General features: G+C 59.3%; 49 protein-coding genes (1 of these 49 running past the window's edge). 29 read left to right on the forward strand and 20 right to left on the reverse strand.

The window, feature by feature from the left end:
• Nucleotides 1-40: 40 nt before the first annotated feature.
• Nucleotides 41-1,345, reverse strand: coding sequence for a CynX/NimT family MFS transporter (locus ACP3TY_RS20505; protein ID WP_053117354.1), 1,305 nt, complete (start codon nucleotides 1,343-1,345; stop codon nucleotides 41-43).
• Nucleotides 1,335-1,994 (reverse strand): FadR/GntR family transcriptional regulator, encoded by a 660-nt coding sequence (locus ACP3TY_RS20510; RefSeq protein ID WP_053117351.1) that lies wholly within the window; start codon nucleotides 1,992-1,994, stop codon nucleotides 1,335-1,337. The genes ACP3TY_RS20505 and ACP3TY_RS20510 overlap by 11 nt, the downstream gene beginning before the upstream one ends.
• 166 nt (nucleotides 1,995-2,160) lie before the next feature.
• On the opposite strand from ACP3TY_RS20510, the gene ACP3TY_RS20515 reads away from it, so the two are divergent.
• Entirely contained in the window at nucleotides 2,161-2,472 is a 312-nt protein-coding gene (locus ACP3TY_RS20515; RefSeq protein ID WP_159815599.1) for a type II toxin-antitoxin system MqsR family toxin, read from the forward strand.
• Entirely contained in the window at nucleotides 2,469-2,957 is a 489-nt protein-coding gene (locus ACP3TY_RS20520) for a type II toxin-antitoxin system MqsA family antitoxin (protein WP_426618362.1), read from the forward strand. The genes ACP3TY_RS20515 and ACP3TY_RS20520 overlap by 4 nt, the downstream gene beginning before the upstream one ends.
• Nucleotides 2,958-3,018: 61 nt before the next feature.
• On the opposite strand, the gene ACP3TY_RS20525 is transcribed toward ACP3TY_RS20520, so the two are convergent.
• The 4 genes from ACP3TY_RS20525 to ACP3TY_RS20540 all read right to left on the reverse strand — a co-directional run bounded on the left by ACP3TY_RS20525 (nucleotide 3,019) and on the right by ACP3TY_RS20540 (nucleotide 7,184).
• Nucleotides 3,019-3,783, reverse strand: a complete 765-nt coding sequence (locus ACP3TY_RS20525; RefSeq protein ID WP_150603734.1) for an amino acid ABC transporter ATP-binding protein — start codon at nucleotides 3,781-3,783, stop codon at nucleotides 3,019-3,021.
• Between the two features lie 13 nt (nucleotides 3,784-3,796).
• A complete protein-coding gene (locus ACP3TY_RS20530) occupies nucleotides 3,797-4,894 on the reverse strand; it encodes an amino acid ABC transporter permease (protein ID WP_008080192.1) in 1,098 nt (365 codons plus the stop codon).
• Nucleotides 4,895-4,904: 10 nt separating this feature from the next.
• On the reverse strand, nucleotides 4,905-6,086 hold the full coding sequence (locus tag ACP3TY_RS20535) for an amino acid ABC transporter permease (protein ID WP_212544011.1): 1,182 nt from the start codon (nucleotides 6,084-6,086) through the stop codon (nucleotides 4,905-4,907).
• A gap of 66 nt (nucleotides 6,087-6,152) precedes the next feature.
• On the reverse strand, nucleotides 6,153-7,184 hold the full coding sequence (locus ACP3TY_RS20540; RefSeq protein WP_053117336.1) for an amino acid ABC transporter substrate-binding protein: 1,032 nt from the start codon (nucleotides 7,182-7,184) through the stop codon (nucleotides 6,153-6,155).
• 468 nt (nucleotides 7,185-7,652) lie between these two features.
• On the opposite strand from ACP3TY_RS20540, the gene ACP3TY_RS20545 reads away from it, so the two are divergent.
• From ACP3TY_RS20545 to ACP3TY_RS20565, 5 genes are all read left to right on the forward strand, one after another.
• Nucleotides 7,653-8,309: an alpha/beta hydrolase gene (locus tag ACP3TY_RS20545; RefSeq protein ID WP_053117331.1), complete on the forward strand. Its 657-nt coding sequence runs from the start codon at nucleotides 7,653-7,655 to the stop codon at nucleotides 8,307-8,309.
• A 96-nt stretch (nucleotides 8,310-8,405) separates the two neighbouring features.
• Nucleotides 8,406-9,887, forward strand: a complete 1,482-nt coding sequence (rhlB, locus tag ACP3TY_RS20550) for an ATP-dependent RNA helicase RhlB (RefSeq protein ID WP_159815597.1) — start codon at nucleotides 8,406-8,408, stop codon at nucleotides 9,885-9,887.
• 141 nt (nucleotides 9,888-10,028) lie between these two features.
• The gene (locus ACP3TY_RS20555) at nucleotides 10,029-10,973 is read left to right on the forward strand and encodes an ornithine cyclodeaminase family protein (RefSeq protein ID WP_426618363.1); all 945 of its coding nucleotides are present in this window, start codon (nucleotides 10,029-10,031) and stop codon (nucleotides 10,971-10,973) included.
• A 172-nt stretch (nucleotides 10,974-11,145) separates the two neighbouring features.
• Complete coding sequence (locus ACP3TY_RS20560; RefSeq protein ID WP_426618364.1) at nucleotides 11,146-12,273, forward strand: NAD(P)/FAD-dependent oxidoreductase; 1,128 nt, start codon at nucleotides 11,146-11,148, stop codon at nucleotides 12,271-12,273.
• Nucleotides 12,274-12,366: 93 nt separating this feature from the next.
• Nucleotides 12,367-12,993, forward strand: coding sequence for a helix-turn-helix transcriptional regulator (locus tag ACP3TY_RS20565; protein ID WP_064393297.1), 627 nt, complete (start codon nucleotides 12,367-12,369; stop codon nucleotides 12,991-12,993).
• Between the two features lie 84 nt (nucleotides 12,994-13,077).
• On the opposite strand, the gene ACP3TY_RS20570 is transcribed toward ACP3TY_RS20565, so the two are convergent.
• The 6 genes from ACP3TY_RS20570 to ACP3TY_RS20595 all read right to left on the reverse strand — a co-directional run bounded on the left by ACP3TY_RS20570 (nucleotide 13,078) and on the right by ACP3TY_RS20595 (nucleotide 18,340).
• Nucleotides 13,078-13,854: an ABC transporter substrate-binding protein gene (locus ACP3TY_RS20570; RefSeq protein ID WP_212544015.1), complete on the reverse strand. Its 777-nt coding sequence runs from the start codon at nucleotides 13,852-13,854 to the stop codon at nucleotides 13,078-13,080.
• A gap of 229 nt (nucleotides 13,855-14,083) precedes the next feature.
• Entirely contained in the window at nucleotides 14,084-14,536 is a 453-nt protein-coding gene (moaE, locus tag ACP3TY_RS20575) for a molybdopterin synthase catalytic subunit MoaE (protein ID WP_426618365.1), read from the reverse strand.
• 3 nt (nucleotides 14,537-14,539) lie between these two features.
• Nucleotides 14,540-14,782 (reverse strand): MoaD/ThiS family protein, encoded by a 243-nt coding sequence (locus ACP3TY_RS20580; protein ID WP_016985014.1) that lies wholly within the window; start codon nucleotides 14,780-14,782, stop codon nucleotides 14,540-14,542.
• Nucleotides 14,779-15,252 (reverse strand): cyclic pyranopterin monophosphate synthase MoaC, encoded by a 474-nt coding sequence (gene moaC, locus ACP3TY_RS20585; RefSeq protein ID WP_212544017.1) that lies wholly within the window; start codon nucleotides 15,250-15,252, stop codon nucleotides 14,779-14,781. The genes ACP3TY_RS20580 and moaC overlap by 4 nt, the downstream gene beginning before the upstream one ends.
• Before the next feature lie 231 nt (nucleotides 15,253-15,483).
• The gene (locus tag ACP3TY_RS20590; protein ID WP_053117311.1) at nucleotides 15,484-16,878 is read right to left on the reverse strand and encodes a PhoH family protein; all 1,395 of its coding nucleotides are present in this window, start codon (nucleotides 16,876-16,878) and stop codon (nucleotides 15,484-15,486) included.
• Nucleotides 16,879-17,215: 337 nt separating this feature from the next.
• Nucleotides 17,216-18,340: a polysaccharide deacetylase family protein gene (locus ACP3TY_RS20595; protein WP_426618366.1), complete on the reverse strand. Its 1,125-nt coding sequence runs from the start codon at nucleotides 18,338-18,340 to the stop codon at nucleotides 17,216-17,218.
• Nucleotides 18,341-18,606: 266 nt separating this feature from the next.
• Here ACP3TY_RS20595 and yaaA point away from each other — a divergent pair, with 266 nt between their 5' ends.
• The 13 genes from yaaA (at nucleotide 18,607) to ACP3TY_RS20660 (ending at nucleotide 37,204) form a co-directional block, all read left to right on the forward strand.
• Nucleotides 18,607-19,386 (forward strand): peroxide stress protein YaaA, encoded by a 780-nt coding sequence (yaaA, locus tag ACP3TY_RS20600; RefSeq protein WP_426618367.1) that lies wholly within the window; start codon nucleotides 18,607-18,609, stop codon nucleotides 19,384-19,386.
• 810 nt (nucleotides 19,387-20,196) lie between these two features.
• Nucleotides 20,197-21,513, forward strand: a complete 1,317-nt coding sequence (locus tag ACP3TY_RS20605) for a nucleotide sugar dehydrogenase (RefSeq protein ID WP_008087506.1) — start codon at nucleotides 20,197-20,199, stop codon at nucleotides 21,511-21,513.
• A gap of 372 nt (nucleotides 21,514-21,885) precedes the next feature.
• Nucleotides 21,886-23,367 (forward strand): mannuronan synthase, encoded by a 1,482-nt coding sequence (alg8, locus tag ACP3TY_RS20610; RefSeq protein ID WP_371262356.1) that lies wholly within the window; start codon nucleotides 21,886-21,888, stop codon nucleotides 23,365-23,367.
• A 35-nt stretch (nucleotides 23,368-23,402) separates the two neighbouring features.
• A complete protein-coding gene (locus tag ACP3TY_RS20615; protein ID WP_053117301.1) occupies nucleotides 23,403-24,572 on the forward strand; it encodes an alginate biosynthesis protein Alg44 in 1,170 nt (389 codons plus the stop codon).
• Between the two features lie 15 nt (nucleotides 24,573-24,587).
• Nucleotides 24,588-26,090 (forward strand): alginate biosynthesis TPR repeat lipoprotein AlgK, encoded by a 1,503-nt coding sequence (gene algK / locus ACP3TY_RS20620; RefSeq protein ID WP_400755614.1) that lies wholly within the window; start codon nucleotides 24,588-24,590, stop codon nucleotides 26,088-26,090.
• A complete protein-coding gene (locus ACP3TY_RS20625; protein ID WP_426618368.1) occupies nucleotides 26,087-27,568 on the forward strand; it encodes an alginate export family protein in 1,482 nt (493 codons plus the stop codon). The genes algK and ACP3TY_RS20625 overlap by 4 nt, the downstream gene beginning before the upstream one ends.
• A gap of 26 nt (nucleotides 27,569-27,594) precedes the next feature.
• Entirely contained in the window at nucleotides 27,595-29,181 is a 1,587-nt protein-coding gene (gene algG, locus ACP3TY_RS20630) for a mannuronan 5-epimerase AlgG (protein ID WP_426618369.1), read from the forward strand.
• 10 nt (nucleotides 29,182-29,191) lie between these two features.
• Nucleotides 29,192-30,652 (forward strand): alginate O-acetyltransferase, encoded by a 1,461-nt coding sequence (locus tag ACP3TY_RS20635; RefSeq protein ID WP_426618370.1) that lies wholly within the window; start codon nucleotides 29,192-29,194, stop codon nucleotides 30,650-30,652.
• 8 nt (nucleotides 30,653-30,660) lie between these two features.
• A complete protein-coding gene (locus ACP3TY_RS20640) occupies nucleotides 30,661-31,785 on the forward strand; it encodes a mannuronate-specific alginate lyase (RefSeq protein ID WP_053117295.1) in 1,125 nt (374 codons plus the stop codon).
• A gap of 337 nt (nucleotides 31,786-32,122) precedes the next feature.
• Nucleotides 32,123-33,688: an MBOAT family O-acyltransferase gene (locus tag ACP3TY_RS20645; protein WP_426618371.1), complete on the forward strand. Its 1,566-nt coding sequence runs from the start codon at nucleotides 32,123-32,125 to the stop codon at nucleotides 33,686-33,688.
• 10 nt (nucleotides 33,689-33,698) lie between these two features.
• On the forward strand, nucleotides 33,699-34,874 hold the full coding sequence (locus ACP3TY_RS20650) for an alginate O-acetyltransferase (protein ID WP_426618372.1): 1,176 nt from the start codon (nucleotides 33,699-33,701) through the stop codon (nucleotides 34,872-34,874).
• 14 nt (nucleotides 34,875-34,888) lie between these two features.
• The gene (locus ACP3TY_RS20655; protein ID WP_105705573.1) at nucleotides 34,889-35,545 is read left to right on the forward strand and encodes an alginate O-acetyltransferase AlgF; all 657 of its coding nucleotides are present in this window, start codon (nucleotides 34,889-34,891) and stop codon (nucleotides 35,543-35,545) included.
• A gap of 207 nt (nucleotides 35,546-35,752) precedes the next feature.
• Nucleotides 35,753-37,204, forward strand: coding sequence for a mannose-1-phosphate guanylyltransferase/mannose-6-phosphate isomerase (locus tag ACP3TY_RS20660; RefSeq protein ID WP_159812211.1), 1,452 nt, complete (start codon nucleotides 35,753-35,755; stop codon nucleotides 37,202-37,204).
• Nucleotides 37,205-37,297: 93 nt separating this feature from the next.
• Here ACP3TY_RS20660 and ACP3TY_RS20665 read toward each other — a convergent pair whose 3' ends face one another.
• The gene (locus ACP3TY_RS20665; RefSeq protein WP_426618373.1) at nucleotides 37,298-39,772 is read right to left on the reverse strand and encodes an RHS repeat domain-containing protein; all 2,475 of its coding nucleotides are present in this window, start codon (nucleotides 39,770-39,772) and stop codon (nucleotides 37,298-37,300) included.
• Nucleotides 39,773-39,942: 170 nt separating this feature from the next.
• On the opposite strand from ACP3TY_RS20665, the gene ACP3TY_RS20670 reads away from it, so the two are divergent.
• Together ACP3TY_RS20670 and ACP3TY_RS20675 are read left to right on the forward strand one after the other, a co-directional pair.
• Nucleotides 39,943-40,407, forward strand: coding sequence for a hypothetical protein (locus ACP3TY_RS20670; protein WP_053117285.1), 465 nt, complete (start codon nucleotides 39,943-39,945; stop codon nucleotides 40,405-40,407).
• A 36-nt stretch (nucleotides 40,408-40,443) separates the two neighbouring features.
• Nucleotides 40,444-41,268: an SDR family oxidoreductase gene (locus ACP3TY_RS20675; RefSeq protein WP_426618374.1), complete on the forward strand. Its 825-nt coding sequence runs from the start codon at nucleotides 40,444-40,446 to the stop codon at nucleotides 41,266-41,268.
• A 115-nt stretch (nucleotides 41,269-41,383) separates the two neighbouring features.
• On the opposite strand, the gene ACP3TY_RS20680 is transcribed toward ACP3TY_RS20675, so the two are convergent.
• The gene (locus tag ACP3TY_RS20680) at nucleotides 41,384-42,265 is read right to left on the reverse strand and encodes a LysR substrate-binding domain-containing protein (protein ID WP_426620507.1); all 882 of its coding nucleotides are present in this window, start codon (nucleotides 42,263-42,265) and stop codon (nucleotides 41,384-41,386) included.
• A 109-nt stretch (nucleotides 42,266-42,374) separates the two neighbouring features.
• Here ACP3TY_RS20680 and ACP3TY_RS20685 point away from each other — a divergent pair, with 109 nt between their 5' ends.
• Both ACP3TY_RS20685 and ACP3TY_RS20690 read left to right on the forward strand, forming a co-directional pair.
• On the forward strand, nucleotides 42,375-43,745 hold the full coding sequence (locus ACP3TY_RS20685; RefSeq protein ID WP_426618375.1) for an MFS transporter: 1,371 nt from the start codon (nucleotides 42,375-42,377) through the stop codon (nucleotides 43,743-43,745).
• A complete protein-coding gene (locus ACP3TY_RS20690) occupies nucleotides 43,742-44,140 on the forward strand; it encodes a DUF4440 domain-containing protein (RefSeq protein ID WP_426618376.1) in 399 nt (132 codons plus the stop codon). The genes ACP3TY_RS20685 and ACP3TY_RS20690 overlap by 4 nt, the downstream gene beginning before the upstream one ends.
• 129 nt (nucleotides 44,141-44,269) lie before the next feature.
• On the opposite strand, the gene ACP3TY_RS20695 is transcribed toward ACP3TY_RS20690, so the two are convergent.
• The 4 genes from ACP3TY_RS20695 to ACP3TY_RS20710 form a co-directional block, all read right to left on the reverse strand.
• Entirely contained in the window at nucleotides 44,270-45,136 is an 867-nt protein-coding gene (locus ACP3TY_RS20695) for an efflux RND transporter periplasmic adaptor subunit (protein ID WP_426618377.1), read from the reverse strand.
• A gap of 10 nt (nucleotides 45,137-45,146) precedes the next feature.
• Nucleotides 45,147-45,347 (reverse strand): DUF1656 domain-containing protein, encoded by a 201-nt coding sequence (locus ACP3TY_RS20700; RefSeq protein WP_007914106.1) that lies wholly within the window; start codon nucleotides 45,345-45,347, stop codon nucleotides 45,147-45,149.
• Nucleotides 45,337-47,529: an FUSC family protein gene (locus tag ACP3TY_RS20705; RefSeq protein ID WP_426618378.1), complete on the reverse strand. Its 2,193-nt coding sequence runs from the start codon at nucleotides 47,527-47,529 to the stop codon at nucleotides 45,337-45,339. The genes ACP3TY_RS20700 and ACP3TY_RS20705 overlap by 11 nt, the downstream gene beginning before the upstream one ends.
• A 238-nt stretch (nucleotides 47,530-47,767) precedes the next feature.
• Nucleotides 47,768-49,267, reverse strand: coding sequence for an efflux transporter outer membrane subunit (locus tag ACP3TY_RS20710; protein ID WP_426618379.1), 1,500 nt, complete (start codon nucleotides 49,265-49,267; stop codon nucleotides 47,768-47,770).
• 279 nt (nucleotides 49,268-49,546) lie between these two features.
• On the opposite strand from ACP3TY_RS20710, the gene ACP3TY_RS20715 reads away from it, so the two are divergent.
• The 4 genes from ACP3TY_RS20715 (at nucleotide 49,547) to ACP3TY_RS20730 (ending at nucleotide 53,608) form a co-directional block, all read left to right on the forward strand.
• Entirely contained in the window at nucleotides 49,547-50,515 is a 969-nt protein-coding gene (locus ACP3TY_RS20715) for a LysR family transcriptional regulator (RefSeq protein ID WP_008088899.1), read from the forward strand.
• Between the two features lie 380 nt (nucleotides 50,516-50,895).
• The gene (locus tag ACP3TY_RS20720; protein WP_158829045.1) at nucleotides 50,896-51,270 is read left to right on the forward strand and encodes a DUF6124 family protein; all 375 of its coding nucleotides are present in this window, start codon (nucleotides 50,896-50,898) and stop codon (nucleotides 51,268-51,270) included.
• Nucleotides 51,271-51,980: 710 nt separating this feature from the next.
• Complete coding sequence (locus tag ACP3TY_RS20725) at nucleotides 51,981-52,955, forward strand: 2-hydroxyacid dehydrogenase (protein ID WP_212544032.1); 975 nt, start codon at nucleotides 51,981-51,983, stop codon at nucleotides 52,953-52,955.
• Nucleotides 52,956-53,101: 146 nt separating this feature from the next.
• Entirely contained in the window at nucleotides 53,102-53,608 is a 507-nt protein-coding gene (locus ACP3TY_RS20730) for a DUF2165 domain-containing protein (RefSeq protein ID WP_053117265.1), read from the forward strand.
• Nucleotides 53,609-53,627: 19 nt separating this feature from the next.
• On the opposite strand, the gene ACP3TY_RS20735 is transcribed toward ACP3TY_RS20730, so the two are convergent.
• Nucleotides 53,628-54,530 carry a DMT family transporter gene (locus ACP3TY_RS20735; protein WP_159812200.1) on the reverse strand — a complete coding sequence of 301 codons (903 nt, stop codon included), beginning with the start codon at nucleotides 54,528-54,530 and terminating at the stop codon, nucleotides 53,628-53,630.
• 139 nt (nucleotides 54,531-54,669) lie between these two features.
• Here ACP3TY_RS20735 and ACP3TY_RS20740 point away from each other — a divergent pair, with 139 nt between their 5' ends.
• A complete protein-coding gene (locus ACP3TY_RS20740) occupies nucleotides 54,670-55,545 on the forward strand; it encodes a helix-turn-helix domain-containing protein (protein ID WP_282358642.1) in 876 nt (291 codons plus the stop codon).
• 215 nt (nucleotides 55,546-55,760) lie between these two features.
• On the opposite strand, the gene ACP3TY_RS20745 is transcribed toward ACP3TY_RS20740, so the two are convergent.
• Nucleotides 55,761-57,671: the 3' portion of a TonB-dependent siderophore receptor gene (locus ACP3TY_RS20745; RefSeq protein ID WP_426618380.1), read on the reverse strand. 519 nt of this gene lie beyond the right edge of the window; 1,911 of the gene's 2,430 nt are visible here — the last part of the coding sequence; the start codon falls outside the window, past its right edge — the gene reads right to left on this strand; it ends in the stop codon at nucleotides 55,761-55,763.

Genomic DNA, 57,671 nt, shown 5'->3' on the forward strand with positions numbered 1-57,671 from the left:
AAAATCAAAAGATCGCAGCGTGCCGCAGCTCCTACAAGTATCAGATTCTTTCGCTTTGCACTTGCACGTACAGCGCTCGCCCGGCGCCGAGGCCGGCGATGATCGCGCCGGTGCCGATGATGCCGAAGATCCAGCCCACCGCATTCCAGCCGCCCGTCCAGTCATGCACCACACCGACCGCAAACGGCCCCATCGACGCCAGCGTGTAACCGAAGCCTTGGGACATGCTCGACAGGTTCGCCGCGACGTGCGAATCCCGCGAACGCAAGACGATCAACGTCAACGCCAGACTGAACGTACCGCCCTGCCCCAGGCCCAGTAGAATCGCCCAGCCCCACAGGCCTTCGATCGGCGCATACAGGCAACCGAACAGGCCACCCAGGGTCAGCGCCATCACCACGACAATTGCCAGTCGCTGATCCTTGCCGCGAGTGGCCAGCCACGGCGCGGCCAGCGAACTGGCGAGCTGGATGATCACCGAGCCGGACAACACCAGCCCCGCTTGCGTCGGCGTCAGCCCGCGACCAATCAGGATCGATGGCAACCAGCCAAACACGATGTACGCCAGCGACGATTGCAGGCCCATGTACAACGTCACTTGCCACGCCAGCGGATCACGCAGCAAACCGCGCACGCGATAGGCGACGTTGTGTGCACCGTGTTTCTGCCCGACCTGTGGCAGCCAGAACAACGCCGCCACCAGCGCCGGGATGACCCAGAAGCCCAGGCCAATTGTCCAGTCTCCGCCAAAATGCTCGCTCAACGGCACACTGGTGCCCGCCGCCATTGCCGCGCCCAGGCACAGCGCCATGGTGTAGACGCCGGTCATGGTGCCGGCGTGTTTGGCGAAGTCGCGTTTGACGATACCCGGCAGCAATACGCCGACAATGCCGATGCTTGCGCCGCCCAATACGCTGCCCGCAAACAGGCCTATTTCACCAAAGCTGCTACGCAAAATGATGCCGCAGGCCAGTGTCAGCAGGATGCCCAACACCACGCGTTCGGCGCCAAAACGTCGCGCCAGAATCGGTGCCAGCGGTGCGAATAAACCGAGGCACAGCACCGGCAGTGTGGTCAGCAAACCGGCCTGCGCCGCCGACAAGCCGAGGCTCTTGGAAACGTCGCTGAGCAGCGGCGCCATGCTCGACAGCGCCGGGCGCAAGTTCAACGCCACCAGAATCAGCCCCAGCAGCAACAGCCACGGGCGGCGCACCAGCGGGTGGCTCTGTTGCACCTGCTCGTCATCGGCCTCGGCGTCGATCAACAGCTCTTCAAGCTCTGCCGTGCGTTTCGGGGTTGTGGATAGCTCACTGCGGGACATGGATTTCTCGGTTTCAAGGTTCATTGATCAACTGCCTCGACAAAGCTTTGGCCCGTTCCGGGTCGCGTTGTTCGACGGCATCGAGCAACTCGATGTGCAGGTCGAACACTTCCTGACGGCGCGGGACGATGTTCAGGGTCTGGCGCAATTGCGCGCCGACGATGCTGGAGAAATAGCGATACAGCTCGCTGAGGGTCGGGTTGTGCGCGGCGTCGACCAGTCGGCGGTGGAACACCAGATCGCAGGCGATGTAGGTATCGAGGTCGCCATGGTAGTGACTGCCGCTGGTGCCGAGCGCCTCACGCAATGCGGCGAGGTCTTCATCGGTGCGACGCAACGCCGCCAGGCCGATCGCCTCGACTTCAAGGATGTGCCGGGTTTCCCGCGCCTGCTCCAGCGAGCAACGCGACAACGCTTTCAGCGTATCGAGCGGATCAACCAGCGCGCGCAAATAGCTGCCGTCGCCCTGACGAATCTCGATCAATCCGGAAAACGCCAACACACGCATGGCTTCGCGCACGGTATTGCGGCTAATGCCCAACTCAGCGCAGAGCTCGGGTTCGGTCGGCAAGCGTTCGCCGACCTGCCAGGCACCGCTGTTAATGCGCTGGCGGAGTTGATCCAGGGCCTGATCGACCAAGGATCGTTTAATGAGTGGAGAAATGTCTGACATAGGATTCGCCCTTTCATCCAATCATAGGATGAATTTTCCGACATGTTAGTCAGACCCATGTAGGACGGCAACCACCTAGGGTCAAAAGGCGACACATGGAGCGGCATTTTCGATTGGTCAAAATTACCCTTTAAGGGTAATTTCAGGGACAGGGTTTTGGTTTCTTATGGAAAAGAACACACCCCATTACGACTTGGTGGTAGTGAAGCAAGAAGTCATCAGACTGGGCGCTAAAGCCTTTACAGGAAGCGCGATGAGCTCGGGCAAGGGCATGGGGTTAAACCTCAAACGTATGCAGCAAGCCATCTGCTCGCTGGATCGCCGGATGTTCTACAAGTCCATGACTTGCTACACCAACCACAGACACTGGCAGGATGTTTACCACATTGGATTTCACGACTTGGAGTTGTATATCAAAATCACCTACTGCCCCAACGGCGGTCCTCCCGTGATCTCTTTCAAGGAGAAGAATTTATGAATACACGGCAATGCTTGAGCTGCGGCACTCAAGAGTCGATGCAACATTTCGAAGGTCGCAGTTTGACTGTCAACTACAAGGATGTTTCACGTTGGGTGCACGGCATTGCAGGGTGGGAATGCAGAGCCTGCGGCGAGATCATTTTTGATAACGATACTGACAGCGCCGAACGCTATTCTGACGCCGGCGATAAATTGCTCGAAGAGTGCTTCCACGTAATGGGCGCCGAGATGAAACGCATCCGCCGCAAATTGCATCTCACCCAAAAAGAAGCAGTTAAATTGCTATCCGGCGGAGGTCACAACGCTTTTTCCCGCTACGAACGCGGCGAGCTTTCACCGCCTCAACCGTTGTTCAATCTTATGCGTCTGCTAGACCGGCACCCTCACCTGCTCGCCGAAATACACGCGATGAACGAAGGCAGTGAATTGCGGCGATTGCTCGCCGCGCGCTTCCCGGAACAGGAGACGGCACCGGCGCCCTGACAAAACCTGGTAAAAATAAACCCGGAACGCGGTCCGGGTTTATTTCAGAACGTAGGTCAGATCAATGCAAGATCTGACTCAAGAACAACTTCGTCCGCTCATTCTGCGGATTATCGAAGAAGTCATTCGGCGCAGCCTGTTCAACGATCTCACCCTTGTCCATGAAGATCACACGGTTCGCCACAGTCCGCGCGAAGCCCATTTCGTGAGTCACGCAAAGCATGGTCATGCCGTCTTCCGCCAAACCGATCATGGTATCCAGCACCTCTTTCACCATCTCCGGATCGAGCGCTGAAGTTGGTTCATCGAACAGCATGATTTTCGGTTTCATGCACAGGGCGCGGGCAATCGCCACACGCTGTTGCTGACCACCGGACAGTTGCCCCGGGAATTTATGCGCCTGCTCCGGAATGCGTACGCGCTCCAGGTAATGCATGGCGATTTCCTCGGCCTTGCGCTTGGGCATCTTGCGTACCCACATCGGCGCCAGGGTGCAGTTCTGCAAAATGGTCAGGTGCGGGAACAGGTTGAAGTGCTGGAACACCATGCCGACTTCGCGGCGGATCGCTTCGATCTGCTTGAGGTCGTTAGTCAGTTCCACGCCGTCGACGACGATGCGGCCCTGCTGGTGTTCTTCCAGACGATTGAGACAACGAATAGTCGTCGATTTGCCGGAACCCGACGGGCCGCACAAAACGATACGCTCGCCCTGTTTTACGTTGAGGTTGATGTCTTTCAGCACGTGGAACTGGCCGTACCACTTGTTGACGCCCTGCATCTGAATAATGCCTTCAGGGCTCACAGGCTTTTTGATTGCTTCGCTCATTTACAGAGAACTCCTAACGCTTGTGGCCAGTGTCGAGCTTGCGTTCCAGATGCATGGAATAGCGCGACATACCAAAACAGAAAATCCAGAACACCAGGGCGGCGAACACGTAGCCTTCGGTGGCCATGCCCAGCCATTTAGGATCGGCAGCGGCTTGTTTGACGCTGTTGAGCAGGTCAAACAGGCCGATGATGATCACCAGACTGGTGTCCTTGAACAGCGCAATGAAGGTGTTGACGATGCCGGGGATCACCAGCTTCAGGGCTTGCGGCAGAATCACCAGACCCATCGAACGCCAGTAACCGAGGCCCATCGCTGCGGCCGCTTCGTACTGACCTTTGGGAATCGCTTGCAGACCACCGCGCACCACTTCAGCGACGTAGGCCGACTGGAACAGAATCACGCCGATCAGCGCCCGCAACAGCTTGTCGAAGTTCATGCCTTCAGGCAGGAACAGCGGCAGCATCACCGAGGACATGAACAGCACGGTGATCAACGGCACGCCGCGCCAGAATTCGATGAAGGTCACGCAGACCACCCGAATCGCCGGCATGTTCGAGCGTCGACCCAATGCCAGCACGATCCCCAGCGGCAAGGCGCCGGCGATACCGACGGTGGCGATCACCAGGGTCAGCATCAGGCCGCCCCATTGGCTGGTCGCCACCTGTGGCAGGCCGAACACGCCGCCGTGCAGCAGGCACCAGGCAACAATCGGGTAGATCACCAGAAAGCTCAGCCCGTACACCGCTTTACGCGGGAAGCGCGAGATAAACAGTGGCGCCACGCCGATCACCGCCAGCCACACGGTCAGGTCGACGCGCCAGCGCCATTCAGCCGGGTAATAGCCGTACATGAACTGGCCGAAACGCTGCTGAATGAACACCCAGCAAGCGCCGTCCTTGGTGCAGTCGGCGCGGGTGGTGCCGACCCAGTTGGCATCAATGATTGCCCAACTGAGAATCGGTGGCACGACGAGATAAATCAGGTAGAACGCAAACAGGGTCAGCAAGGTGTTGAGCCAGCTGGAGAACATGTTCGCGCGCATCCACGCCACCACGCCGATGCTGCTGTTCGGTGGGGGCATGTCGGGTTTGAAAGTATGAGTACTCATGCGCTTTTCCTTACCGCTCGATCAGCGCAATGCGCTTGTTGTACCAGTTCATCAGCAGGGAAATGCTGATACTGATCGCCAGGTACACGCTCATGGTGATGGCAATCACCTCGATCGCCTGACCGGTCTGGTTAAGCACGGTGCCGGCGAACAGCGAAACCATTTCCGGGTAACCGATACCGGCCGCCAGCGAAGAGTTTTTCGCCAGGTTGAGGTATTGGCTGGTCAGCGGCGGAATGATCACGCGCAGGGCTTGCGGGATGATCACCTTGCGCAGGGTCGGGCCGTTGCGCAGGCCGAGCGAACGCGCCGCTTCGGTCTGGCCGTGGCTGACCGACTTGATCCCCGAACGCACGATCTCAGCGATAAACGCCGCCGTATACACGGTCAGGGCCAGGGTCAGGGCAAGCAGTTCCGGGATCAGCACCCAGCCGCCAACGAAGTTGAAGCCTTTGAGCTCAGGCATTTCCCAGTGCAGCGGCGCGCCGAAGATCAGTGCGCACAACGCCGGGATCACCAGCAGAATCGCCAGGCCTACCCAGAACTTGTGGAACGGTACGCCGGTCGCTTCAAAGCGCTTGTTGGCCCAACGGCACATCAGCACGATGCCGACGATGGCCACCACGATACTGATCATGAACGCCCAGAAACCATCAGCGGCCAGCGCGGCCGGCATGTTCAGGCCGCGGCTGCTGACGAAGAAGGTGTCGCCGAAGTTATGGCTGTTGCGCGGCCCCGGCATGGTCAGGAATACCGCGAAGTACCAGAACAGGATTTGCAGCAGCGGCGGAATGTTGCGGAAAACTTCCACGTACACCGTCGCCAGTTTGCTGATGATCCAGTTCTGCGACAGCCGTGCCACACCGATGATGAAGCCGAGAATCGTCGCCAGAATCACGCCGATCACTGTCACCAACAAGGTGTTGAGCAAACCGATAACGAAGACGCGGGCATAACTGTCCGCTTCGGTGTAGTCGATCAGGTGTTGAGCGATGCCGAACCCGGCACTGCGCTCCAGAAAGCTGAAACCGGAAGTGATGCCCCGGTGCTGCAGGTTGGTTTGAGTGTTGTCGAACAGAAACCAGCCCAGCGAGACCACCGCGACAATCGTGATGATCTGGAATAGCCACGCACGCACTCGTGGATCGCTGAGGCTGAGCCTCTGCTTAGGTGCGCCGATTGAATTTTGCATGAAGTGCCCCGCAAAAAATGGAACAAGAACATCACCCGGCGGTTGGCCCGCCGGGCGATAGAACCATTAGCGCACTGGTGGTGCGTACTGAATGCCGCCGTTGTTCCACAGGGCGTTCAAGCCGCGGTCGATTTCCAGCGGAGTGCTCTTGCCGAGGTTTTTCTCGAAGATTTCGCCGTAGTTACCGACTTGTTTGACGATCTGTACTACCCAGTCTTTCGGCAGTTTCAGGTCTTTGCCGTATTCGCCGTCAGCACCGAGCATACGAGCGACGTCCGGGTTTTTGGTCGACTTGGCTTCGGCTTCGACGTTTTTCGAAGTGATGCCGGCTTCTTCGGTGTTGAGCAGCGCGTAGCCAACCCAACGCACGATGGCCAGCCACTCGTCGTCGCCATTACGTACGACCGGGCCCAGGGGTTCTTTGGAAATGGTTTCCGGCAGAACCACGTAGTCCTTCGGCGCTGCCAGCTTGCTGCGCTGGGCGAACAGCTGGGACTTGTCGGAAGTCAGCACGTCGCAACGACCGGATTCCAGCGATTTGGCGCTTTCATCGGAGGTGTCGAAAGTGATCGGGGTGTATTTCAGACCGTTGCCACGGAAGTAGTCGGAAACGTTCAGTTCGGTGGTGGTACCGGCCTGGATGCAGATGGTTGCACCGTCCAGCTCTTTGGCACTTTTCACGCCGAGCTTGTTGTTCACCAGGAAGCCGATGCCGTCGTAGTAGGTAATGAAGCCCGGGAATTTCAGGCCCATGCCCGCGTCACGCGAACTGGTCATGGTGGTGTTGCGCGACAGGATGTCGATCTCGCCGGACTGCAGCGCGGTGAAGCGCTCCTTGGCGTTCAACTGACTGAACTTGACCTTGGTCGCGTCGCCGAAAACGGCAGCGGCCACAGCGCGGCAGACGTCAGCGTCGATCCCGAGGATCTTGCCGGTTGCATCCGGTACCGAGAAGCCCGGCAGACCGTCGCTGACGCCACACTGCACGAAACCTTTCTTCTGCACTGCATCCAGGGTTGCACCCGCCTGAGCGAACCCGCTGACACCGAGTACTGTTGCTGCAGTCACGATGGCCAGGGTGGATTTCAACATCTTCATTCAAACCTCCAGTTTTGCTCTTGTTGTGTCGGAGCTTGAGTCCAGTCGCACCCTTTTGAGGCGGTGTTGACCCTTGTTGGCTTTTTATTGGGTCAACCGACGTAAGACCTTCGCTATGAGTCTAGTAGGAGAAGATCCACAAAATGGATCACTCACTTCTCACCAATCGGCCGAACGGGCGGTAGCCCTTTCACGTTCGCGAAGCCCGTAGCGGCCCTTGGCGAACATCCATCACCGGATTTTTTGCAATCCCGGCCCACGGGGTACACTGATAGTGTTACCGCCAGGCGCGAGATCGGTTGCACGCCTGAAGCCATAGCAAAGCCCGTACCACACCGTTCGCTGAAGCGCTTTAGCGACAGGTCAATAGCAAAACTTGTACCCTTGCGACATCTTCTTAACAGATCAATCGGGCGCGCCCTTCAATCACGCACTCAATGAGAGCGCCCGCACACAATTGGAGCAGCCATGACCGAGCCCTTGATTCTTCAGCCTGTTAAGCCCGCAGACGCCTGCGTGATCTGGCTGCACGGCCTCGGCGCCGACCGCTACGACTTCCTGCCGGTGGCCGAGGCGTTGCAGGAAAGCCTGTTGAGCACACGTTTTGTGTTGCCGCAGGCGCCGACCCGTCCAGTGACGATAAATGGCGGATATGCCATGCCGAGCTGGTACGACATCAAAGCCATGAGCCCGGCGCGGGCGATCGATCGCGATGAGCTGGAAGCGTCTGCCGATCGCATCATCGAATTGATCGAAAACGAGCGCGCCAGCGGAATAGACGCCTCGCGGATTTTCCTCGCCGGTTTTTCCCAGGGTGGTGCCGTGGTGTTGCACACCGCTTTCTTGAAATGGCAGGGGCCGTTGGGTGGCGTGCTGGCGTTGTCGACGTATGCACCGACGTTCAGTGATGAGCTGGAGTTATCGGCCAGCCAGCAGCGGATTCCGGTGCTGTGCCTGCACGGTCAGTTCGATAACGTGGTGCAGAACTCGATGGGCCGCAGTGCTTACGAGCACTTGGTGAAGCATGGTGTCACCGTGACATGGCAGGAATACCCAATGGAGCACGAAGTGTTACCCGAAGAAATTCGCGACATTGGCGTCTGGTTGAGCGAACGTCTGCGCTAATCGCGACAGCATTGCCTGCCCGTTGATCATCACACTACGCCGCGCCCGTTTCTTGCATTACACTGGCCGGCGTACATTCCTTAACCAATTGATGAGATGACCGTGCTCGAAGCACTCAAGAAAATGTTCGGTAAAAGCGAGGCTGAGCAGCTCGCGCCAGTTCCCAGTGCGCCGTCGCACGCCCCCGGTCATCGCCACGATGCGCCCCAGGCCGACCGCCCCGCTGCCGTAGCAGCACCGAAGCAAGACCCGCAACCCGCTCCGGCCGCCCCCATCGCCGCCGAGCCTGCGCGCAGTGAAGAGCCGAAACCGGCCAGACCGCGTCGCGAACCGAAGCCCAAGGCATCGGTCATTCCGTGGAAACTCGAAGATTTCGTCGTCGAGCCACAAGAAGGCAAAACCCGTTTTCACGATTTCAAACTCGCGCCAGAACTGATGCACGCCATTCAGGATCTGGGCTTCCCGTATTGCACGCCGATCCAGGCGCAGGTGCTGGGTTTCACCCTCGCCGGCAAAGACGCCATTGGTCGCGCGCAGACCGGTACCGGCAAAACCGCCGCGTTCCTGATCTCGATCATCACTCAGTTGCTGCAAACACCGCCGCCGAAAGAACGCTACATGGGCGAACCCCGTGCGTTGATCATCGCGCCGACCCGTGAGCTGGTGGTGCAGATCGCCAAAGACGCCGCTGACCTGACCAAGTACACCGGCCTCAACGTGATGACCTTCGTTGGCGGCATGGACTTCGACAAGCAACTCAAGCACCTCGAAGCGCGCCACTGCGACATTCTCGTCGCGACCCCGGGCCGCCTGCTCGACTTCAACCAGCGCGGCGACGTGCATCTGGACATGGTCGAAGTGATGGTGCTGGACGAAGCCGACCGCATGCTCGACATGGGTTTCATCCCGCAAGTCCGCCAGATCATTCGTCAGACCCCGCCGAAAAGCGAACGCCAGACCCTGCTGTTCTCTGCGACCTTCACCGAAGACGTGATGAACCTCGCCAAGCAGTGGACGACCGATCCGTCGATCGTTGAAATCGAAATCACCAACGTCGCCAACGAAAACGTCGAGCAACACATCTACGCCGTGGCCGGTGCCGACAAGTACAAACTGCTCTACAACCTGGTCAACGATAATGGTTGGGAGCGGGTGATGGTCTTCGCCAACCGCAAGGACGAAGTCCGTCGCATTGAAGAGCGCCTGGTGCGCGACGGTGTGAACGCTGCGCAGTTGTCCGGCGACGTGCCGCAACACAAACGCATCAAGACTCTGGAAGGTTTCCGCGAAGGCAAGATTCGCGTACTGGTCGCTACCGATGTTGCCGGTCGCGGCATCCACATCGACGGCATCAGCCACGTGATCAACTTCACCCTGCCGGAAGTGCCGGACGACTACGTGCACCGCATCGGCCGTACCGGTCGTGCCGGTGCTGACGGCGTGTCGATCAGCTTCGCCGGTGAGGACGACTCCTATCAGTTGCCGTCCATCGAAGAGAAGCTCGGTCGCAAGATCAGCTGTGAAACGCCGCCGACGCATTTGTTGCGTGCGGTAGAGCGCAAGCGTCCGCAGCAGTAAGCGACGCTAAAAAAGAATGCGCAGCCGGCAACGGACTGCGCTTTTTTTTCGTCTGGATTTTTTGCCGCAGAAGCTTGCTCAAGAATACTAAAAGTCCATAATGGACAAACAAGTTTAGTTTTTTTGTCTGCGGAGTCTGAAATGTCCAGTACGCCCTACGTGATCGACCAAGCCCAAGCCCGTGAGTTGCTGGCGCGTATCGATGTGCCGCAGATCTTGCGCAAGCTGTTTCGTGATCTTGCCAACGGCAAAGCCGTGCAGCCGGCGCAGCAACTGGTCGAATTCCCGCAGGGTGCTGGCGACTTCATCAACTATCTGGGCGTGCTGGCCGAGGATGGGGTTTACGGCGTGAAGACCTCGCCCTACATCGTTCGCGAACAAGGTGCGCTGGTGACAGCGTGGACGCTGTTGATGTCGATGAAAACCGGTCAGCCGCTATTGCTGTGCGATGCTGGTGAACTCACCACTGCACGCACCGCTGCGACCACAGCGGTGGCGGTTGATGCGCTCGCGCCTCTGGGCGCTAAACATTTGGCGATCATTGGCAGCGGCAAGGTTGCCCAGGCGCATCTGCATTACGTGAAATCGCTGCGTGACTGGCAGAGCATCAGTCTGTATTCGCCAAGCCTGTGCGCTGACGCTCAATCCCAGGCACTGTTGAAAGCCATCACGCCCAATCTGAAGATCACCGACAGCCGTGAGGCCGCCCTCGCCGAAGCTGACGTGATCATGCTTTGCACCTCATCGGCGGGCCCGGTGATTGATCCCGCTGAGTTGAGCAAACCGGCGCTGATCACCTCGATCAGCACCAACGCTCCGCGCGCCCACGAAGTGCCGCCGCAGAGCCTCAACGACATGCTGGTCTTCTGCGACTATCGGCTGACCACGCCGGGGTCGGCGGGTGAAATGCTGATTGCCAGTGAGCAGCATGACTGGAGCAAGGACTCGATCGTTGGTGACCTCGCTGACCTGCTCAGTGAAAAAGTGCAGCGTCCGGGTTACGACCGTCACGTGTTTTTCCGTTCAATTGGTTTGGGCCTGGAAGACATTGCCCTTGCCAATGCGGTTTATCACCTAACCCACTAACACCAAAAATCCCCTGTAGGAGCTGCCGAAGGCTGCGATCTTTTGATCTTGATCCTGAAAAAAACAAGATCAAAAGATCGCAGCCTTCGGCAGCTCCTACAGGGATCGCATTCTGATTGGGGAGTTGCCAATGGCAGATCCCCAGAGAGCCACGATAGCTTTGGAGTTTTTCATGAGCCAGGCAGATTTCATCATCATCGGCGGCGGGATTGCCGGCGCTTCCACCGGGTTCTGGCTGTCGCCGCAGGCCAAAGTCATCGTGCTCGAACGTGAGTCGCACCCGGCCTATCATTCCACCGGACGTTCCGCCGCGCTGTTCACCGCAGCTTACGGCACACCGCAAGTCCGCGCCCTGACCCAAGCCAGCCGCGCATTCTTCGATAATCCACCCAACGGTTTCTGTGAACACCCGCTGCTGACACCACGCGGCGAAATGACCGTCGATTTCACCAGTGACCCCGCCGAACTCAATAACCAATACCTCAGCGCCAAAGCCACGGTGCCCGAGATGCAGTTGCTCACTGCCGACGAAGCCTGCGCGCGCCTGCCAATCCTGCGTCGGGAAAAAGTCCACGGCGCGATCTACGACCCGAGCGCCAGCGACATCGACACCGATGCCCTGCATCAGGGCTACCTGCGCGGCATCCGTCGCAACCACGGCGAAGTCCATACCGACTGCGAAGTGCTCGGCCTGAGCCGCGACGCCGACGGCCTCTGGCACGTACAAACCAACGGCAAGACCTTCAGCGCGCCAGTAATTATCAACGCCGCCGGCGCCTGGGCTGACAAGATCGGCGCACTGGCCGGCGCCAAGCCGCTGGGCCTGCAACCGAAACGCCGCGCCGCCTTTATCTTCGCCGGCCCCGAAGGCGTCGACATTCATCACTGGCCGATGCTGGTCAGCCTTGACGAGTCCTTCTATATGAAGCCCGACGCCGGCATGTTCCTCGGCTCACCGGCCAACGCCGATCCGGTCGAACCCCACGACGTGCAGCCGGAAGAACTGGACATTGCCATGGGCATTTACCAGATCGAAGAAGCCACCACGCTGACCATCCGCCGTCCGACCCGCACTTGGGCCGGCCTGCGCAGTTTCGTCGCCGACGGTGATTTGCTTAGCGGTTTCGATCCGCAGGTGCCGGGGCTGTTCTGGGTCGCGGCGCAGGGTGGTTACGGCATCCAGACATCGCCGGCGATGGGCCAGGCCAGCGCGGCGCTGGTTCGCGGCGAACCTTTGCCTGAACACTTGCGCAACTTCGGTCTGAGCAGCGCCATGCTCTCCCCTGCCCGCCTCGCTTGAATGCCCGTCAGGATGACTCGCTCAACGGATTGCGGCACACTCGCAGCGCCTCCTGTTCACGGGGGCGCTGACGCTGCCTGGAGCTCCACTGTCATGACCGCCCCCGAATTCGATCCGGCGCTGGATAACTTCCGCGCCATCGCCGACGCCATCGCCACGCTGTTTTTTCCGCACGCCGAAGTGGTGCTGCACGACCTGCGCACGCAGAAGGTCGACTACATCGCCAACAACCTGTCGAAACGCGAGATTGGCGACGACTCATCGCTGGAAGACATGCTCAGCGAGGATGTCAGCGACAGGAACATTGGCCCGTACGAGAAGCTCAACTGGGACGGTCAGAAGATTCGCAGCCTGAGCAGCGTCCTGCGCGACAGCGAAGGTTTGCCGTTGGCGGTGCTGTGCATCAATCTGAATATTTCGCTGTTCGAGAATGCCAAGGCGGCGCTGGATCTGTTCCTGTCGCCGAGCAAACTGATCCCGCAGCCGGACTCACTGTTTCGCGATGACTGGCAGGAACGCATCAACACCTTCCTCCACGCCTGGCTGCGCGAGCGGCAGTTGAGCCTGAATGTGCTGACCCGTGATCACAAACGTGAACTGGTGCTGGCACTGCACGCCGAGGGCGCGTTCAAGGGCAAGAGCGCCTCGAACTACGTGGCCAATGTGCTGAACATGGGGCGGGCGACGGTGTACAAGCATTTGAAGGAAATGAAGGGCTGAAGATCAAAAGATCGCAGCCTTCGGCAGCTCCTACAGGAGCACGCATTCCCCTGTAGGAGCTGCCGCAGGCTGCGATCTTTTCAATCAGTCGCCGTAAATATCAGACTTGAAATACTTCTCGGAAATCTTCTGGTATTCGCCACTCGCGCGAATGCCATCAATCGCGCCATTCAACTGGCTGACCAGTTCCGCATTGCCCTTGCGCACCGCAATCCCCGCGCCCTCGCCGACGTACTTCGGATCCTTCAACTCAGGCCCGACAAACGCATAGCCCTTGCCGCGCGGCATCGTCAAAAAGTCATTCAGCGGAATGGTGTCAGCGAAAATCGCATCCAGCCGCCCCGCCGCCAGATCCATGTAGATCTCTTCGTTGTTGCTGTAGCGCTTGACGTTGATGCCCTTGGGCTCGAACACCTCGGTGGCGTAACGATCGGTGGTGGTCGCACGCTGAACGCCGACGTTCTTGCCTTTGAGGCTGGCGTATTGATCGTCTACGGTGGCGCCTTCTTTCATCACCAGACGCGACGAGGTGAAGTAGTACTTGTGGGTGAAATCCACCGACTTCTTGCGGTCTTCGTTGATGGTCATCGACGACAGCGCCATGTCGATCTTCTTCACTTTCAGCGAAGGAATCAGACCGTCGAACTCACCTTCGACCCACACGCACTTGACCTTCATCTGCGCGCACAGGGCGTTGCCGATGTCGTAGTCGAAACCGACGATCTCGCCCTTGTCGGTTTTCGAGGCGAATGGCGGGTAAGCGGCTTCGATGCCGATGCGCAGGGTTTGCTCGGCGGCGAACACGCTGGCGCAGGACAACAGGCTGAGGGCCAGACCGGTGATGAGGGGGAGTTTCTTCATGTTCGTTCTCTCGCGGGTTGTTGTTGGTTTGGCAAGACGAAGAAGAGCAGCTGCGAGCAGGGAGCTTCGAGCGGCAAGATTGAAGCATTTTGTACTTGTAAATCCATCTTGGACTTATATGTACAAATCGTCAATTCGGGGCAGAAGCAAAAAGATCGCAGCCTTCGGCAGCTCCTACAGGGGTATGCCGACCCAATGTAGGAGCTGCCGAAGGCTGCGATCTTTTGATTTACTTCTTCCAGCGATCCGCCGCTGCATGATCACTGTCCCGCCCTTCAACCCAACGCGGGCCGTCGCTGGTGTTTTCTTTCTTCCAGAACGGTGCACGGGTTTTCAGGTAGTCCATGACAAAAGCGCAGGCATCGAATGCGGCCCGGCGATGGGCGCTGGCGGCGCCGACGAACACGATTGGCTCGCCCGGCTCGAGCGCGCCGATGCGGTGCAACACTTCCAGTTTCAGCAGCGGCCAGCGCTGCTCGGCTTCGACGGCGATTTTGCCGAGGGCTTTTTCGGTCATGCCCGGATAGTGTTCGAGGAACATCCCCGCCACATCCAGTCCATCGTTGAAATCACGCACGTAGCCGACAAAACTCACCACCGCGCCGACGCCGACATTGGCCGCGTGCATCGCGTTGACTTCAGCGCCCGGGTCGAACGGCGTGGCCTGCACACGAATCGCCATGGCTCAGCCTCCGGTCACGGTGGGGAAAAACGCCACTTCGTCGCCATCGACCACCGGCTCGTCGAGCTGACAGAGGTCTTCATTGCGCGCGCACATCAGGTTCTGTTCGCTCAATACTTCAGCGCCATCCCGTTGCGCCAGCAATGCACGCACGTCATCGACGGTGGCGAAATCACCTTCAACCTTCACCGAATCCACGCCCAGCGCTTCACGGTAACGGGCAAAAAACTTCACGGTCAGGTTCATGGCTGCTCCGCTTGAAAGTGCCCGCTCTTGCCGCCGACCTTCTCCAGCAGACGCACGCTTTCAATGGTCATGCCGCGATCGACGGCTTTGCACATGTCGTAGATGGTCAGGGCGGCTACGCTGGCGGCGGTCAGTGCTTCCATCTCGACGCCGGTCTGCCCGGACAGTTTGCAGCGGGCGACGATGCGCACGGTGTCTGCGCCGTCAGCGCTGAGTTCGACTTTGACGCCGGTGAGCATCAGCGGGTGGCACAGGGGAATCAGATCGCTGGTTTTCTTCGCCGCTTGAATGCCGGCAATGCGCGCCACGGCAAACACATCACCCTTGGGATGGCCGCCGCTGACGATCATCTGCAACGTTTCGGGGAGCATGCGCACCAGCGCTTGGGCCGTCGCTTCACGGAACGTCACGGCTTTTTCGGTGACGTCGACCATGTTGGCGCGACCTTGGGAATCGAGATGAGTCAGCACGGGATTACTCCTGATCAGGAGCGGGGATTGTAAACCTGCGGGTCAAATTTCCGCACCCACGAATATGGTGTTCTCCGTGTAGGAGCTGCCGAAGGCTGCGATCTTTTGACTTTGATCTTTAAAAACAAGATCAAAAGATCGCAGCCTTCGGCAGCTCCTACATTTGGTTTTGTGTTCAGGCATAAAAAAACCGGGCGGCTTTGCGGCCGCCCGGTTTCGTTGACGATGCAGTTACAGATGGGTTTCGGCGTATTCAGCCAGGATCGAGCGAGGCACCCCTTGCAGGGTGATGTGCACACCGTTCGGGAAATCCTTGAAGCGTTCGGTCAGGTAGGTCAGCCCGGAGCTGGTCGCGGACAGGTAAGGGGTGTCGATCTGTGCGAGGTTGCCCAGGCACACCACTTTCGAACCGGCGCCGGCACGGGTGATGATGGTTTTCATCTGGTGCGGTGTGAGGTTCTGGCATTCGTCGATCAGGATCAGGCTTTGCTGGAAGCTGCGACCACGAATGTAGTTGAGTGATTTGAACTGCAGCGGCACTTTGCTGAGGATGTAGTCGACGCTGCCATGGGTGTTTTCGTCATCCATGTGCAAGGCTTCGAGGTTGTCGGTGATGGCGCCCAGCCACGGCTCCATTTTTTCCGCTTCGGTGCCGGGCAGGAAACCGATCTCTTGGTCGAGACCCTGCACGCTGCGGGTGGCAATGATGCGGCGATAACGTTTGCTGACCATGGTCTGCTCGATCGCAGCGGCCAGCGCCAGAATGGTTTTACCGGAGCCTGCCGCACCCGACAGGTTGACCAGATGAATGTCCGGATCGAGCAGCGCGTACAGCGCCAGACTTTGATAGATGTCGCGCGGCTTGAGCCCCCACGCTTCCTGGTGCAGCAGCGGTTCCTGGTGCAGGTCGAGAATCAGCAGGCGGTCTTCTTCAATCTCCTTGATCCAGCCGACGAAGCCCTGTTCATCAATGATGAACTCGTTGATGTGCACGGCCGGCAGGTTGTCGATCAGTTGTACCTGGTGCCAGGTGCGGCCGTGATCCTGACGGGTTTCGACCTTGCTCACGCGGTCCCAGAAGGAGCCGGTCATGTTGTGGTAGCCGTTCGGCAGCAAGGACACGTCGTCGACCAGTTGGTCGGTGCTGTAGTCCTCGGAGGCGATACCGCAGGCGCGCGCCTTCAGGCGCATGTTGATGTCTTTGGTGACCAGCACCACCGGTTTTTTCGGGTCGCGAGTGTGCAGATCGATCAGTTGGTTGATGATTTTGTTGTCGTTCAGATGCTCGGGCAGAATCAGGTTCGACTCGGCCTGCTTGCTCATCAGAATTGACAGCAAGCCCTTCGGCCCGCCCTTGCCGCGCTGGATCGGCACACCCAGTTCGACATCTTCCGGGGACGCATCGCCCAGGGTTTTGTCGATCAGCCGGATGGCCTGACGGCATTCAGCGGCCACGCTGTGATGCCCGCTCTTGAGCTTGTCCAGCTCCTCAAGCACGGTCATCGGGATCGCGACGTGGTGTTCTTCGAAATTCAGCAGGGCGTTTGGATCGTGAATCAATACGTTGGTATCGAGTACATACAGGATTGGCTGGTTGGAGGAAGGGCTACGTCCGTGATCATCCATACTCGGTCACCTATGTCAGAGCCAGTAGACGCAATACCTGAGCGGTGCTGCGCCTCGAAGTGACTGCCGAAATCTCACCTGCGGAGATTCAAGTGACTGCAAACAAACGGGTCTTGGAAGACGCCACCTGTGTTGCAGGTTTCGGCGGTCTGTCTTCGTAATACTCCAAAACCGATGACATAAAAAAGTACTTTGACGGTTTTTTTAAGTTTATTTTGCAAAGTGACGAAAAGCCCTTGGCGGACTCCGTCGACACCGTTAGAGTCGGAAGTCCACCTGCAGCAAATTCTCTGAAAAAATCACCCCAAGCCCAATGTTTCCGGGCATTTAGCGTTTCTCAGCGAAACGCGTCCTGACAGTCTTCCCAACCGATGCCGCTCTGCGCGGTTTGCGTGATCAGCCACGGCAACGAGGTCTTCACCGCGTCCTGTTTCATATTGAAATTGATCACCCCGTGACGCCACAACAGCATCAGGGTCAGCACCCGTTGCGCGCTCGGCGCACCCTTGAGTTTGCCGGCACCGTCCTGGGCATCGATGTCCCACAGCGCCACTTGCAGGCCCTGGGTGTTAAAGAAACCTTGCGCATCGCTGCGACGCTGGCCGTCCGGCGGACGGAACAGCGGCACGTAGTTTTCCGGCAGTTTGTTCTTCACCAGATCGGCGCTGCGCCGCACTGAATCCTGCCAGTCCTGCCAGTGGCTGTGGGAGCGGAACTCCCAGCCCTGCACGCCGACGCACTGTCTGGAGAACTCGGTTTGCAGGCTGCTCACCGAACGATCGCTCAGGCGTGCCTGAATATCCTTGCCCAACACAAAGAACGTGCCGCTCAGATTGGCCTTGCGCAGATAGCCGGTGAGCCAGTCGGTATTGTCCGGTTGCAGATTCGCGGCGCTGTCGAAAGTCAGCAGAAACAGCCGGTCGTGCATCTCGTCGCCGTTGCGCTCGTAGTCGCCGAAACGATCGACTTCGCTGCTGGTCTGCGGAAACAGCGCGGCCTTGCGCATCAGCTCATCGAGATACTGCACATGAAAGATCCGGCTCGGCTCGGCCCACTTGGTGTAATAGCTGTCATCGCTGACGACGAATTTGGCGGCTTGCTCGCGCAGGGTCGGCAGGTCTTCGACGAGGAAGCAGAACGAGGCGTCCTGATCGCAGCTTTGCTGGGCGTAGTTGTAGTTGGCCAACAGGCGCTGCCAGAGACGCTGACGCAGGCTGTTGACCGCGTCGATATTCACTGTGCGCAGGCCGAGGCGCTGGGCCAGCGCGATTTCGTCCAGCGCTTCGGTGCCGAGCAGGCCCCGGGCGAACATGAGGATTTCGGCGCGCGAGGCGACGTCGAACAGCGTCGGGCTGCTGAGCTGCTCCGGCCAGGTGCTGCGATCCAGCGTCGCCACATCGCCCGGCGCCGCGATGGCACCGAAGCTCAACAGCCACGCGGTGAATAAAAGAACAATACGCAAAGGGGCGTCTCCGTAACAAAACCCGCGCGGCACTATAGCTGATCCCACACGATTCCCCGCAGCAACGCCGATTTCCATGTGGGAGCGAGCCTGCTCGCGAATGCGATTTCAAATTCACCTTAGATGTCGACTGATACTCCGCTTTCGCGAGCAGGCTCGCTCCCACAGGGGTTTGAGGTGAGCCGTCGATCACCTATGGGCTTGATAGCTGGAGTCAACACCGACAACCCCCTAGAATCGCCCCCACGATTAAAGGAGACGACTTCATGCTGATGGTGATTTCCCCCGCCAAGACCCTCGATTACGAAACACCGCCGGCGATCCAGCGCTTCACCCAGCCGCAGTACCTCGACCATTCTCAGGAACTGATCCAGCAATTGCGCGACCTGACCCCGGCGCAGATCAGTGAGCTGATGCACGTGTCCGACAAGATCGGCGGCCTCAACGCCGCGCGTTTCGGCAGCTGGACGCCCGCGTTCACCCCGGAAAACGCCAAGCAAGCGCTGCTCGCATTCAAGGGCGACGTCTATACCGGCCTCGACGCACAATCTTTCAGCGAAGCCAATTTCGACTACGCGCAAAAGCATCTGCGCATGCTCTCCGGCCTCTATGGTCTGCTGCGCCCGCTCGACCTGATGCAACCGTATCGCCTGGAAATGGGCACCAAACTGGCCAACGCCCGTGGCAAAGACCTGTACGCGTTCTGGGGCACGCGCATCAGTGAATGGTTGAACGAAGCGCTGGCCGATCAGGGCGACGACGTGCTGCTCAACCTCGCATCCAACGAATACTTCTCGGCGGTTAAACGCACGGCGTTGAACGCGCGGATCATTAACACCGAGTTCAAGGATCAGAAGAACGGCCAGTACAAGATCATCAGCTTCTACGCGAAAAAGGCCCGAGGCCTGATGAGCCGTTTCGTGATTCAGGAAAAGATCAACGATCCCGCCCAGCTCAAGCAGTTCGATGTGCAGGGTTATCGCTACAGCGCCGAACAGTCGAAACCTGACAACCTGGTATTTCTGCGCGACCACGCCCCCGAATAAAGCATGCCTAATGCACGACTCTTTTTATAAAGAGTCGTGCAGCTCGCACGACGTCAAAAATCCCTCGCTTGATTTCGCCATTTTTATGGCGCCAGAAAACAATCCCTGTCTTTTCTAATTTTAGTTTCACTCGACACTGATCATTTTTTTCAGTAGTGGCACGTAAATTTTTTCAAGGTAGTGGCACAAAACTATCTAGCGCAATGACGCCCCTATCAATAAAGGGCGAAACGGAAAGTGCTATCAAATTGAGACCAGTGCCATCTTTGTCAATATTTCAAAAAATTTCAGATGGCGCGATGAGCGGACTGGAACTATGTCCAAATGCGTAGTTCATACCACCGGTAACGATTCTCGCCGAGTTTGTACGAGATAACTTACGTAGGACAATTAGCCATGTAACCAAGTTGTCACAGCAACTTGCCTAGATGACTAATCGGTCGCAAAGCACACTGAAGGACAGGAGATACGCAGCATTAATATCCCCTACAAGGCCAAGGCCGCGCCCCTATAAACGTGCTCGCCTGAGCACCAAACCGCTTGATCTACGGGCCTTCCTGCCCGCCATCAAGCGCGCAAGACGAATGCACCTGAGTCTTCCACAAGGAAGATCCGCTGCATAACAGGGCAAGTCATAACTATAAGGCCTGGTTGCGCACATCTTGAGTGCACTTATTTAGACACTCGGAACTTTGTATGCCTGCACACGGCATTGTGGCGCCTGTAAGCCGCACTTTCGAGTGCACTAGTGAACGCTGAACACCATTAACTCCGGCCTTCTAAGGCCTGATATATACAGAGGTAATTGCGATGCGCATCAGCATATTTGGTTTGGGTTACGTTGGCGCAGTATGTGCCGGTTGCCTGTCTGCACGGGGCCATGACGTGGTTGGCGTCGATGTTGCCAAAGACAAGATCGACATGATCAACGCTGGCAAATCTCCCATTGTTGAACCGGGCCTGGGCGAACTTCTGCAACAGGGTATTCAAACCGGTCGTCTGCGTGGCACGACCAACTTCGCCGAAGCGATTCGTGACACTGACCTGTCGATGATCTGCGTCGGTACGCCGAGCAAAAAGAATGGCGACCTCGAACTGAACTACATCGAAGCGGTGTGCCGCGAGATCGGTTTTGTCCTGCGTGAAAAAACCACCCGCCACACCATCGTTGTACGCAGCACCGTATTGCCGGGCACTGTTGCCAACGTAGTAATCCCGATTCTTGAAGACTGCTCCGGCAAGAAAGCTGGCGTCGACTTCGGTGTTGCGGTCAACCCGGAATTCCTGCGTGAATCCACCGCCATCGCCGACTACGACCTGCCACCGATGACCGTCATCGGCGAATTCGACAAGGCTTCGGGCGACGTTCTGCAATCGCTTTACGAAGAACTCGACGCGCCGATCATCCGCAAGGACATCGCCGTTGCCGAGATGATCAAGTACACCTGCAACGTCTGGCACGCGACCAAAGTGACCTTCGCCAACGAGATCGGCAACATCGCCAAAGCGGTCGGCGTCGATGGCCGTGAAGTGATGGAAGTGGTTTGCCAGGACAAGACCCTCAACCTGTCCCAGTACTACATGCGCCCGGGCTTCGCCTTCGGCGGTTCGTGCCTGCCGAAAGACGTGCGTGCCCTGACCTACCGCGCAGGTTCCCTGGACGTCGAAGCGCCGCTGCTCAACTCGCTGATGCGCAGTAACGAATCGCAAGTGCAGAACGCCTTCGACATCGTTGAAAGCCACGACAAACGCAAAGTCGCCCTCCTCGGCCTGAGCTTCAAGGCCGGCACCGACGACCTGCGCGAAAGCCCGCTGGTCGAGCTGGCCGAGATGCTGATCGGCAAGGGTTACGACCTGAGCATCTACGACAGCAACGTCGAGTACGCCCGTGTTCACGGCGCGAACAAAGACTACATCGAGTCGAAAATCCCGCACGTATCGTCCCTGCTCAACGCGGACTTCGATTCGGTGATCGACAACTCCGACGTGATCATCCTCGGCAACCGCGACGAGAAATTCCGCGCGCTGGCGCAACAGGCTCCGCATGGCAAACAGGTCATCGACCTGGTCGGCTTCATGGCCAAAGCCACCGACGCCGGTACTCGCACCGAAGGTATCTGCTGGTAAAGCAGACGTTGCCCGGCGCCGCCCTCGCGACGCCGTGCAACAGAACCCAAATGTAGGAGCTGCCGAAGGCTGCGATCTTTACCGGCAACGCTTGAGTTCCGAGTGAACCGGCAAAGATCAAAAGATCGCAGCCTTCGGCAACTCCTACAGGGACTCACGGATTGCAGCGAGCCCTGTAGGAGCTGTCGAGTGAAACGGGGCTGCGATCTTTACCGGCAACGCTTGAGTTCCGAGTGAACCGGCAAAGATCAAAAGATCGCAGCCTTCGGCAGCTCCTACAGGGATCACCCGAATTGCGCGTGACATCGCAGTTTTTTGTAAGCCTGCCTTAACCCCATCGGGCCCGGCCCGAGATAGAGACGGATGCAGATTATGCACAGGCTAAAACACGGCCTACTTCAGGCCGCCGGTTGGCTGTTCTACCTAAGTTTGTTGATGGGCCTGGCCTTGATGCTGCCCACGTCCACATTCGACTCCGAGTCGAAGGACTTCATTTTCCTGATTGGCGCCGTGGGTATCTGGCGCTACTCGATGGGTGCAACGCACTTTGTGCGCGGCATGATTTTTCTCTACATCGTTTATCCGCACCTGCGCCGTAAAGTGCGCAAGCTGGGTAAAGCGGCGGATCCGTCGCATGTGTTTCTGATGGTCACCAGTTTCCGTATCGACGCGCTGACCACAGCGCAGGTCTACAGCTCGGTGATCCGCGAAGCCATCGACTGCGAACTGCCGACCACCGTGGTCTGCTCGATCGTGGAAATGTCCGATGAGCTGCTGGTCAAGGCGCTGTGGGCGCGGATGAATCCGCCAGAGCGCGTCAAGCTCGACTTTGTGCGCATTCCCGGCACCGGTAAACGTGATGGCCTGGCCTACGGTTTCCGCGCGATCTCCCGTCACCTGCCGGACGACCGTGCAGTCGTCGCCGTGATCGATGGCGACACCGTGCTCGGCGAAGGCACCGTGCGCAAGACCGTGCCGTGGTTCCAGCTGTTCGGCAACGTCGGCGGCCTGACCACCAACGAATTCTGCGAAGTGCGCGGCGGCTACATCATGAGCGAATGGCACAAGCTGCGTTTCGCCCAGCGCCACATCAACATGTGCTCGATGGCCCTGTCCAAACGCGTACTGACCATGACCGGGCGTATGTCGGTATTCAAAGCGTCTGTGGTGACCAACCCGGAATTCATCGCCGACGTTGAGAGCGACTCGCTGCAACACTGGCGTCTGGGCCGTTTCAAGTTTTTGACCGGCGACGACAAGTCGAGCTGGTTCAGCCTGATGCGCCTTGGCTACGACACCTTCTACGTGCCTGACGCGGCGATCAACACCGTTGAACACCCGCCGGAAAAGAGTTTCATCAAAGCCAGCCGCAAACTGATGTTCCGCTGGTACGGCAACAACCTGCGCCAGAACTCGCGAGCACTGGGCCTGGGTGTGAAACGCCTCGGCGCCTTCACCTCGGTGGTGCTGTTCGACCAGCGCGTATCGATGTGGACGTCCCTGCTCGGCCTGACCGTGGCGATCATTGCCAGCTTCAAATACGGCACCGCGTTCATCCTCGTTTACCTGCTGTGGATCGGCATCACCCGCCTGATTCTGACCCTGCTGCTGTCGTGCTCCGGTCACCGCATCGGCCCGGCTTATCCCGCGATTCTTTATTACAACCAGATCGTCGGCGCGCTGGTGAAGATCTACGTGTTCTTCCGCCTCGACCAACAATCCTGGACACGCCAACCCACATCCCTGACCCGTGATCTCGCCAGCTTTCAACGTTGGTTCAACACCTGGTCGTCTCGGACCATGACCTTCTCCGCCGGCAGCATTTTTGTCGCCGTGCTGCTGATGATGGTCTGACCCGCCCCTATTGAATTAACAAGGAAATCGCCCCTATGAATACCGCCGTCAACGCCAACGTAGTGCATGAATCCGAAGCCCAGCGCCAACACGCCCGCGTGAAAATCCCGGCCAAACTGCGCTTTTTCGGCCCCGACCGGACACCGGTTGAAGCGCGGGTCATCGACCTGTCGGCCGGTGGTCTGGCGTTCAACGCCGGGCAGTTGCCGCTCAAGGCTGGCGATGTGCACAAGGCGCGTCTGCAATTCGTCATCGACAACCTCGGGCTGGCGATGGATGTAGAGCTGCAGATCCGTTCTTACGACCGCCAGACCGGCCGCGTCGGTTGCCAGTTTCAGAACCTCGAGCCGCAGGACATTTCCACCCTGCGCCACTTGATCACTTCGCACCTGGCCGGCGACATCGTCAGCATGGGTGAAGTGCTGGCAACGCTGCAGCGCGACAACTTCACCAAGGCGCGCAAAGTGAAGGACGGCGGCTCCGGCATGACCCCGTTCGGTCGACTGAAAGCAGTGACCTTCAGCGCCGGTGTGTTTGTCGTCGGTCTGGTCGCGGCGGGCTTCATTTTCAAATCGGTGTACGGCATGTACTTCGTCAGCCACGCGCAGGCTGGTCTGGTCAGCGTGCCGGGGATGAACATCACCATGCCCCGCGACGGCACCGTGCAGAGCCTGATCAAGTCCGACGGCGTTGCCGCCAAAGGCGCGCCACTGGCGACCTTCAGCACCAGCATGCTCGACGTGCTCAAGGGCCATCTGGAAGAAGATCAACTGTCCCCGGCCAAGGTTGAAGAACTGTTCGGCAAACAAATGACCGGCACCCTGACTTCGCCCTGCGATTGCACCGTGGCCCAGCAACTGGTGGCTGACGGTCAATACGCGAGCAAGGGCGACGTGATCTTCCAACTGGTGCCGCGCAACACCCAGGCCACCGTTGATGCGCGCTTCTCCTATCGCCAGTTCGGCGATGTGCGTCCGGGCACCCCGGTGAGCTTCCAGATCGCCGGCGAAGACAAGACCCGCACCGGCAAGATCGTCAGCAGCACCAGCCTGAAAAGCGCCGACCTGTCCTCTGACATCCGCGTACAGATCCAGCCAGACGAGCCGCTCGACAGCAACCTCGCCGGCCGCCCGGTGGAAGTCAACAGCGACCGTGGCCCGAACCTGAACTGGCTGATCGACAAAGCCATGGCTGCCGGTCTTTAAGTCGAGGACATGCCTGTGACTACTCCTATCTTGAACACACCGCCGACCCTGTGGGAGCGAGCCTGCTCGCGAAAGGGTCCGCACGGTTTGTCTGATGTACCGAGTCGACTGCTTCGCGAGCAGGCTCGCTCCCACATGGGATTGATGGTGTGCTCGCTGGCATTGGCAGTTTCTCTGGCCGGTTGCGCCGGCCTGCCCGATCAGCGTCTGGCCAACGAAGCGCTGAAGCGTGGCGACACTGCCACCGCTGCGCAGAATTATCAGCAACTGGCCGATCTGGGTTACAGCGAAGCGCAAGTCGGCCTCGCCGATATCCAGGTCGACAGCCGCGACCCTGAGCAAATGAAACAGGCCGAAGCGACTTACCGCGCCGCCGCCAGTGTTTCGCCGCGTGCTCAGGCGCGTCTGGGCCGCTTGCTGGTGGCCAAACCGGGTTCCACCGAAGCCGAGCACCACGAAGCCGAAACCCTGCTGAAAAAAGCCGCCGCCAATGGCGAAGGCAACACATTGATCCCGCTGGCGATGCTCTACCTGCAATACCCGCACAGCTTCCCGAACATCAACGCACAGCAGCAGATCGATCAATGGCGCAAATCCGGTTATCCGGAAGCAGGTCTGGCGCAGGTGCTGCTGTATCGCACCCAAGGCACCTACGACCAGCACCTGGATGACGTGGAAAAAATCTGCAAAGCCGCGCTCAACACCACCGACATCTGCTACGTCGAACTGGCCACGGTCTATCAGAAACGTGCCCAGCCAGAACAGCAAGCCGAGCTGATCAAGCAGATGCAGGCCGGCTACAGCCGTGGCACCGTCACCGCCCAGCGCGTCGATTCCGTGGCCCGTGTATTGGCCGATTCGACCCTCGGCAAGCCCGACGAAAAAACCGCGCAGTCGCTGCTTGAGCCGATCGCTCCGGGCTACCCGGCGTCGTGGGTGACCCTCGCGCAATTGCTTTACGACTACCCGGAACTGGGCGACGTCGACCAGATGATGAAGTACCTCGACAACGGCCGCGCCGCCGACCAGCCGCGCGCCGAGCTGTTGCTGGGCAAGCTCTACTACGAAGGCAAAATGGTCCCGGCTGACGCCAAAGTTGCTGAAGAACATTTCCAGAAAGCCGTTGGCCGCGAAGTCGCCGCCGACTACTACCTCGGCCAGATCTATCGCCGTGGCTACCTCGGCAAGGTCTATCCGCAGAAGGCGCTCGACCACTTGCTGACCGCTGCGCGCAACGGCCAAAACAGCGCCGACTTCGCCATCGCGCAACTGTTCTCCCAAGGCAAGGGCACCAAGCCCGATCCGCTCAACGCCTACGTCTTCAGCCAACTGGCCAAGGCGCAAAACACCCCGCAAGCCGATGAGCTGGCGACCACCCTCGCCGCGCAATTGCCGCCCGAGCGTCTGGCCGAAGCCCAACGTCTGCTGCAACAGGAGCAAGCCAGCCGTGGCGCTCTGAACCAGAACACGCTGCAACTGCACGCCCTGCAAGAAGAAGACGGCGAGGAAAAATTATGAAGTTGAATCCATTTGTGAAGGCCGGCATTGGCCTCACTTTCGCGCTGATCTGGTCTTGCCCGACACTGGCCGCGATGACTGAAACCAAGAACTTCGGCCTCGAAGTGAAAGTCACCGGCCAGTCCGAAGACGACCGCGACCTCGGCACCGCCAGCGGCGGCGACGTCAACGGCGTCGGCCTCGACCTGCGTCCGTGGATCTACGGCGAAAGCGGCGCGTGGAGCGCCTACGCCATGGGTCAGGCCGTGACCTCGACCGACATCATCGAAACCGACACCCTGCAACAATCCGACGGTGAACAAGCCACCGACAACGGTGATCGCAAAACCAAGAAAAACTACCTGGCGATGCGCGAGTTCTGGGTAGGCTACAGCGGCCTCACGCCGTACCCGGGCGAGATGCTCAAGTTCGGTCGCCAGCGCCTGCGCAATGACGATGGCCAATGGCGCGACACCAACATCGAAGCGCTGAACTGGACCTTCGACACCACCCTGTTGCGCGCCAACGCCGGTGTCGCCGAACGCTTCAGCGAATACCGCACCGACTTGAAAGAGCTGGCGCCGAAAGACAAAGATCGCCTGCACGCCTACGCCGATGCCGCTTACCAGTGGACGCCGGGCCAGTGGGTCGGCATTCGTGGTCACCATACCCACGACGACGGCAAACTCGATTACGCCGAGCTGGGTGTCCCGCGCGACTCGCTGGATAAAACCGAGAACGGCGACATCAGCTGGCTCGGCCTGACCGCCGACAGCGACGCCTACAACTGGCGCAACACCAACACCGTCAACTACTGGGGCAGCATCACCGGCATGAGCGGCGACCGTGACACGGTCAACGCGCTGAACGCCGATGGTTCGCGCCCGGCGCAAGCCAAGCGCAGCGATGACGTCAACGGCTGGGCCACCGACATCGGTGTGCGTCTGCGCCTCGATCCGCAATGGCAAGTCGGCGGTGCGTATGCCCGCGCCAGCGCCGATTACGAACAGAATGGTCTGGAGAGCAACCGCTCCAACTACACCGGTACGCGCTCGCGGGTTCACCGTTTCGGCGAAGCCTTCCGTGGCGAAATGAACAACATGCAAACCGCGACGTTGTTCGGTTCGTGGATGGTCAACGACGAGTACGACGCCAGCCTGATCTACCACAAATTCTGGCGTGTCGACGGCAACAAGCCGGTCGGCAGCAACGGCATCAACGCCGTGGAAAACAACACCGACGACGCCACCGGCGCCATTCTTTCCAGCACCTCGCTGCCGCTTGAAGACGGCAACAAGGATCTCGGTCAGGAGATGGATCTGGTCGTCACCAAGTACTTCAAGCAAGGCCTGTTGCCGGCGGCGTTGAGCCAGTCGATCGACGAGCCTTCGGCCCTCGTGCGTTTCCGTGGCGGTGTGTTCAAACCGGGCGATGCCTACGGCAAGCAGGTTGATTCGTACATGCACCGCGCGTTCATCGACGTGATCTGGCGCTTCTGATGCAAACCGCCAAGGGAGTGCCCGACATGATCAGCACCAGGATAGGCTCACTCAGCCTGCTGGCCGGCGCGATGCTGCTGGCCAGCGCCGGCGCCTTCGCCAATGTGGAGCCGACGGCGCCGCAACCGGCCAAGCCGGCCACCGTGGCCAAAGAGCTGCAACAAGCCAAGACCTACACCGTCAGCAGCGCGCCAACCGACGCGCTGAATCTGGCCGCGCCGAAATTGCCTGACCTGTCCGGCTTCACCGCCGAAGCCGCTGCGGCGAAAATCGTCCGCAGCAAACCGGGCAAGATCAGCGTGCGCCGGATGATGCAGGAAGACGCGCTGAAGGACTTTATCGGCGGCGACAACAAGATGGCCGAATGGGTGGTGCGTCAGCACGGCATCCCGCAGGCGATCTTCGTCGACGACGGCTACATCAACCTCAAGGATCTGGCGAAGAAGCTGCCCAAGCAGTACTTCAGCGAGACCTCGCCGGGCGTGTACCTGTCGAAGCTGCCAATCGTCGTCGGCCGTAAAGGCATCCTCGAAATCGACGGCCAGACCCAGGAACTGCGCCTGTCGCAAGAGGCCGGTTCGTTCCTGGTCAACGACGGTCAGCTGTTCGTGCGTGACACCAAGATCACTGGCTGGCGCGAGAAGGAAAACGGCCCGGCGACCTTCCGTTCGCCGAAGGAATTCCGTCCGTTCCTGCTGGCCTGGGGCGGCACCGAGACCTACATCGTCAACAGCAAGATGGCCAGCTTCGGCTACGCCAACAGTAAGTCGTACGGCGTGAGTATTTCCCAATACACGCCGAACATGGCCAAGGTGCTCAAGCGTCCTGAACCGACAGGCTGGATCGTCGGCTCCGAGTTCTCGGACATGTGGTACGGCTTCTACTGCTACGAGACCCGCGACTTCGTGGTCAAGGGCAACACCTACAAAGACAACATCGTTTACGGCATCGACCCGCACGACCGTTCCCACGGCCTGATCATTGCCGAGAACACTGTGCACGGCACGAAGAAGAAGCACGGGATCATTATTTCCCGTGAGGTCAACGACAGCTTCATCTTCAACAACAAGAGCTTCGACAACCACCTCTCGGGCCTGGTGATCGACCGTAACAGCGTCAACAACATCATTGCCTACAACGAGATCTACAAGAACCACACCGACGGCATCACGCTCTACGAGTCCGCCGACAATCTGCTGTGGGGCAACAAGGTCATCAGCAACAAACGCCACGGCATCCGTATTCGTAACAGCGTGAACATCCGCCTCTACGAAAACGTCGCCATGGCCAACGGCCTGACCGGCGTTTACGGCCACATCAAGGATCTGAGCGACACCGACCGTGACATCAAGCTCGACCCGTTCGATGCGCAGGTGTCGCTGATCGTCGTCGGCGGTGAGCTGGCGGCCAACGGCAGCGGCCCGCTGTCGATCGATTCGCCTTTGAGTGTCGAGCTGTATCGCGTGTCGATGCTGGCGCCGACCAAATCCAGCGGCATCAGCTTCAACGGCATCCTCGGCGAGCGCCAGGATGAAATTCTCGACCTGCTGGTGCGCCAGCAGAAAGCCGTGCTGATCGACCCTGTCGAACGCCAGACCGAAATGCAGGACTGAGGATAATTTTATGCACCCACACTTGATCAAATTACTCAGCCTGTCGGCCCTGACCGTGGGCATTCTCGCGGCCAGCAACGGCGCCCGTGCCGATGAAAGCGCTGCCGCCACGCCGCCGAAGTTCAGCGCCGAACCGTGCTGCAACCTGTGCCCGGCCGCCCATGACGCGAAGAACTACACCACGCGTTATCAGCAGAACTTCACCACCCTGGTGCAGGCACAAGGCGACTGGTTGTTCCGGACGCAGGAAGACCTGCGCACCGAGTTCGACACCACCCCGGCCGGCTACAAACGCCTGCAACAACTGCACGATGCGTTCAAGGCCAAAGGCGTTGAGCTGGTGATCGTTTACCAGCCGACCCGTGGCCTGGTGAACCGCAACAAGCTCAACCCGCAGGAAAAAGCCGCGTTCGATTACGAGAAAGCGCTGGGCAACTACAAGACCATGCTCGGCCGTTTCGCCAAGATGGGTTACGTGGTGCCGGACCTGTCGCCGCTGACCAACGAATCGCTGCCGGACACCCTGCCCGCCCACGATTTCTACTTCCGCGGCGACCAACACTGGACGCCATACGGTGCACAGCGCACGGCGAAAATCGTCGCCGAGAAGGTCAAGCAGATCCCGGCCTTCGCCGACGTGCCCAAGCGTGAATTCGAAACCAAACGCTCCGGGCGCATGGGCAAAACCGGCACCCTGCACAACATGGCCGGGCAACTGTGCGGCACCAGTTACGCGATCCAGTACATGGATCAGTTCACCACCGAGCCTAAGGGCGAGGCTGGCGACGGCGACCTGTTCGGTGATTCCGGCAACCCGCAAATCACCCTCGTCGGTACTTCGCACAGCGGCAAGAACTACAACTTCGCCGGTTTCCTCGAAGAAGCCATCGGCGCCGACATTCTCAACGTCGCGTTCCCCGGCGGTGGTCTGGAAGGTTCGATGCTGCAGTACCTCGGCAGCGACGAATTCCAGAAGACCCCGCCGAAAATTCTCATCTGGGAATTCTCGCCTCTGTACCGCCTCGATCAGGAGACCATCTATCGCCAGATGATGTCCCTGCTCGACAACGGCTGCGAAGGCAAAGACGCACAGATGTCCGCGAGCACCACGCTCAAACCGGGCGGCAAACAAGAACTGCTGGTCAACAGCAAGAACCTGAACCTGCAAAACAGCAGCCATCAGGTCGACATCCGCTTCGCCGACCCTTCGGTGAAAACCCTGCAAGCCACCCTCTGGTACATGAACGGTCGCCACGAGGACATCAAGATCGAGAAACCGGAAACCTCCGACACCGACGGTCGTTTCGCCTTTGAGTTGCGCACGGACGAAGACTGGGCCACGCAGAACCTGCTGGCGGTCGAAGTTCAGGGCCCGGAAGCGGGCACCGCGCCACAAAAAGTCGAAGCGAAAATCTGCAAACGCAACGTATTCCCGGGCGCTGGGCAACAAACCGCTCAGGTCGGGCAATGAGGTCTGCTATGCGAAATCCGAAACTCAAAAATCTGTTGGCACCGACGCTGCTGAGCCTGGCGATGTTCGCCGGGGCGACTCAGGCCGCCGCGCCACTGCGTCCACCGCAGGGCTATTTCGCGCCTGTGGATAAATTCAAGACCGGCGACAACAGCGAAGGCTGCGACGCCATGCCGACGCCGTACACCGGGCCGCTGCAATTTCGCAGCAAATACGAAGGCTCGGACAAGGCGCGTTCGACGCTGAATGTGCAGTCGGAAAAAGCTTTTCGCGACACCACCAAAGACATCACCACGCTGGAACGCGGCACCGCCAAACGGGTGATGCAGTTCATGCGCGACGGTCGTCCGGAACAGCTCGACTGCACGCTGAACTGGCTGACCGCGTGGGCCAAGGCCGACGCGTTGATGTCGAAAGACTTCAACCACACCGGCAAGTCGATGCGCAAATGGGCGTTGGGCAGCATGGCCTCTTCGTACATTCGCCTGAAGTTCTCCGACTCGCATCCGCTGGCGCAGCATCAGCAGGAAGCGCAGGTGATCGAGGCGTGGTTCAGCAAAATGGCCGATCAGGTGGTCAGCGACTGGGACAACCTGCCGCTGGAAAAAACCAACAATCACTCGTACTGGGCCGCATGGTCGGTGATGGCGACCTCGGTCGCGACCAACCGCCGCGACCTGTTTGACTGGGCGGTGAAGGAATACAAGGTCGGCGCCAATCAGGTCGATGCCGACGGTTACCTGCCGAACGAACTCAAGCGCCAGCAACGCGCCCTCGCCTATCACAACTACGCCCTGCCGCCGCTGGCGATGATCGCCAGTTTTGCCCAGGTCAATGGTGTTGATTTGCGCCAGGAGAACAACGGTGCGCTGAAGCGTCTGGGTGATCGGGTGTTGTCGGGGGTGAAAGATCCGGACGAATTCGAGAAGAAGAACGGCAAAGAGCAGGACATGACCGACTTGAAAGAGGACATGAAATTCGCCTGGCTAGAACCGTTCTGCACGCTCTACACCTGTGCGCCGGATGTCATCGAGAAGAAGCGCGGCATGCAGCCGTTCAAGACCTTCCGCCTCGGCGGCGACCTGACCAAGGTCTACGACCCGTCCCATGAAAAGGGCAACAAAGGCTCTTGAAAGGCGAAAAGCGAAAGCCCCTCACCCTAACCCTCTCCCGGAGGGAGAGGGGACTGACCGAGGTGGTTGTGCGAGTTACGCCGAAATGAAATACCGAGTCGATCTCAGGCTTTGAAAACAACCGAGATCAGGCTGTAAGGAAATACCGAGTCGATCTCCATTTTTGAAAACCATGGAGATCAGGCTCCCTCTCCCTCCGGGAGAGGGCGGGGGGTGAGGGGCGCGGTCTGACGGCCAGCTCCGACCTCAAGCAAGCACTGTGTCACCCCTCCACTACCACGGGGGGTTTGGGGGGGCTTTGGCCCTTGACTGTTGGTTCAAACATGGAGAGATCGGGATGGTATTTTCATCCAACGTGTTCCTGTTTCTGTTCTTGCCGATCTTTCTCGGCTTGTACTACTTGAGCGGGCAACGCTATCGCAATTTGCAGCTGCTGATCGCCAGCTACGTGTTCTATGCCTGGTGGCGTGTGGACTTCCTCGCGCTGTTCGCTGCCGTCACATTGTGGAACTACTGGATCGGCCTCAAAGTCGGTGCCGCCGGTGTCAGAACCAAACCGGCGCAGCGCTGGCTGCTGCTCGGTGTCGCAGTCGATTTGTGCATCCTCGGCTACTTCAAGTACGCCAACTTCGGCGTCGACAGCATCAACGCGATGATGACGTCGGTGGGTCTGTCGCCGTTCATCCTCACCCACGTACTGCTGCCGATCGGTATCTCGTTCTACATCTTCGAATCGATCAGCTACATCATCGACGTGTATCGCGGCGACACCCCGGCCACGCGCAACCTGATCGACTTCGCGGCGTTCGTAGCGATCTTCCCGCACTTGATTGCCGGCCCGGTGCTGCGTTTCCGCGACCTCGCCGACCAGTTCAACAACCGCACGCACACCCTCGATAAATTCTCCGAGGGCTGCACGCGGTTCATGCAGGGTTTCATCAAGAAAGTCTTCATCGCCGACACCCTCGCGGTGGTCGCTGACCATTGCTTCGCCCTGCAAAACCCGACCACCGGCGATGCCTGGCTCGGCGCACTGGCCTACACCGCACAGCTGTATTTCGACTTCTCCGGTTACAGCGACATGGCGATTGGTCTGGGCTTGATGATGGGTTTCCGTTTCATGGAAAACTTCAAACAGCCGTACATCAGCCAGTCGATCACCGAGTTCTGGCGTCGCTGGCACATCAGCCTGTCGACCTGGCTGCGTGACTATCTGTACATCACCCTCGGCGGTAACCGCAAAGGCACGCTGATGACCTATCGCAACCTGTTCCTGACCATGCTCCTCGGTGGTCTGTGGCACGGCGCGAACATCACCTACATCGTCTGGGGCGCCTGGCACGGCATGTGGCTGGCGATTGAAAAAGCGCTGGGCCTGAACACTTCGCGACGCAGCCTCAACCCGATCCGCTGGGCGCTGACCTTCCTGCTCGTGGTGATGGGCTGGGTGATCTTCCGCGCCGAAAACCTGCATGTCGCCGGCCGTATGTACGGCGCCATGTTCAGCTTCGGTGAATGGTCGTTGTCGGAACTCAATCAGGCCAGCCTCACCGGTCTGCAAGTGGCAACTCTGGTTGTGGCGTACGTGACGCTGGCGTTCTTCGGCCTGCGCGATCTGTACACCAACCAGCCACCGGCCAAGAGCAAACCTGAAGTCAACGTTGAGGCCAACGGCCCTGCCACGGCGACTCCGGGAATGATTAAAGCCGCACCCGGCGAAAACCCGGCGAGCATCCATGAGCCTGGCTACACCGTCGGCGTCGAAGCCCAGGTGCAACCGGCCTACTGGAGCGCGGACTGGTCGCGCTACGTGATGCGCGGTCTGATCCTGCTGCTGTTCATCGCCTCGATTCTCAAACTCTCGGCGCAAAGCTTCTCGCCGTTCCTTTACTTCCAGTTCTGAGGGATCTGACATGACCCGCTCATTACGCATCTTCTACATCGCCCTGTTCCTGGTGACCCTGTTGGTCTTGGGTCTGTGGTCGGTTCGCAGCTTCTTCGGCTTCAGCACCAATGCCGATGCGACGGTGCTCAACGGTCGCTGGACCAAGGCTGTGGAAACGCACTACGACGATGAATTCCCGATCAAGCGTCTGGGCACCAACCTCTGGGCCGCGCTGGATTTCAAACTGTTCAACGAAGGTCGTCCGGGCGTGGTGCTCGGTCGCGATCAGTGGTTGTACAGCGATGAGGAATTCAACCCGATCGTCAACGAAGAGCTGAACCTGCAAGGCAACTACGCGCTGGTTGAAGGCGTGCGCCAGACCCTGAAAGCGAAAGGCGTGAAACTGGTGATGGCAATCGTGCCGGCCAAGGTTCGTCTGTACCCGGAGCATCTGGGTGAAGTGAAACCGGCGAGCATCCACGAAAATCTCTATCAGGATTTCCATGCTCGTGTAGCCGCCGACAAGATCCTCGCCCCTGACCTGCTCAAGCCGTTCCAGCAGGCCAAGCAAAGTGGTCAGCAAGTGTTCCTGCGCACCGACACGCACTGGACGCCGGAAGGCGCCGAGATTGCCGCCAACACCCTGGCGAAAACCATCGCCGACAAGTTCCCGCTGAGCGGCGAGCCGCAACGCTTCGTCACCACGCCGGCGGAGAAGGTCACTCACAAGGGCGATCTGCGTCTGTTCCTGCCGCTCGATCCGCTGTTTGAAAACCTGATGCCGGCGCAAGAGCCGCTGCAAAAGCGCAACACCGTCGCGGCTGGCGATCAGCCTGCCGGTGACGACGCGCTGTTCGCCAGCAATGAAGTGCCGGTGGCACTGGTCGGCACCAGCTACAGCGCCAACCCCAACTGGAACTTCGTCGGTGCCCTGAAACAAGCGCTGCACAGCGACGTGGTGAGCTACGCCGAAGACGGCCACGGCCCGATCCTGCCGATGCTCAGCTACCTGAAAAGCGATGACTTCAAGAACAGCCCGCCACAGGTGCTGATCTGGGAGTTTCCTGAACGATATCTGCCTGTGAACAACGAAATCGGCGACGCCGACCCGCAGTGGGTCGCAGAGCTTAAACAAGCCGGCGCGCGCCAACAAAACGTAGCAATCAACACTAAATCCGAGACGCCCGATCGGGCGCAAAACTGAAAGAGAGGTACACCATGACTTTCACTACTACTCCTCGTCGTCTCGCAAAACGCATTGCACTGGTTGCAGGTCTGAGCGTGTTGTCGGTTCAAGCTTTCGCCGGTGGTGACGCCGCACTTTATGGCCCGACTGCACCGAAAGGCTCGTCCTTCGTGCGTGTCTACAACGCCAGCAACGCTGAAGTCAGCGCGACTGTCGGCAGCACCAACCTGAGCGACGTTGCGCCACTGGCCAGCAGCGACTTCAGCTTCATGCCGGGCGGTGATTACAGCGCCAAAGTCGGCAGCCAGACCCTGCCGGTGAAGCTCGCCGGTGACCACTACTACACCCTGGTCAACAACGCTTCCGGCGCGCCGCAACTGATTGAAGAGCCGCCGTTCAAGAACAAGCAGAAATCCCTGGTACGCGTGCAGAACCTCAGCGACAAACCGCTGACCCTGAAGACCGCCGACGGCAAGACCGACGTGGTGCCGAACGTGGCCGCCAAGGGCCGTGGCGAACGTGAAATCAACCCGGTGAAAGTCAGCCTGGCGCTGTACGAAGGTGACAAGAAAGTCGGCGACGTAAAACCGGTCGCCCTCGAGCGCGGTGAAGCAGCAGTGCTGTACGTCACCGGCAGCGGCAGCAGCCTGTCGCCAGTCTGGGTAAAACGCCCGGTATCGACTCGCTAACAAATTTCCCGATGAGACGCTGACCCCTGTAGGAGCTGCGGCACGCTGCGATCTTTTGACTTTGTTTATGAAGATCAAGATCAACAGATCGCAGCCTTCGGCAGCTCCTACAAGGGAATGCGGCGGCCTCTCGGTACGAAACAAAAACAAGAGTGAAACGACACAGCGTTCGTGCCTCTAACCAATCGATTTTATGGAGTAAACAATATGATTCCGGTGATCTTGTCAGGTGGTAGCGGTTCACGTCTTTGGCCGCTTTCGCGTAAGCAGTTCCCTAAGCAATTCCTCGCCCTGACCGGCGAACACACGCTGTTCCAGCAGACCCTCGAGCGCCTGGTGTTCGAAGGTATGGACACCCCGATAGTGGTCTGCAACAAGGATCACCGCTTCATCGTCAACGAGCAGTTGAGCAATCGCAATCTGGAATGCCAGCGCATCCTGATGGAACCGTTCGGCCGCAACACCGCGCCGGCCGTGGCGTTGACCGCGATGATGCTGGTCAATGAAGGTCGCGACGAACTGATGCTGGTGCTGCCGGCTGACCACGTCCTCGAAGACCAGAAAGCCCTGCAACGCGCCCTCGCCCTCGCCACCGTCGCCGCTGAAAACGGCGAAATGGTGCTGTTCGGCGTACCGGCGACCAAACCGGAAACCGGTTACGGCTACATCAAATCCACTGCGGATTCGCTGCTGCCCGAAGGCGTCAGCCGCGTCTCGCACTTCGTCGAAAAACCTGACGTCAAACGCGCTACCGAGTACGTGCAGTCCGGCGGTTACTACTGGAACAGCGGCATGTTCCTGTTCCGCGCCAGCCGCTTCCTCGAAGAGCTGAAAAAGCACGATCCGGACATCTACGACACCTGCCTGCTGACCCTTGAGCGCAGCGAGCAGGATGCCGACACCGTGACGCTGGACGAAGCCACCTTCGCCTGCTGCCCGGACAACTCCATCGACTACTCCGTGATGGAAAAAACCCAGCGCGCCTGCGTGGTGCCGCTGACCGCTGGCTGGAGCGATGTCGGTTGCTGGTCGTCGCTGTGGGAAGTCAACGAGAAAGACGCCAACGGCAACGTCACCAAAGGCGACGTGGTCATCCAGGACAGCAAGAACTGCATGATCCACGGCAACGGCAAACTGGTGTCGGTGATCGGTCTGGAAAACATCGTCGTGGTCGAAACCAAAGACGCCATGATGATCGCCCACAAAGACAAGGTTCAGGGCGTCAAGCAGATGGTCAACACGCTCAACGAGCAGGGCCGCAGCGAAACCCAGAACCATTGCGAAGTCTATCGTCCATGGGGTTCGTATGACTCGGTGGACATGGGCGGGCGTTTCCAGGTCAAGCACATCTCGGTAAAACCGGGCGCATGCCTGTCGCTGCAGATGCACCACCACCGCGCCGAACACTGGATCGTGGTCAGCGGCACCGCCGAAGTGACCTGCGATGAAAACGTGTTCCTGCTCTGCGAAAACCAGTCGACCTACATCCCGATCGCCTCGGTGCATCGCCTGCGCAACCCGGGCAAGATCCCGCTGGAAATCATCGAAGTGCAATCGGGCTCGTACTTGGGCGAAGACGACATCGAACGCTTCGAAGACATCTACGGCCGCTCCACCCCGATCGAACGCGGCGTGTCGGTGAAAACCATCGCGCAGTAACTGATCGGCAAAACAAGAAGCCCTCGTCCAGCCCGTTGCGTTCCCTATCCGCAGCGGGTTGGGCGGGGGCTTTTTTATTCCCAGACAGCCACTCTATTCATGATGCGCCGCAGCAACCGTAGCGCGTTTGCCACGTTTGTTGCCCATCTTCAAAGGATCCTCGGCCATCAGCGCCATCGATATGTTCGGTGGCGTCGCCGAACCAAACCCGGCGGCGAATAACTGCATCGAGAGTGCACTCGGCGCTGCGCTGGACTGTGCGGCTGTTTCGCCAATCTGATGGTTAAAACCGGTGAAAGCGGCCATCTCCGGTAACTTGCTCAACAGTGATGAGGTGTTGCTGGCAACCGGCACGCTCGTTGGCAACACCTGCTGGGTGCTGCGTTGGCGGCTCTGCATCTGTGCTTGCGCATCGTAGACTTCGAGCACGCGCCCGCCGGTTTCCAGCACACTGCCCACGGCGCCGATCAACGGATGCTTGGCGTAAGACAAGGTCTTGCCAATGACCTGTGCGCCCTGAGCAATCCTTTCTCGGGTTTCGGATGAAACCTGTGGCAGACCTCGGGACGATTCCTGCATTCGCAATGCCGCACTGCCTGAGGCCTGAGTGGGCAATGAAACCAATCCATCCTGATCGCGGTAGAACAGCGGACTGTTGCGCATGGCCCGGTAGCGATTCGGCCCGTCGACCTCTTCGCCGGGATCGGGACTGACCCAGCGTTGCAGCCACGCGGCGTAGTAACGAAAGCCAAAATAATGCAGGCCGGTGGCATCCTGCTCCTTGCCTGAGTAACCAATGTTTTTGTCGCTGACATCGCCGTCCTGCCACGCCGTTGCACCGAAGGCATAAAACATTTCGCGGCTGATGATTTGCCCGTCGCCATCCAGTTCCAGACCGATCGAGCCGACGTGATCGGTGCAGCCATAGCGGTAGCGATCCGGTCCGCCGTCACGATGCAAAACGCGCACGCTGTTGAGTCCGATCGCAACGCTGATCACCTGCAAATGCTGGTTGTTACCGCTGTGGCTGCGCAGTTCCAGCCCGGGCAGATAGCGCGTCTCGGCGATCACTGTGCGTGCATGGGTCTGCCGTTCAGTGATCTTGCGCACGCGCGATCCGGCGCCGTCATACAGGTAAGATTCGCGATCATCGAGCCCACTCTCGCGGGTAATTGGCGTGACGCGACTGAGTTGATTGCGCAGGTTCCAGTGCAGATTTCGCCCGGGCTCCAGCGCCAGCAAGTTGCCGTTGCTATCAAACGCGGCAGCGATGTCGGCCTCCGTGGGTGCCGTGCCGTTGCGCCAGGACAGGCAACGATTGCTGTAGCGAGCGGCGCTGAGTTGATGACCCTGAGCTTGTCCGCCGACATGGCTCAATTGCAGGAGATTACCGCTGGCGTCGTAACGGAAGGTCTGCCGATAGTTGCCGATCGCTGCCGGATCCGCCTGGCCGCTCGAGCCGGGGCTCCGCTGAGTAACGAGCGACTCCCAGCCAGTGGCTTCAATTAACTGGTAAAGACTGTCGTAGCGAAAATGCCTGATCGGCTCGATGCGCTGGTTGGCGAAATAGCGCACGGGGAGTGCCTTGTCTTCAATGCTCAGTACATTGCCCATCGGGTCGTACTGATAAAGCCAATGCTGCAACACCACGCCAACAGTGCTCTTGGTCAGACGCTCGAGCAGTCGACCGTCCTGTGGCCGATAAAGCAACGTCGTGCTGACACCGTTGCCCGCCATTTCATATACAACCTGGCCTTCAGCGTTGTAGCGGATATCGCTGACCAACAGCTGCGCGCTGGATTGATGCTTCAACTGCAAAGCAGCGCCACGCAAACGGCCATCTACGGCCATCTCGAACGTTTGTCGATGACCCTTGGCATCAATGAGTTCGCGCAGCGTCCCCTGTGGCGTAAAGCGCCATTGCGTGGTCGCACCAGGCCCCGGTTCGAGCAATCGCAGACAATCATCCAGCAAAGGTGGCCAGTTCGGCGCAACAGAATCCTGGGTGAAGTGGCGGGTGTTTTCAGTGCTTTGACCGTTGATCGCGAACTGTGTGAACAGCACGCAACCAGCGGGATCGAAGTGCTGGATCAGTTCGCCGAACTGATTGCATTGCGCATCGCCCTCGCCCGGCCGGCCGTACACCAAGCGCTCGACACAGCGTCGGGGCTCGGCCACCGCCTCTTCGAACTTCGCCGTCGGGCGCAGACGCTGATCGTACTCATCCTCGTGCCGCGTGCCACGACTGTCCCAAGTGGACAACACATGATTGCCCAGACCACGCAGCTTGATTTGCACACCGGCATCGGTGCTGTCGGAACGGAGCACTTCACCGTTCAATGCATACACCGAAGTCAGGTTGGCCGGCGTCAGCGGATCCGTTGCTTGCAGCGCCCACAGTCGCGGATCCCATTGTTTGACGGCATGCCCGGCGACGTCGAGGGCCGTACGGTGGATACGCGTTTCAGCAGGCCGGTTTTCATCGTCGCGCCAGTAATCCACGCTGCGAATCTGCAGTCCGCGTGGATCATTCACCTCAAGCATCGATGTATGACTGTGGATGCCCATGGGTTTCGACCACGTCCTTGGTGCGTGCGGTTATCACAGCAGGCAAAGTGCCGCGTGCCTACTGTCAGAAATTACAGTCCCGACCAACGGCGCAATCGACTGTTCTACGAATATCCATTGCGCCGGCCCTTCGGTAGGATGGTGCTCACGAACTCAAGGAGCGCTCCCCCATGTTCATCGGCATTTTGCTGGTCATCACCTGGCTGATCCTGTTGCTGCGCTATCCGGCCAAAGCCTTGCCGGTGTCAGTGGCAGCCGCTATCGGACTCGGTCTGGTAGCGATGTGGGTGGTGTGGCTGGACAACCGCGAGATCAAGCAACTGGCGCGCCTCGAGTTGCGCATCAGCTACGCGCCGGAGCAATGCCCCGCCGATCGCCCGTTGCAACTGAAGATGAACAACGGCAACAGTGTGCCGCTGACCGAGCTGCGCTGGCGCATTGCAGCCTACGCGCCGGGCGACACGGTCAACCTGGCCGACAACCAATACACCGCGCCGCGCTACCGTGGCCCCGGCGAATTGCAGGCCGGTTCGACGTGGGAAGACTGTTTGCCATTGCCGCCACTGCGTCCAGGTTATCGCCCGCAAACTCTGGAGTTCCGCGCCGAGCATTTGCAGGGTAGTTTCTCCGACTGATCCCCCTTCCCAACTTTTTTGCACAAGGAATGCGCCATGCCCGTTGCGTTGATTACCGGTTGTTCCAGCGGCATCGGCCGCGCGCTTGCCGATGCATTTAAAACCGCGGGCTATGAGGTCTGGGCCAGTGCGCGCAAGGCTGACGATGTCGCAGCATTGAGTGCGGCCGGTTTTACCGCCGTGCAACTGGATGTCAACGACGGCGCGGCGCTGGCGCAACTCGGCGAGCGAATCAGTCAGCAGCATGGCGGCCTCGACGTGCTGATCAACAACGCCGGTTATGGCGCGATGGGGCCGTTGCTCGACGGCGGTGTGCCGGCGATGCAACGGCAGTTCGAAACCAATGTGTTTTCCATAGTCGGCGTTACCCGCGCGTTGTTTCCGGTGCTGCGGCGGGGCAAGGGGCTGGTGGTGAATATCGGCAGCGTGTCAGGGGTTTTGGTCACGCCGTTTGCAGGTGCTTACTGCGCCTCGAAAGCGGCGGTGCACGCGTTGACCGATGCCTTGCGCATGGAACTGGCGCCGTTCGGCATTCGTGTGATGGAAGTGCAGCCGGGGGCGATTCAGTCGAGCTTCGCCAAGAATGCCGGGCATGAGGCCGAGCAGTTGATCAATGAACAATCGCCGTGGTTTCCGTTGCGTGAAGGCATTCGCGCGCGGGCCAAGGCTTCGCAGGACAAGCCGACGCCGGCTGCTGAGTTTGCCGCTGATTTGCTCAAGGCCGTGCGGCAGAGCAACCCGCCGCGCTTGATCCGCATTGGTAATGGCAGCCGGGCGTTGCCGCTGTTGGCGGCGTTGTTGCCGAAGGGCTTGCTGGAGTCGGTGTTGATGAAGCGGTTCGGGTTGGGAGGGCAACTTTGAGATCGGGTTGACGCCTTCGCGGGCAAGCCTTGCTCCTACGGTTTTGTGTGCGCCGCAAACCCAATGTAGGAGCAAGGCTTGCCCGCGAAGAGGCCAGACCAGGCACTGCAGTTCCTCAGCCCCACCCTTTCATGAAATCAATAAACGCCCGCACCTTCAGCGGCAAATGCCGGGTATCCGGATACAACGCATACACCCCTTGCTGAGCAAACCGGTAATCCGCCAACAAGCGCTGCAAGCGTCCGGCGTCCAGATCATCCTGAATCAACCATTGCGGCAAAATCGCCACGCCTTGCCCGGTCAACGCAAACGCCCGCAACGTCGCCGAGTTGTCCGCGACGATGGCCGTGGTGCCCGGTTTTGGCTGGTAAAAATGCTCGGTGCCAAAGGGATCGACCACGGTCATTTCCGGCACCCGTCCATGGCCCAATGTCGGCATTGATTCCAATACGGCCAGCGTGGCAACCGGTGCAAAACGCTCAACCAGACTCGGCGCGGCCACCGCGAATACCTCGAATGTCGACAACTGCACCGCACGCAAATTGGAGTCGTGCATACGCCCCAGACGAATCGCCATGTCGAACCGTTCGGAGATCAGATCGGCATGGGTCGAAGACGTCGACAGGTGAATATTCAACTGCGGTTGCTGCTGACGAAACACCTCCAGCGCCGGCACCACCTGGGCCAATGCAAACTCCACCGTGGTGGTGATGCGCAACGTACCCTTGAGCTGTGAATGCTCCGAACGGGCTTCCTCGATCGCCAATCGTGCTTCGTCCAACGTACGCAGACAGCGTCGATAAAAACGCTCGCCGGCGTCGGTCAGCGCCAGTTGCCGGGTATTACGGGTGAGCAAGGTAACGCCCAATTCTTCCTCCAGCCGCTTGAGGTTGAAGCTCACCACCGCGCGCGTCTGGCCCAGCGTGTCGGCGGCAGCGGTCAACGAACCGGCCTCAACCACCGCTTTGAATGTGTCGAAACGGTCGAGACTGACCATGCTCATTGCGCTCCTTGTCAAAATAATTTTGACAAACTAGCAGCCAAACCAGCGTTTTCCTATCACCAGAAGCGCCCTACCCTGCACGTCTCATCACAGGGAAGCTGCCATGGCTTATCGCTCGAAAGTCGCGCTGGTGTATTTGTTGGGCTTCGCCCTCGACTTGCTGAACATGTTCGTCGCCAGCATTGCCTACCCCGACATCGCCCAACAATTGCATGCCTCGGTGACGCAACTGGCGTGGATCACCAACGCCTACATGCTTGGGCTGACGCTGATCATTCCGCTGAGCGTGTGGCTGGCGGCACGGATCGGCGAACGACGGCTGATTCTCGCCTCGCTGCTGTTGTTCGGGATTGGCTCGGCGCTGGTGGCGCAAGCGGCATCGATCGAAAGCTTGATTGGCTGGCGCCTGCTGCAAGGGCTCGGTGGCGGGTTGTTGCTGCCGGTCGGTCAGGCGTTGGCGTATCGACAGTTTCCGCCGTCGCAGCGTGCGCACTTTACCGGGGTGGTTTTGTTGGTGGCGTTGATGGTGCCGGCACTGTCGCCGGCGGCGGGCGGATTGATTGTTCAGGCGTTGTCATGGCGATGGATTTTCTACCTCAATTTGCCGGTGGCGCTGCTCGCTATTGGCCTTGGACTGTTCTGGCTGAAAGCCGATCAGCCTTCGAGTGAACGCCCGACGCTGGATGCGCGCGGCTTGCTATTGGCGGCGACTGCGCTGAGTTTGTTGTTGATCGCCGTCAGCATGCTGAGCGAAACAGACACCCGCATCCTCGGTCTCTTTGTCTTCGTGCTCAGCGTCCTGACCCTGTGCATTTATCTGCGTGACGGCTGGCGTAAACCCAACGCCATTCTCGACCTGCAACTGATCAAAAACCCCTCCCTGCGCCTGGCGATGCTGATCTACCTGTGCGTGCCCGGCGTGTTCACCGGCACCCACATGATAGCCGTGTTGTACCTGCACAACCTTGGCTTAGGTGCAGCGCAAATCGGGGCGTTGATGCTGCCATGGGCAGTGGGTTCGGGCGTGGCGATCATGCTCGGCAAACGCGTCTTCAACCGCCTCGGCCCCAAACCGTTGCTGAGCGCCGGCATGCTTTTGCAATGCCTCGGTATCGTCTTGCTGATGCGCATCGAACAACCCGCCAGCACGCCGCTGATCATCGCGTACGCCCTGATGGGCCTGGGCGGCAGCCTGTGCAGCGTCACTGCGCAGACCTTGGCATTCGTCGGCATCGTGCCAGAAAAAATGGGCCACTCCAGTGCGCTGTGGAATATCAATCGTCAGCTTGGTTTTTGCCTCGGCGCGGCGTTGCTCAGCTCCTTGTTGGGGGCTTTGGGTGGTGAGGGTTTTCGCTACTGCTTCCTCGCTGCCGCGCTGCTCACGTTGCTGCCGATGGTCAGCGTGCTGCGCTTCGACTCAACCACCGTGCTCGCCCTGCTGGCGCCTAATCCCCTGAAGGAAAAATCCATATGACCGACTACAGCGAATATTTTGATGAAGTGATTCAGGCACACGAAGCCATCGAACGATGGTTTGCCGTGGAGGGAGACGACGCTGAACTGGAGCGACTGCTAGCGCGGTTTTCGCCTGAGTTCTCCATGATTTCGCCGCTGGGCCGGATGCTGAATTTCGAGGCGTTGAGCGGATTGTTTCGAATGGCTGAAGGTAAGAAGCGCGGGTTCAAAATCGAGCTCAGCGAGCTGTGCGGGATTGCATTACACGAGCGCGGTGCGACGGTGAGTTACCGCGAGCAGCAGACGGATGCGAGCGGATTGCATACGGATCGGCGTTCGACGGTGGTGTTTGAACAGACCGCCGTCGGGCGGGTGGTCTGGAGGCATTTGCAGGAGACGTTTTGCGCTGAGTGATTATTCGGTATTGGTCTGAAATACCGGGTAGCTCTTATCGCGAGCAGGCTCACTCCTACAGGGGATCTTCGGTGTGACACAGAACCAGTGTAGGAGTGAGCCTGCTCGCGATGCAGACGACGGGATCTATCAGTTATCAACAGATTCCTGATTCACCACCACCGTACAGGTAATCCCCGCCGCCAACAGAACCCCCTCCGGCACCTCATCAATGTGAATCCGCACCGGCACTCGCTGCGCCAACCGCACCCAGTTAAACGTCGGATTCACATCGGCGATCAGCTCGCGGCTTTCCGGGTTGTCGCGGTCGTAGATGCCGCGCGAAATACTTTCCACGTGGCCCTTGAGTACTTCGCCGCTCATCAACTGCATATCGGCCTTGTCGCCGACTTTCACGTGCGGCAGTTTGGTCTCTTCGAAGAAGCCGTAAACCCAGAACGAGTTCATGTCGACCACGGCCATTTTCGCTTCGCCGATACGGGCGTAATCACCGCGATGCACGTTGAGGTTGGTCACGTAACCGTCGACCGCCGCACGCACTTCGGTGCGTTTTAGGTTGAGTTCGGCGGCTTCCAGTTGCGCCTGCGCGTGTTGGTAATCGGCGAGCGCGGCGTCGGCGATGTTGCTGGCGTCGTCGCGGTTTTCCTTGGAAATGACCAGGTTGTCGAGATCGGCGCGGCGGTGGGCGTTGACCTTGCGCATCTCCCACGTCGACTTGCGCGAAGCGACCAGCGACTGCGCCTGTTTGACCGCGATGCGGTAGTGCTCGGGGTCGATCTGCATGAGCAAATCGCCCTTCTTCACCAGTTGGTTGTCACGCACCGGCACGTCGACCACCTCGCCGGTAACGTCGGCGGCGACGTTGATGATGTCGGCGCGAACGCGACCGTCGCGGGTCCACGGCGTGTTCATGTAGTGCTCCCACAACGTGCGGCCGATCCACAGCGCCAGGGCCAGCACCAGCAGGGTCGCGAGCAGGCTGAAAAACTTTTTCATGGGGACGTTCTCAACGGTAGACAGTCAGCGCCATGGCGCCGAACAGACAGGTAAACAGACTCAGACGCAGCAGCGCCGGGTGCCAAAAAAAACGGTACAGATCGAAACCGGACAAGAACCGATCCACCGCCCAGGCCAGTGCCGCAGCGATGAAAAACATCAGGGTCATGGTCGGCATGTACACGCCGTGGAAGGCGATTTCACGAGGCATGGGCAAGTCCTTCGGGCTTGGCGACGGCGTAGGCAGCGAGCGGTGATTGCGGGTCGAGCAAGGAGGTGCGGATGAAGTGCAGATAGCTCTTCACCCGGCGCAATGCGGAGGTATCGAAATGCGGCGCAAACGGCTCATCAGTCGCGGCGACTCGACTGATCGCGTGATCGACAGCGATCAGTGCGCGTTCAAGATTGCTGGAGTTGGGTTGCAGAAACAGCCGCACCAACGCGCGGCCCATCACGCGGATTGCCTGGCGCCACGGCTGCGATTCGGCATAGGCCGGGTGCACCGGCAGGATCGCCTGTTCCTTGCGCAACTCGATGATCGCGTGGCCGATTTCGAGCACCACGAACATCCAGCGCAGCAGATTCTTTTGCACCTTCGGCTCACCTGCCGCGAGACCGTAGGCCTGATGCAGCAGATCGCGGGTGCGGCTCTCGAAACTCGAGGCCAGGCCTTTTAGTTTGCCGCTGATTGCGTAAACCACTTGGCCGCGCAGATCCTGCTCCAGACGTTTCCACAGCCAGCGACTGTTCGGCGGCAGAATAATCGCCCCGGCAGCGGCGCAGACCAACATGCCCATGACCATGGCGATGTAGTCGTTGATGAAGGTGTAGGGGTTGTAGATCGTCAGGTTGTCCGGCACCGAACCGGTACTGAAGAAGATCAGCAAACCAAGGCCGACACCGGCGTATTGCGGGCGCGACGTGAGGAACGAGCCGAGCACGATCACTGGCGCGAGCATCACGCACAGCAATGGAAAACCGTCGATCCACGGGAAGATGAAAAACATCTCGACGAAGCCGATCAGGGCACCGAGGAAGGTGCCGCAAGCCATCTGGAAAGCCATGCGTTTCGGGTTAGGTGTGGCAGCCGAAAGGCCCACGGTGGCGGCGGCGATCAGGGTCATCGTCGCGCCACTTGGCCATGCAGTGGCGACCCAATAACTGCCGAGCACCACCAGAATGAACGAGGCGCGTATGCCTGATGCCGCAGCGGCCCACCAGTTGGTTTGCGGGGTGAACGGTTCATCCCAGCGCTCGCGTTCGTGACGGTGATCGGCGAGTGACGCGTGGGTCTGTGCATAACTGTGCAGGTCGTCGACGAAGCGATAAAGCAGTTCGTACGCGGTGTGGAAATCCAGTTGTTCGGCTTCGCTCGGATCGGTGTCCTGAAAGATCGCGCGCAGGGTTCGCACGCGTGCCGGCAGGCCTTCTTTGTAGGTCGCCAGCGCAGTTGCCAAACGAGCGGCATCGGGACTGGTCAGGGCGCGGCCGCTGAAGCCGTCGAGCACTTCGGCGAGATCCTGCAGGCCCGGTCTGATCGCCGCGACCACGTGTTCTTCGCCGTTGACGCGCAGGCGTTCGAGCAATTGATGGAGGGCGTTGAAGCGTGTGGTAATGCCCATGAATTCGCTGTTCAAACGGCTCAGTCGACCGTTACGCCGACGCATGTGCGGGTCTTCGAACACGGTCACGCTGCGCAAGCCTTCAAGGCCAACGGCTTCGGCGATAAAGCGCACGTTGCTCGCTTCGAAAGACTCGGCTTTGCTGCGCCCGCGCAGGCCATCGGTCACGAACAATGCGAACACGCCGAAGCGCTGATACAAGGCGTTGCGCATGGCGGCGCTGGCGGTTTGCGGCAGGATCGCGGCGCTGATCACGGTCGCGCAAAGGATGCCCAGCGAGATCTCCAGCACTCGCCATACGGCGGCCATGAACGCGCCGTCCGGGTGAGCCAGCGCGGGCAAACCGACCATCGCGGCGGTGTAACCGGCAAGGACAAAACCGTAGGCGCGGAAGTTGCGGCAACGCGCGGCGCCGGCCGAACAGATGCCGACCCAGATCGCCAATGAGCCGAGAAACAGTTCAGTGTTTTGCGCGAACAAGGCGATCAGCGTGACCATCATCGCCGACCCGGCCAATGTGCCGAGGAAGCGATAGAAACTCTTGGCGAACACCTGGCCGCTCTGCGGCTGCATGACGATGAACACGGTGATCATCGCCGTGCGTGGTTGCGGCAGTTCCAGGCGCATGGCCAGCCACAGCGTGAGGAACGCGGCGAGCAACACCTTGAAAATGTAGACCCAGGTCACGCCATCGCTGCGCGCCCAGTCAAAAAATCCACGGCGCCATTCCAGGGAGTAGAGCCAGCGCAGCGGTGCGGGCAAGGGAGTCATTAAATCCTGCTCAATGATCGAGAATTGAAGAATTTGCTACGGCGTACACAGCCCCTGTGGCGAGGGGATTTATCCCCGTTGGGCTGCGAAGCGGCCCCAAAACCTACGACCCGATTCCCACAGTCACACCGCATGCACTGGCTTTGCGACGGCTGCGCCGCCGAACGGGGATAAATCCCCTCGCCACAGGGTTTGGGGTCAACTCCAAAGGAGGAAATTCCCAGCAGAGATTTTGGGTTCACCGCAGCAGTGCCGGGGTTTTCGGGGCCTGAGTTTTCTCGGCCGTCGGTACGTCGTTGCCGGCCCCGAGGCCACCACCCAACGCAGTCACCAACTCGGCATGCGCACTCAACCGCGCCGCCTGCACCTGCTGCTGCACTTGCTGTTGCTTGAACAGCAACGTCTGCGCATTGAGTACGTTGAGGTAATCGGTGAGCCCACGCTGATAAGCGATCATCGCGATGTCGTAGGTTTTCTGCGCGGTCGCCACCGACTCGGCGGCAAAACCTTGCTGCTTGTCCATCGATTCGCGGCGGATCAACTGGTCGGAAATGTTCTTCAGCGCATTCACCAGCGTCTGGTTGTAATGCGCCACGGCGATGTCGTAACCGGCGGAGGCTTCACCCAGTTCCGAACGCAAACGCCCACCGTCAAAGATCGGCAGCGAGATCGCCGGGCCGACGTTGTAGTTGAGTTTTTTGCCGGTCAAAAACTCCAGCGCGCCACCGCCGGTGGCCATATAACCGAGGCTGCCGACCAAATCGACGTTGGGATAAAACCCGGCATGCGCCACATCGATTCCACGCGCCTGCGCCGCCACTTGCCAGCGACTGGCGACCACATCCGGCCGCTGACCGAGCAATTCGGCGGGCAATGCTGACGGCAGTTTCAACTCAGCGCCAAGGGACAAAGTCGGGCGCTGCAACTGCGCCCCCTCCCCCGGCCCTTTACCCGCCAGCGCGGCAAGTTGATTGCGACTGAGGGCGATCTCTTCATCCAGCGCATCGATTTGCCGATGGGTTTCCGGCAACGGTGTTTCGGCCTGACTGACTTCGAAATGCGTGCCGATCCCGCCGTTCAAACGCTTCTGCGCCAGATCGAGAATCTGTTGTTGCTGCTTGAGCGTCGCCGCGACGATGTCGCGCTGGGCGTAATGCAGCGACAGTTCGATGTAGGCGCGGACGATGTTGTTCTGCAATTCCAGCTGCGCCAGTCGCGCTTCGGCCGCGCTCATGTGCGCCAGATCCACCGCGCGCTCGCTGCTATTGCTTTCGCGGCCCCAGAGGTCGAGGGCGTAGCTGAAACCCAGCGCAGCGTTGTTATCCCAGGTCGTGGTGTTGGCCAGATCGCCGGGGCCGTAGAACTGATCGGTCGGCCAGTTGTGGCGTTTTAACGTCGACTCGCCATTGATCTGCAACGACTCAGCCGCCTCGGCGACACCGGCCATGGCTTTCGCCTGACGCACTCGCGCAGCGGCTATGGCCATGCTCGGGCTGCCTTGCACGGCGAGGTCGATCCAGCGATTGAGTTGCGGGTCGCCGTAGGCTTGCCACCATTGTGCGGTGGGCCAGTTGGCGTCACGGGCAGCGTGGGCGATGGCGTCGTCGGTAGCCAGTGAATTGGCTTCCAACGCCTTGCCCTGTGGGGCAATTCCGTCAGTTGAGATACAGCCGCTGAGACCCAGGGTAAAAGCCAGAACACTGAGCGGCAAAAGCGCTCTGTTGATGCGACGCGGCACAGCTGCGAATTCCTGAGAAGAGGATAAGGCGGGGCGTGTTCTCTGTAGGAGCTGCCGCAGGCTGCGATCTTTTGACCTTGATTCCCTTAAAACAAAATCAAAAGATCGCAGCCTTCGGCAGCTCCTACAGGGATCGGCGCAATTCTATGGAAGGCCCTGTGCGGCGATAAGCTGGGATTTCTGTGAATCTTTGTTACGGTTAACGAGATAATCCCTTGGTCGGGGGTCTCGCCCCTGAAACTTCGTGTCACAATTTGCCATCTCCCTTGAGAGCACCCCATGGACACTTTGCAAAACATGCGCGCCTTCAGTTGCGTCGCCGAAGCCGGCAGCTTCACCGCCGCCGCCGTGCAACTCGACACCACCACCGCCAACGTCTCGCGCGCGGTCTCCAACCTGGAAGCCCACCTGCAAACCCGCTTGCTCAACCGCACCACCCGGCGCATCGCCCTCACCGAAGCGGGCAAACGCTACCTGCTGCGCTGCGAACAGATCCTCGCCTACGTCGAAGAGGCCGAAGCCGAAGCCAGCGACGCCCACGCGCGCCCGGCGGGGCAGTTGAAAGTGCACACCATGACCGGCATCGGCCAGCACTTCGTCATCGATGCCATCGCCCGCTACCGCAAAACCCACCCGGACGTGACCTTCGACCTGACCCTGGCCAACCGCGTGCCGGACTTGCTCGACGAGGGCTACGACGTGTCCATCGTGCTCGCCAGCGAACTGCCCGATTCCGGTTTTGTTTCGCAGCGACTGGGCATCACCTACAGCATCGTCTGCGCCTCGCCGGCCTACGTGAAAGCCAACGGCGCCGCGCAAAAACCCAGCGACCTGCTCAACCACGCTTGCCTGCGCCTGGTCAGCCCGGTGATCCCTTTGGAAAAATGGGCGTTCGACGGCCCGGAAGGCCAGGAAGTGGTCACCATCAACAGCTCACCGTTTCTGGTGAACTCCGCCGACGCGATGAAAACCGCGATCATCAGCGGCATGGGCCTGGGTGTGCTGCCGGTGTATGCGGCGATTGAAGGCTTGCGCAACGGCACGCTGGTGCGGGTGATGCCGAACTACCGCTCGCAGGAATTGAACCTGTATGCGATCTACCCTTCGCGGCAGTACCTGGATGCGAAGATCAAAACGTGGGTCGAATACCTGCGCGGGTCGTTGCCAGAAATCCTCGCCGCACACCAAGCCGAACTGGCCGCCTACGAACTCAGCGGCACCCTCGCCGGCGCCCGAGTCGCCAACTGACCTTTAAACACCCCACGCCCCTGTAGGAGCTGCCGCAGGCTGCGATCTTTTGATCTTCTTGTTTAAAAATCAAAAGATCGCAGCCTACGGCAGCTCCTACAGAACGGGGATTTCGCGGATGTTTCCGACAGGACGCGTCGGTTGTCCGTCGGAAGTGAGGTGGATAGGATTTGGGTGTCGCTGACGAATCAGCGACCGGGCTTGGTCGCTCGGGTTTAGAATGGCGCACTTTTCAAGCTTGCTTAATGGCGAGCCGTGCGTGGGAGAGCTTCGGCTCTGCCGGGTTTCCATTCCCTGGTCGACCAACCCGCGTACGGTTCGCCACCCTATTGCTTGGTCGCAGTGCTTGGCGAACTCCACTTCCCGAATGGAGCTTCACCATGATCAAACCAACACCGAATCCCCCCGAGCTCGACGACACCACCCCCTACGAATTCCCCGGCTCAAAAAGATTCCACGAAGCCGCCGAACGCGCCCTCGACCACTACCTCAAACCCAACGCACTCACCCTGCGCTTCCACAAACCCAGCACCATGTTCCAGGTCGCCCCCAATCAGGACAACGAAAGCCTGCTGGTTCACGCCTGCGAATCACTGGCACAAGCCAGCCTTATGACCAGCGACATCGCCGCCTACATCGAACTCCCGCAGCGAAGAACGATTCTGGCGATCCAGCAAATCATCATGCTCGCCGAACTGGCGGTAAACCGGGCGCTGGATAACCACGAAATAGCCCAAACCCCAACACACAACTGATTCCCCTGTGGGAGCGAGCCTGCTCGCGAAGACGTCAGCACACTCAATATTTACGGCGTCTGACACACCGCTATCGCGAGCAGGCTCACTCCCACAGTTGGATTGTGTGCATACAGTTAGAAAATGCCTACCCAGCAGAACGTCATCGCGAGCAGGCTCGCTCCTACAGCTGGATTGAGTACATCTGGCAGGAATTGGTCGGCTGTCAGGCCGCCATCGCGAGCAAGCTCTGCTCCTACGAAAAGCACAAGCAAGATCAAAAGATCGCAGCCTGCGGCAGCTCCTACACAGGATGAGCGCAAGCTCGACAAAGCTTTTGATCTTGATCCACGAGCGACGTCGGAAGGCTGAGTGGAGGGATTGATCCGGGGGTGGGAGCGCAGCGACCGTTTGGCGCAGCCAAACACAGCGAGAGGAGGTGCAGCGAAGCAAACCGTAGGCGCTGCCCCCGGATCAATCCCGCAGCGAAGGAACCCCGAGCCCCAGCGAGCGGGCCGAACGCAGGAGCAAAGCCTTTTCGGTTACCTTTTCGGCGTTTGGAAAAGGTGACTCGCCGTAAGGGCGAAACCTCAATCCGCCATCACCAAAAAAACGGATATACACCCAAACCCCCAAGAACATGGTCGGCCCAAAGGCCGCCAAGCCCCCCGAGACAATCAAAGCGAGAAAATGTTAGCTTGCTTGCAATCAAGCCCGTCGAGCCCTCAGCAATGAAAAAAACTGTCCTGGCCTTCAGCCGCATCACCCCGCCAATGATCGAACGCCTGCAACAAGAGTTCGACGTCATCGTCCCCAACCCAAAAACCGGCGACATCAACGCCCAATTCAACGAAGCCCTGCCCCACGCCCACGGTCTCATCGGCGTCGGCCGCAAACTCGGCCAGGCCCAACTCGAAACCGCGACCAAACTCGAAGTCGTCTCCAGCGTCTCCGTCGGCTACGACAACTACGACCTCGACTACTTCAACCAACGCGGCATCATGCTCACCAACACCCCCGACGTCCTCACCGAAAGCACTGCGGACCTCGCCTTCGCCCTGATCATGAGCAGCGCCCGCCGCGTCGCCGAACTCGACGCCTGGACCAAGGCCGGCCAATGGCAAGCCAGCGTCGGCGCCCCGCTGTTCGGCAGCGACGTACACGGCAAAACCCTCGGCATCGTCGGCATGGGCAACATCGGCGCCGCCATCGCCCGCCGTGGCCACCTCGGCTTCAACATGCCGATCATCTACAGCGGCAACAGCCGCAAGACCGAACTCGAAGAACAACTCGGCGCCCAATTTCGCAGCCTCGACCAACTGCTGGCCGAAGCCGACTTCGTCTGCCTGGTCGTGCCACTCAGCGACAAAACCCGCCACCTCATCAGCCACCGCGAACTGGCCCTGATGAAACCAAGCGCCATCCTCGTCAACATCTCCCGTGGCCCGGTCGTCGACGAACCCGCGCTGATCGAAGCCCTGCAAAACAACCGCATTCGCGGCGCCGGTCTGGACGTCTACGAAAAAGAACCGCTGGCCGAATCGCCACTGTTCCAGCTGAAAAACGCCGTGACCCTGCCGCACATTGGCTCCGCAACCAACGAAACCCGCGAAGCCATGGCCAACCGTGCCCTCGCCAACCTGCGCAGCGCCCTGCTCGGCGAACGCCCGCAGGATCTGGTCAACCCACAAGTCTGGCGCGGATAAAAAAACGGGCAAGTGCAACACTTGCACTTGCCCGCCACAACTTGACTACACAACTTGAAATTCAACAACAGCCCTATTCACACTTCCGCGTTATAAGCTCTCGGCATTATCGAATGAACGATAAGACGCAATGGAGAGCGAAGACCGTGAACAACCTGAGCACCGAAAAACTTATCCGCTACAGCAAAGTCATCTTGATGGCCTACATCAGTTTTTTTGGCGTACTGGTGATCATTCATAACTTTTTCGACTACAACTCAAACTACGAATACGTTGCTCACATTCTGAGCATGGACACTACCGCCAACGAAAACATCAAGTATCGGTCGATCGATTCGCCTTACCTGCACCACCGGATCTTCTGGCTCATCATTACGTTGGAAGTCACCTATACCGTGCTATGCCTGATGGGTACCTATCACCTGTATCGAAAAGTGAATGACTCGGCGGAAGAATTCCATGAAGCCAAGAAGTTTTCGATCATGGGCATTCTGGTTGCCATCTTTATCTATTACGTGTGCCTGCAAACCGTCGGCGTGGAATGGTTCGACATGGACACTTCAACAGAATGGAACGCCAAAGACTGGGCTCGGCACATTGTTGACTTCATCTTCCCGGTAATGATTTACATCACCTTGAAAGTCGAGCGCTGATCAACAGCGCTCTTTCATATCAAGCTAACTTACCGTGCGGCGGAACCAATACTGTTTTCGGTTTACGAAACACCAACACGTTACCCAACATCACCAACACCAGCCCGACCAGCGCCGGCGCCGTCCACTGGTAACCTTCGGCAAACGCCGAAACGTTAAGCGCGACCACCGGGAACAGCACCGTGCAATACGCCGCGCGCTCCGGGCCCATGCGGCCGACCAGCGTCAGGTAAGCGGTAAAGCCGATCACCGAGCCTGGGATGACCAAGTACAGCAGCGCGCCGACGTAACGCGGCGACCAGTCCATGTCGAACGGAATGCCTTTGACCAGGCACCACACCGACAGCATCGCCGCGCCATACGCCATGCCCCAGGCATTGGTGGTCAGCGGCTTGAGGCCCGCCTTCTGCTGCAGGCTCGACAGCATGTTGCCCGCCGAAAAACACAAGGTGCCGCACAACGCCAAACCGAGTCCAAGCAAGGTTTGCGGACTGGCCTGATGACCGGCCAGTTCGGGCCAGAACAACATGCCCAAACCGAACAGCCCCAGCGCCCCGCCCATCAATACATTGCGCGCGATGCGTTGCCCAAAGAACACCCGCGCATTCAACGCATTCCACAAAGTTGCGGTGGAAAACACCACCGCCACCAGACCGCTGGGGATCCACTGGCTTGCCGTCAGAAAACACATGAAGTTCACACAAAACAGGCACAAGCCCTGCGCCACACAAATCAAATGACCGCGACGGTTCATCGGTTGCAACCGACGGCTGAGCAGCAACAACACAAACAGCACCAGCGCCGCGAGGCCAAATCGATAAACAATCGACACCGGAATCGCCACCACCCCCAACTGCCATTTCAAGGCAATCCAGGTGGTGCCCCAGATCAGCACGGTCAGCAAATACAACGACAGGTTCATGGCGCTTACTCCTCAATAGGCCTTGAGTGTCTGCCGAGGCTTGCCTTCGGCGCTTGCAGATTCTTGCGCTTTTGTCCGGCAGTGGGCTGGCAGCGCGAAGCCTACGGAGTAGGATGCAAGGCGTTGGAGAAAACCGATCATGGCCGCAATCGATAACCTGCAAGTCTTTCAAGCCCTCAACCGCTCGCCGAACGCACGCCTTGTGCACAGCGCCGAGCTCGGTGACGGCTTGTCTGCAGCTTTGTGGACCAACCACCACGACGCGCAGGAATACGAAGCGCCGAGCCACCACACGCTGTCCTGCTACATCGCTGGCGGCACCGGCACTTTCCGTCGCGGCCAGCCGGGGCAAAAAGGCGGGCCGGACAAGCTGTGCATCCTGCCGGCCGATCACGAATCGGGCTGGGTGATCAACGGTGATATTCGTTTGGCGCACCTGTATTTCAGCGCTGAACAATTCGCCCTCGGTTGCGTCACGCTGCTTGATCGTGAGCCGCGTGAGATGCAATTGCGCGAGCAGACTTTTCTTGAAGATCCGCAACAGGCACAGCGCTTTCGGCAACTGCTGACGTTGAACTGGGACGAGCCTGCCGAGCGCTTGCTGACCAGCAGCATTGCTCACGAATTGATCAGCCACACCTTGCTCAGCCAAGTCGGCGCGCGTCAGGGTTTGCGTTTGAAGGGTGGGTTGGCGCCGCATCAGCGTCGGCAATTGGTGGAGTTCATCGACAGCCAGTTGGCCGAGCCGATCAGCCTTGGGCAGTTGGCCGGATTATGTGCATTGTCTGAATATCATTTTGCGCGGATGTTTCGGATGAGCTTTGGCTTGCCGCCGCATCAGTACGTGCTGGCGCGACGCCTGGATCGGGCGCGGGAGTTGTTGCGCGGTACGGCGTTGCCGTTGGGGGAGATTGCTTTGGCTTGCGGGTTTGCCAGTGCGAGCCACTTTACCAATCGATTCAAGCAGGTGTTGGGCGGGACGCCGGGGGAGTATCGGCAGGCGTTTTTGCGTTGAGGCCTGGTTCCCCTCACCCCAGCCCTCCCGAAACGTCGGACCGCCCAGAGGGAGAGGGAGCCGACCGAGGTGTCCGGCGTTGTACATCGACCTGTATAACCGAGTCGATTGTGGATTCGGTAAAGATCGATCACGTCGGCGAAGTTCTCCAATATTCCCCAATCAGTCCCTCTCCCTCCGGGAGAGGGTTAGGGTGAGGGGCTTTTGATTTTGACTTAAAACTCCAACGTGCTGGACAACGAAACCTGCCGCGAATCCCCCATCGACACGAAGAACCGGCTCGCCGCCGACGTGTAATAAGTGCGATCAAACAGGTTCTTCACATTCAGCTGAAACTTGACCTTCTGCCCTTCAACCTGGGTGTCGTAAGTGGCAAACGCGTCCGCCACGGTATAGCTCGGCAGATCAAAATCATTCACCGCGTTACCCGCCCGCTCACCGACATACCGCGCCCCGGCGCCGACGCGCAATTGATCGCCACCGATCACGCTGCCGAAGTCATACACCGCCGACAATGAGCCGCTATTCTTCGCCACGTTTTGCAGGCGCTTGCCTTTGTAGTCCGGGTCTTCCGTGACTTCGGCATCGGTGTAGGCGTAGCTGCCGATCATGCTCCAGCGCTCGCTCAACTGACCGCTCAAATCCAGTTCCAGACCGCGCGACCGCACTTCGCCGGCGGCGCTGTAAATCGTCGTTGGGCCTTCAGCATTGGCCACCAGCACGTTGCGTTTCTTGATGTCGAACAATGCAATGTTGCCGGTGACTTGTCCTGGCAGATCGAGGCGCGCGCCCAGTTCCCACGACTTGGCTTCTTCCGGCGCGATACTGCCGTCGAGCACGGTGCTGCTGCCGCTCAGCGGGGCGATGGTCGAGTTGGGTTTGAACGATTCGGTGTAGCTGCCGTAGAACGACAAAGCGTCGGTGTAGCGATACACCAGCCCCGCGCGCGGCACCCATTTCTGCCCGTTACTGTCGGTGTTGGCCTTGAACGGCACGCCTTTGCCGGCGTACTGGTCGTACGCCTGAAAGCGCCCGCCGGCGACCAGAATCCATTGATCGGTGAGGTGAATAGAGTCCTGCATAAAGATCGAATCGCTGCGCAGTTCATCGGTCTGCGCACTGTCGGCGGCACTGACCGTGGTGCCTTCGACTTCACGGCCATACACCGGATTGACGTAGCTGAAGGTGCTCAGGCTTTTCTGACGGATCAGGTCGGCGCGGTAGATCTTGCGGTACTCGTCATCGACGCCGAACACCAGGTCATGCTGCATGCCCAGCACATTGACTTTGCCCTCGAGGCTGGCGGTGGTGAAACGGTCGGTGCTAATCGCGTTTTGTGTGCCGTCCATGCTGCGGGTCAGCGTGCCTTTTTTGCTGTCGATGGCGGTGACGCGTACTTGGCTGGCGTTGTAGGTTTCGCGGTTCCAGCTGTAGCCGAAATGGGCTTTCCAGTCGTCGTTGAGTTCGTGGTCGGCTTCGAAGTGATAGAGATCCGAACGCCCTTCCATGTTGTTGAATGGCTCGTCGAGACGCTCGTTGCGCGAGATATCCAGTGGATGATTGGTGCGCGGATCAATCAGCGTGCCACGGTCGAACGGCGTGAGAAATTCGCGATGCTCGTAGGCGAACAACAGCTTGGTGCTTTCGCCGAACCAGGCCAGCGACGGTGCGATCAGGGTTTGGCGGAGCGTGCCGAAATTGCGCCAGTAATCTTCGTCTTCGTGATCGAGCACCATGCGATAGGCCAGCCCGGAATCGCCCAGCGCACCGGTGCTGTCGAAAGTGCCGCCGCTGCCATTCTTGCCGTCGCCGTAGGTCGAGCCGCTCAGGGTCAGCGCGTTGTACTGCGCCAGCTCAGGCTTCTTGCTGACCATGTTGACCACGCCGCCGGGATCTTGAATCCCGTAGAGCAACGACGCCGGGCCTTTGAGCACTTCAACGCGATCGACCGTGGCGTTCATGCCTCGGCCCTGCACGATTGGCATGCCGTCGCGCATGATCGAACCGTTGCGGTTATCGCCAAAACCGCGGGTCATCACCGAGTCCTGCGTGCTGCCCAAGGTGTTGCCCTGAGTGATGCCGCTGACGTTGGCCAGTGCGTCGTCGAGATTGCGCGGTGCCTGATC

This window comes from Pseudomonas rustica (assembly GCF_049959085.1).
Lineage (GTDB): Bacteria > Pseudomonadota > Gammaproteobacteria > Pseudomonadales > Pseudomonadaceae > Aquipseudomonas > Aquipseudomonas rustica.

Excerpts from the sequence above, each read along its gene's own strand:
- ACP3TY_RS20560 (WP_426618364.1), top strand. The coding sequence starts at position 11,146 with ATGAGCCAGGCAGATTTCATCATCATCGGCGGCGGGATTGCCGGCGCT.
- ACP3TY_RS20650 (WP_426618372.1), top strand. The coding sequence starts at position 33,699 with ATGACCCGCTCATTACGCATCTTCTACATCGCCCTGTTCCTGGTGACC.
- ACP3TY_RS20695 (WP_426618377.1), bottom strand. The coding sequence starts at position 45,136 with ATGAAAAAGTTTTTCAGCCTGCTCGCGACCCTGCTGGTGCTGGCCCTG.
- ACP3TY_RS20535 (WP_212544011.1), bottom strand. The coding sequence starts at position 6,086 with ATGCAAAATTCAATCGGCGCACCTAAGCAGAGGCTCAGCCTCAGCGAT.
- ACP3TY_RS20640 (WP_053117295.1), top strand. The coding sequence starts at position 30,661 with ATGCGAAATCCGAAACTCAAAAATCTGTTGGCACCGACGCTGCTGAGC.
- algG (WP_426618369.1), top strand. The coding sequence starts at position 27,595 with ATGATCAGCACCAGGATAGGCTCACTCAGCCTGCTGGCCGGCGCGATG.
- ACP3TY_RS20670 (WP_053117285.1), top strand. The coding sequence starts at position 39,943 with ATGTTCATCGGCATTTTGCTGGTCATCACCTGGCTGATCCTGTTGCTG.
- ACP3TY_RS20740 (WP_282358642.1), top strand. The coding sequence starts at position 54,670 with ATGGCCGCAATCGATAACCTGCAAGTCTTTCAAGCCCTCAACCGCTCG.
- ACP3TY_RS20520 (WP_426618362.1), top strand. The coding sequence starts at position 2,469 with ATGAATACACGGCAATGCTTGAGCTGCGGCACTCAAGAGTCGATGCAA.
- ACP3TY_RS20725 (WP_212544032.1), top strand. The coding sequence starts at position 51,981 with ATGAAAAAAACTGTCCTGGCCTTCAGCCGCATCACCCCGCCAATGATC.
- ACP3TY_RS20720 (WP_158829045.1), top strand. The coding sequence starts at position 50,896 with ATGATCAAACCAACACCGAATCCCCCCGAGCTCGACGACACCACCCCC.
- ACP3TY_RS20590 (WP_053117311.1), bottom strand. The coding sequence starts at position 16,878 with ATGGATGATCACGGACGTAGCCCTTCCTCCAACCAGCCAATCCTGTAT.
- ACP3TY_RS20660 (WP_159812211.1), top strand. The coding sequence starts at position 35,753 with ATGATTCCGGTGATCTTGTCAGGTGGTAGCGGTTCACGTCTTTGGCCG.
- ACP3TY_RS20515 (WP_159815599.1), top strand. The coding sequence starts at position 2,161 with ATGGAAAAGAACACACCCCATTACGACTTGGTGGTAGTGAAGCAAGAA.
- ACP3TY_RS20675 (WP_426618374.1), top strand. The coding sequence starts at position 40,444 with ATGCCCGTTGCGTTGATTACCGGTTGTTCCAGCGGCATCGGCCGCGCG.
- ACP3TY_RS20580 (WP_016985014.1), bottom strand. The coding sequence starts at position 14,782 with ATGAACCTGACCGTGAAGTTTTTTGCCCGTTACCGTGAAGCGCTGGGC.
- ACP3TY_RS20625 (WP_426618368.1), top strand. The coding sequence starts at position 26,087 with ATGAAGTTGAATCCATTTGTGAAGGCCGGCATTGGCCTCACTTTCGCG.
- ACP3TY_RS20735 (WP_159812200.1), bottom strand. The coding sequence starts at position 54,530 with ATGAACCTGTCGTTGTATTTGCTGACCGTGCTGATCTGGGGCACCACC.
- rhlB (WP_159815597.1), top strand. The coding sequence starts at position 8,406 with ATGACCGTGCTCGAAGCACTCAAGAAAATGTTCGGTAAAAGCGAGGCT.
- ACP3TY_RS20510 (WP_053117351.1), bottom strand. The coding sequence starts at position 1,994 with ATGTCAGACATTTCTCCACTCATTAAACGATCCTTGGTCGATCAGGCC.
- ACP3TY_RS20570 (WP_212544015.1), bottom strand. The coding sequence starts at position 13,854 with ATGAAGAAACTCCCCCTCATCACCGGTCTGGCCCTCAGCCTGTTGTCC.
- ACP3TY_RS20635 (WP_426618370.1), top strand. The coding sequence starts at position 29,192 with ATGCACCCACACTTGATCAAATTACTCAGCCTGTCGGCCCTGACCGTG.
- moaE (WP_426618365.1), bottom strand. The coding sequence starts at position 14,536 with ATGGCGATTCGTGTGCAGGCCACGCCGTTCGACCCGGGCGCTGAAGTC.
- ACP3TY_RS20530 (WP_008080192.1), bottom strand. The coding sequence starts at position 4,894 with ATGAGTACTCATACTTTCAAACCCGACATGCCCCCACCGAACAGCAGC.
- yaaA (WP_426618367.1), top strand. The coding sequence starts at position 18,607 with ATGCTGATGGTGATTTCCCCCGCCAAGACCCTCGATTACGAAACACCG.
- ACP3TY_RS20690 (WP_426618376.1), top strand. The coding sequence starts at position 43,742 with ATGACCGACTACAGCGAATATTTTGATGAAGTGATTCAGGCACACGAA.
- ACP3TY_RS20555 (WP_426618363.1), top strand. The coding sequence starts at position 10,029 with ATGTCCAGTACGCCCTACGTGATCGACCAAGCCCAAGCCCGTGAGTTG.
- ACP3TY_RS20605 (WP_008087506.1), top strand. The coding sequence starts at position 20,197 with ATGCGCATCAGCATATTTGGTTTGGGTTACGTTGGCGCAGTATGTGCC.
- ACP3TY_RS20700 (WP_007914106.1), bottom strand. The coding sequence starts at position 45,347 with ATGCCTCGTGAAATCGCCTTCCACGGCGTGTACATGCCGACCATGACC.
- alg8 (WP_371262356.1), top strand. The coding sequence starts at position 21,886 with ATGCACAGGCTAAAACACGGCCTACTTCAGGCCGCCGGTTGGCTGTTC.
- ACP3TY_RS20655 (WP_105705573.1), top strand. The coding sequence starts at position 34,889 with ATGACTTTCACTACTACTCCTCGTCGTCTCGCAAAACGCATTGCACTG.
- ACP3TY_RS20715 (WP_008088899.1), top strand. The coding sequence starts at position 49,547 with ATGGACACTTTGCAAAACATGCGCGCCTTCAGTTGCGTCGCCGAAGCC.
- ACP3TY_RS20565 (WP_064393297.1), top strand. The coding sequence starts at position 12,367 with ATGACCGCCCCCGAATTCGATCCGGCGCTGGATAACTTCCGCGCCATC.
- ACP3TY_RS20680 (WP_426620507.1), bottom strand. The coding sequence starts at position 42,265 with ATGGTCAGTCTCGACCGTTTCGACACATTCAAAGCGGTGGTTGAGGCC.
- ACP3TY_RS20545 (WP_053117331.1), top strand. The coding sequence starts at position 7,653 with ATGACCGAGCCCTTGATTCTTCAGCCTGTTAAGCCCGCAGACGCCTGC.
- ACP3TY_RS20540 (WP_053117336.1), bottom strand. The coding sequence starts at position 7,184 with ATGAAGATGTTGAAATCCACCCTGGCCATCGTGACTGCAGCAACAGTA.
- ACP3TY_RS20615 (WP_053117301.1), top strand. The coding sequence starts at position 23,403 with ATGAATACCGCCGTCAACGCCAACGTAGTGCATGAATCCGAAGCCCAG.
- ACP3TY_RS20505 (WP_053117354.1), bottom strand. The coding sequence starts at position 1,345 with ATGAACCTTGAAACCGAGAAATCCATGTCCCGCAGTGAGCTATCCACA.
- ACP3TY_RS20665 (WP_426618373.1), bottom strand. The coding sequence starts at position 39,772 with ATGGGCATCCACAGTCATACATCGATGCTTGAGGTGAATGATCCACGC.
- ACP3TY_RS20525 (WP_150603734.1), bottom strand. The coding sequence starts at position 3,783 with ATGAGCGAAGCAATCAAAAAGCCTGTGAGCCCTGAAGGCATTATTCAG.
- ACP3TY_RS20645 (WP_426618371.1), top strand. The coding sequence starts at position 32,123 with ATGGTATTTTCATCCAACGTGTTCCTGTTTCTGTTCTTGCCGATCTTT.
- ACP3TY_RS20685 (WP_426618375.1), top strand. The coding sequence starts at position 42,375 with ATGGCTTATCGCTCGAAAGTCGCGCTGGTGTATTTGTTGGGCTTCGCC.
- ACP3TY_RS20705 (WP_426618378.1), bottom strand. The coding sequence starts at position 47,529 with ATGACTCCCTTGCCCGCACCGCTGCGCTGGCTCTACTCCCTGGAATGG.